The 55,925-nt window shown below is 72.0% G+C and carries 53 protein-coding genes, 2 pseudogenes and 1 riboswitch (2 of these 56 only partly in view); of the genes and pseudogenes, 24 read left to right on the top strand and 31 right to left on the bottom strand.

Annotation, left to right across the window (positions count from 1 at the left end; genetic code table 11):
* The 4 genes from AC07DF_RS23435 to AC07DF_RS23420 all read left to right on the top strand — a co-directional run.
* Positions 1–2,109: the 3' portion of an MFS transporter gene (locus tag AC07DF_RS23435; RefSeq protein ID WP_478974500.1), read on the top strand. The gene continues 147 nt to the left of window position 1, outside the view; 2,109 of the gene's 2,256 nt are visible here — the last part of the coding sequence; its start codon lies beyond the left edge, outside the window; the stop codon is at positions 2,107–2,109.
* 169 nt (positions 2,110–2,278) lie between these two features.
* A complete protein-coding gene (locus tag AC07DF_RS23430; RefSeq protein WP_478974680.1) occupies positions 2,279–3,388 on the top strand; it encodes an argininosuccinate synthase-related protein in 1,110 nt (369 codons plus the stop codon).
* A gap of 61 nt (positions 3,389–3,449) precedes the next feature.
* A complete protein-coding gene (locus AC07DF_RS23425; RefSeq protein ID WP_478974497.1) occupies positions 3,450–4,181 on the top strand; it encodes a 2OG-Fe dioxygenase family protein in 732 nt (243 codons plus the stop codon).
* Positions 4,182–4,231: 50 nt separating this feature from the next.
* Positions 4,232–5,200 (top strand): DMT family transporter, encoded by a 969-nt coding sequence (locus AC07DF_RS23420; RefSeq protein WP_478974494.1) that lies wholly within the window; start codon positions 4,232–4,234, stop codon positions 5,198–5,200.
* On the opposite strand, the gene AC07DF_RS23415 is transcribed toward AC07DF_RS23420, so the two are convergent.
* Positions 5,135–5,584: a response regulator transcription factor gene (locus AC07DF_RS23415; protein WP_478974491.1), complete on the bottom strand. Its 450-nt coding sequence runs from the start codon at positions 5,582–5,584 to the stop codon at positions 5,135–5,137. The two genes, AC07DF_RS23420 and AC07DF_RS23415, sit on opposite strands and share 66 nt — an antisense overlap.
* Before the next feature lie 388 nt (positions 5,585–5,972).
* Between AC07DF_RS23415 and AC07DF_RS23410 the strand changes: the two genes are divergently transcribed.
* Positions 5,973–6,317: a hypothetical protein gene (locus AC07DF_RS23410; protein ID WP_478974488.1), complete on the top strand. Its 345-nt coding sequence runs from the start codon at positions 5,973–5,975 to the stop codon at positions 6,315–6,317.
* A 288-nt stretch (positions 6,318–6,605) separates the two neighbouring features.
* Positions 6,606–6,779 (top strand): annotated as a pseudogene (locus AC07DF_RS23405) (carboxypeptidase regulatory-like domain-containing protein); the annotation flags it as partial.
* Here AC07DF_RS23405 and AC07DF_RS23400 read toward each other — a convergent pair.
* The 3 genes from AC07DF_RS23400 to AC07DF_RS23390 are packed head-to-tail and all read right to left on the bottom strand — an operon-like array spanning position 6,751 to position 12,261.
* Entirely contained in the window at positions 6,751–10,989 is a 4,239-nt protein-coding gene (locus tag AC07DF_RS23400) for an AAA family ATPase (protein WP_478974485.1), read from the bottom strand. The pseudogene AC07DF_RS23405 and the gene AC07DF_RS23400 sit on opposite strands and share 29 nt — an antisense overlap.
* A complete protein-coding gene (locus AC07DF_RS23395; protein WP_478974482.1) occupies positions 10,986–11,819 on the bottom strand; it encodes a hypothetical protein in 834 nt (277 codons plus the stop codon). The genes AC07DF_RS23400 and AC07DF_RS23395 overlap by 4 nt, the downstream gene beginning before the upstream one ends.
* Before the next feature lie 31 nt (positions 11,820–11,850).
* Positions 11,851–12,261 (bottom strand): ATP-binding protein, encoded by a 411-nt coding sequence (locus AC07DF_RS23390; RefSeq protein WP_478974479.1) that lies wholly within the window; start codon positions 12,259–12,261, stop codon positions 11,851–11,853.
* A gap of 91 nt (positions 12,262–12,352) precedes the next feature.
* Here AC07DF_RS23390 and AC07DF_RS23385 point away from each other — a divergent pair, with 91 nt between their 5' ends.
* Positions 12,353–13,180 (top strand): helix-turn-helix domain-containing protein, encoded by an 828-nt coding sequence (locus AC07DF_RS23385; protein ID WP_478974476.1) that lies wholly within the window; start codon positions 12,353–12,355, stop codon positions 13,178–13,180.
* Entirely contained in the window at positions 13,161–13,352 is a 192-nt protein-coding gene (locus tag AC07DF_RS23380; protein ID WP_478974473.1) for a DUF397 domain-containing protein, read from the top strand. Before AC07DF_RS23385 ends, AC07DF_RS23380 begins: the two co-directional genes overlap by 20 nt.
* Here the strand turns inward: AC07DF_RS23380 and AC07DF_RS23375 are convergent.
* Complete coding sequence (locus AC07DF_RS23375) at positions 13,336–14,505, bottom strand: steroid 3-ketoacyl-CoA thiolase (protein WP_478974470.1); 1,170 nt, start codon at positions 14,503–14,505, stop codon at positions 13,336–13,338. The genes AC07DF_RS23380 and AC07DF_RS23375 overlap by 17 nt on opposite strands.
* A 217-nt stretch (positions 14,506–14,722) precedes the next feature.
* Between AC07DF_RS23375 and AC07DF_RS23370 the strand changes: the two genes are divergently transcribed.
* Positions 14,723–15,961: a cytochrome P450 gene (locus AC07DF_RS23370; protein ID WP_478974467.1), complete on the top strand. Its 1,239-nt coding sequence runs from the start codon at positions 14,723–14,725 to the stop codon at positions 15,959–15,961.
* Between the two features lie 175 nt (positions 15,962–16,136).
* Here AC07DF_RS23370 and AC07DF_RS23365 read toward each other — a convergent pair whose 3' ends face one another.
* The 5 genes from AC07DF_RS23365 to AC07DF_RS23345 are packed head-to-tail and all read right to left on the bottom strand — an operon-like array spanning position 16,137 to position 21,624.
* Positions 16,137–16,976, bottom strand: a complete 840-nt coding sequence (locus AC07DF_RS23365) for an ECF transporter S component (RefSeq protein WP_478974464.1) — start codon at positions 16,974–16,976, stop codon at positions 16,137–16,139.
* Positions 16,973–18,667, bottom strand: a complete 1,695-nt coding sequence (locus AC07DF_RS23360) for an ABC transporter ATP-binding protein (protein WP_478974461.1) — start codon at positions 18,665–18,667, stop codon at positions 16,973–16,975. Before AC07DF_RS23360 ends, AC07DF_RS23365 begins: the two co-directional genes overlap by 4 nt.
* Complete coding sequence (locus AC07DF_RS23355; protein WP_478974458.1) at positions 18,664–19,791, bottom strand: CbiQ family ECF transporter T component; 1,128 nt, start codon at positions 19,789–19,791, stop codon at positions 18,664–18,666. The genes AC07DF_RS23360 and AC07DF_RS23355 overlap by 4 nt, the downstream gene beginning before the upstream one ends.
* Positions 19,778–20,416 carry an SCO2322 family protein gene (locus tag AC07DF_RS23350; RefSeq protein ID WP_478974455.1) on the bottom strand — a complete coding sequence of 213 codons (639 nt, stop codon included), beginning with the start codon at positions 20,414–20,416 and terminating at the stop codon, positions 19,778–19,780. Before AC07DF_RS23350 ends, AC07DF_RS23355 begins: the two co-directional genes overlap by 14 nt.
* A complete protein-coding gene (locus tag AC07DF_RS23345; protein ID WP_478974452.1) occupies positions 20,413–21,624 on the bottom strand; it encodes a prenyltransferase/squalene oxidase repeat-containing protein in 1,212 nt (403 codons plus the stop codon). Before AC07DF_RS23345 ends, AC07DF_RS23350 begins: the two co-directional genes overlap by 4 nt.
* Positions 21,625–21,748: 124 nt before the next feature.
* A riboswitch (cobalamin riboswitch) is annotated at positions 21,749–21,881 on the bottom strand.
* A gap of 38 nt (positions 21,882–21,919) precedes the next feature.
* On the opposite strand from AC07DF_RS23345, the gene AC07DF_RS23340 reads away from it, so the two are divergent.
* Entirely contained in the window at positions 21,920–22,597 is a 678-nt protein-coding gene (locus AC07DF_RS23340; protein ID WP_478974449.1) for a phosphotransferase, read from the top strand.
* 33 nt (positions 22,598–22,630) lie between these two features.
* Entirely contained in the window at positions 22,631–23,446 is an 816-nt protein-coding gene (locus tag AC07DF_RS23335) for an SAM-dependent methyltransferase (RefSeq protein ID WP_478974446.1), read from the top strand.
* Between the two features lie 17 nt (positions 23,447–23,463).
* Here the strand turns inward: AC07DF_RS23335 and AC07DF_RS23330 are convergent, their stop codons facing one another.
* From AC07DF_RS23330 to AC07DF_RS23320, 3 genes are all read right to left on the bottom strand, one after another.
* Positions 23,464–24,372 (bottom strand): helix-turn-helix domain-containing protein, encoded by a 909-nt coding sequence (locus tag AC07DF_RS23330; protein WP_478974443.1) that lies wholly within the window; start codon positions 24,370–24,372, stop codon positions 23,464–23,466.
* Between the two features lie 91 nt (positions 24,373–24,463).
* A complete protein-coding gene (locus AC07DF_RS23325; RefSeq protein ID WP_478974441.1) occupies positions 24,464–24,919 on the bottom strand; it encodes a nuclear transport factor 2 family protein in 456 nt (151 codons plus the stop codon).
* 57 nt (positions 24,920–24,976) lie between these two features.
* Positions 24,977–26,017 carry an MBL fold metallo-hydrolase gene (locus AC07DF_RS23320; protein ID WP_478974438.1) on the bottom strand — a complete coding sequence of 347 codons (1,041 nt, stop codon included), beginning with the start codon at positions 26,015–26,017 and terminating at the stop codon, positions 24,977–24,979.
* Between the two features lie 105 nt (positions 26,018–26,122).
* Here AC07DF_RS23320 and AC07DF_RS23315 point away from each other — a divergent pair, with 105 nt between their 5' ends.
* Together AC07DF_RS23315 and AC07DF_RS23310 are read left to right on the top strand one after the other, a co-directional pair.
* Positions 26,123–27,574: an aldehyde dehydrogenase gene (locus AC07DF_RS23315; RefSeq protein ID WP_478974435.1), complete on the top strand. Its 1,452-nt coding sequence runs from the start codon at positions 26,123–26,125 to the stop codon at positions 27,572–27,574.
* Positions 27,575–27,576: 2 nt separating this feature from the next.
* A complete protein-coding gene (locus AC07DF_RS23310) occupies positions 27,577–27,810 on the top strand; it encodes a ferredoxin (protein ID WP_478974432.1) in 234 nt (77 codons plus the stop codon).
* 37 nt (positions 27,811–27,847) lie between these two features.
* On the opposite strand, the gene AC07DF_RS23305 is transcribed toward AC07DF_RS23310, so the two are convergent.
* Positions 27,848–28,168 (bottom strand): GYD domain-containing protein, encoded by a 321-nt coding sequence (locus AC07DF_RS23305; protein WP_478974428.1) that lies wholly within the window; start codon positions 28,166–28,168, stop codon positions 27,848–27,850.
* Positions 28,169–28,499: 331 nt separating this feature from the next.
* On the bottom strand, positions 28,500–29,213 hold the full coding sequence (locus tag AC07DF_RS23300) for a TetR family transcriptional regulator (RefSeq protein WP_478974425.1): 714 nt from the start codon (positions 29,211–29,213) through the stop codon (positions 28,500–28,502).
* A gap of 159 nt (positions 29,214–29,372) precedes the next feature.
* Between AC07DF_RS23300 and AC07DF_RS23295 the strand changes: the two genes are divergently transcribed.
* Genes AC07DF_RS23295 through AC07DF_RS23285 form a run of 3 tightly spaced genes read left to right on the top strand, consistent with a single transcriptional unit; the run spans position 29,373 to position 32,685 of the window.
* A complete protein-coding gene (locus AC07DF_RS23295) occupies positions 29,373–30,890 on the top strand; it encodes a glycosyltransferase family 4 protein (protein ID WP_478974422.1) in 1,518 nt (505 codons plus the stop codon).
* Positions 30,884–31,618 carry a class I SAM-dependent methyltransferase gene (locus tag AC07DF_RS23290; protein ID WP_478974419.1) on the top strand — a complete coding sequence of 245 codons (735 nt, stop codon included), beginning with the start codon at positions 30,884–30,886 and terminating at the stop codon, positions 31,616–31,618. The genes AC07DF_RS23295 and AC07DF_RS23290 overlap by 7 nt, the downstream gene beginning before the upstream one ends.
* Positions 31,615–32,685, top strand: coding sequence for a prenyltransferase/squalene oxidase repeat-containing protein (locus tag AC07DF_RS23285; RefSeq protein WP_478974416.1), 1,071 nt, complete (start codon positions 31,615–31,617; stop codon positions 32,683–32,685). Before AC07DF_RS23290 ends, AC07DF_RS23285 begins: the two co-directional genes overlap by 4 nt.
* 77 nt (positions 32,686–32,762) lie before the next feature.
* Here the strand turns inward: AC07DF_RS23285 and AC07DF_RS23280 are convergent, their stop codons facing one another.
* From AC07DF_RS23280 to AC07DF_RS23250, 7 genes are all read right to left on the bottom strand, one after another.
* Positions 32,763–33,056: a hypothetical protein gene (locus tag AC07DF_RS23280; RefSeq protein WP_175432264.1), complete on the bottom strand. Its 294-nt coding sequence runs from the start codon at positions 33,054–33,056 to the stop codon at positions 32,763–32,765.
* 46 nt (positions 33,057–33,102) lie between these two features.
* On the bottom strand, positions 33,103–34,113 hold the full coding sequence (locus AC07DF_RS23275; protein ID WP_478974412.1) for an LLM class F420-dependent oxidoreductase: 1,011 nt from the start codon (positions 34,111–34,113) through the stop codon (positions 33,103–33,105).
* Between the two features lie 97 nt (positions 34,114–34,210).
* Positions 34,211–35,068 (bottom strand): hypothetical protein, encoded by an 858-nt coding sequence (locus AC07DF_RS23270; RefSeq protein ID WP_478974409.1) that lies wholly within the window; start codon positions 35,066–35,068, stop codon positions 34,211–34,213.
* Positions 35,069–35,227: 159 nt separating this feature from the next.
* Positions 35,228–36,187 carry an N-acetylmuramoyl-L-alanine amidase gene (locus AC07DF_RS23265; protein WP_478974406.1) on the bottom strand — a complete coding sequence of 320 codons (960 nt, stop codon included), beginning with the start codon at positions 36,185–36,187 and terminating at the stop codon, positions 35,228–35,230.
* Positions 36,188–36,250: 63 nt separating this feature from the next.
* Positions 36,251–36,544, bottom strand: coding sequence for a hypothetical protein (locus AC07DF_RS23260; RefSeq protein ID WP_478974403.1), 294 nt, complete (start codon positions 36,542–36,544; stop codon positions 36,251–36,253).
* Positions 36,545–36,651: 107 nt separating this feature from the next.
* Positions 36,652–37,305 (bottom strand): class I SAM-dependent methyltransferase, encoded by a 654-nt coding sequence (locus tag AC07DF_RS23255; protein ID WP_478974400.1) that lies wholly within the window; start codon positions 37,303–37,305, stop codon positions 36,652–36,654.
* A 91-nt stretch (positions 37,306–37,396) separates the two neighbouring features.
* Positions 37,397–39,136 carry an MFS transporter gene (locus tag AC07DF_RS23250; protein WP_478974397.1) on the bottom strand — a complete coding sequence of 580 codons (1,740 nt, stop codon included), beginning with the start codon at positions 39,134–39,136 and terminating at the stop codon, positions 37,397–37,399.
* Positions 39,137–39,355: 219 nt separating this feature from the next.
* On the opposite strand from AC07DF_RS23250, the gene AC07DF_RS23245 reads away from it, so the two are divergent.
* Both AC07DF_RS23245 and AC07DF_RS23240 read left to right on the top strand, forming a co-directional pair.
* Positions 39,356–40,783 carry an MFS transporter gene (locus tag AC07DF_RS23245; RefSeq protein ID WP_478974394.1) on the top strand — a complete coding sequence of 476 codons (1,428 nt, stop codon included), beginning with the start codon at positions 39,356–39,358 and terminating at the stop codon, positions 40,781–40,783.
* 245 nt (positions 40,784–41,028) lie between these two features.
* The gene (locus AC07DF_RS23240; protein ID WP_478974391.1) at positions 41,029–41,811 is read left to right on the top strand and encodes a class I SAM-dependent methyltransferase; all 783 of its coding nucleotides are present in this window, start codon (positions 41,029–41,031) and stop codon (positions 41,809–41,811) included.
* Here AC07DF_RS23240 and AC07DF_RS23235 read toward each other — a convergent pair.
* The 3 genes and pseudogenes from AC07DF_RS23235 to AC07DF_RS23225 form a co-directional block, all read right to left on the bottom strand.
* A complete protein-coding gene (locus AC07DF_RS23235; protein WP_478974388.1) occupies positions 41,779–42,396 on the bottom strand; it encodes a response regulator in 618 nt (205 codons plus the stop codon). The genes AC07DF_RS23240 and AC07DF_RS23235 overlap by 33 nt on opposite strands.
* Positions 42,393–43,616 (bottom strand): hypothetical protein, encoded by a 1,224-nt coding sequence (locus AC07DF_RS23230; protein ID WP_478974385.1) that lies wholly within the window; start codon positions 43,614–43,616, stop codon positions 42,393–42,395. The genes AC07DF_RS23235 and AC07DF_RS23230 overlap by 4 nt, the downstream gene beginning before the upstream one ends.
* Before the next feature lie 771 nt (positions 43,617–44,387).
* Positions 44,388–45,596: pseudogene (locus AC07DF_RS23225) on the bottom strand (sensor histidine kinase); the annotation flags it as partial.
* Between the two features lie 322 nt (positions 45,597–45,918).
* On the opposite strand from AC07DF_RS23225, the gene AC07DF_RS23220 reads away from it, so the two are divergent.
* Genes AC07DF_RS23220 through AC07DF_RS23210 form a run of 3 tightly spaced genes read left to right on the top strand, consistent with a single transcriptional unit; the run spans position 45,919 to position 48,861 of the window.
* Positions 45,919–46,776 (top strand): MaoC/PaaZ C-terminal domain-containing protein, encoded by an 858-nt coding sequence (locus tag AC07DF_RS23220; RefSeq protein WP_478974382.1) that lies wholly within the window; start codon positions 45,919–45,921, stop codon positions 46,774–46,776.
* A gap of 43 nt (positions 46,777–46,819) precedes the next feature.
* Positions 46,820–47,896 (top strand): Zn-dependent alcohol dehydrogenase, encoded by a 1,077-nt coding sequence (locus AC07DF_RS23215; protein ID WP_478974379.1) that lies wholly within the window; start codon positions 46,820–46,822, stop codon positions 47,894–47,896.
* 11 nt (positions 47,897–47,907) lie between these two features.
* Positions 47,908–48,861 (top strand): 3-oxoacyl-ACP reductase, encoded by a 954-nt coding sequence (locus AC07DF_RS23210; protein ID WP_478974376.1) that lies wholly within the window; start codon positions 47,908–47,910, stop codon positions 48,859–48,861.
* Positions 48,862–48,930: 69 nt separating this feature from the next.
* Here AC07DF_RS23210 and AC07DF_RS23205 read toward each other — a convergent pair whose 3' ends face one another.
* A complete protein-coding gene (locus tag AC07DF_RS23205; RefSeq protein WP_478974373.1) occupies positions 48,931–49,098 on the bottom strand; it encodes a hypothetical protein in 168 nt (55 codons plus the stop codon).
* Positions 49,099–49,195: 97 nt separating this feature from the next.
* Positions 49,196–50,509, bottom strand: coding sequence for a hypothetical protein (locus AC07DF_RS23200; protein WP_478974370.1), 1,314 nt, complete (start codon positions 50,507–50,509; stop codon positions 49,196–49,198).
* Positions 50,510–50,777: 268 nt separating this feature from the next.
* Here AC07DF_RS23200 and AC07DF_RS23195 point away from each other — a divergent pair, with 268 nt between their 5' ends.
* The 3 genes from AC07DF_RS23195 to AC07DF_RS23185 are packed head-to-tail and all read left to right on the top strand — an operon-like array spanning position 50,778 to position 53,632.
* Positions 50,778–51,632 (top strand): Nif3-like dinuclear metal center hexameric protein, encoded by an 855-nt coding sequence (locus AC07DF_RS23195; RefSeq protein WP_478974367.1) that lies wholly within the window; start codon positions 50,778–50,780, stop codon positions 51,630–51,632.
* Positions 51,629–52,372, top strand: a complete 744-nt coding sequence (locus AC07DF_RS23190) for a zinc ribbon domain-containing protein (RefSeq protein WP_478974677.1) — start codon at positions 51,629–51,631, stop codon at positions 52,370–52,372. Before AC07DF_RS23195 ends, AC07DF_RS23190 begins: the two co-directional genes overlap by 4 nt.
* A 33-nt stretch (positions 52,373–52,405) precedes the next feature.
* The gene (locus AC07DF_RS23185; protein WP_478974674.1) at positions 52,406–53,632 is read left to right on the top strand and encodes a bifunctional RNase H/acid phosphatase; all 1,227 of its coding nucleotides are present in this window, start codon (positions 52,406–52,408) and stop codon (positions 53,630–53,632) included.
* Here the strand turns inward: AC07DF_RS23185 and AC07DF_RS23180 are convergent.
* From AC07DF_RS23180 to AC07DF_RS23165, 4 genes are all read right to left on the bottom strand, one after another.
* Positions 53,607–54,254, bottom strand: a complete 648-nt coding sequence (locus AC07DF_RS23180) for a bifunctional 4-hydroxy-2-oxoglutarate aldolase/2-dehydro-3-deoxy-phosphogluconate aldolase (protein ID WP_478974364.1) — start codon at positions 54,252–54,254, stop codon at positions 53,607–53,609. The genes AC07DF_RS23185 and AC07DF_RS23180 overlap by 26 nt on opposite strands.
* A gap of 89 nt (positions 54,255–54,343) precedes the next feature.
* Positions 54,344–55,126, bottom strand: coding sequence for a peroxide stress protein YaaA (gene yaaA, locus AC07DF_RS23175; RefSeq protein ID WP_478974361.1), 783 nt, complete (start codon positions 55,124–55,126; stop codon positions 54,344–54,346).
* Positions 55,127–55,180: 54 nt separating this feature from the next.
* Positions 55,181–55,759 (bottom strand): hypothetical protein, encoded by a 579-nt coding sequence (locus AC07DF_RS23170; RefSeq protein ID WP_478974358.1) that lies wholly within the window; start codon positions 55,757–55,759, stop codon positions 55,181–55,183.
* Positions 55,756–55,925 carry the 3' portion of a MerR family transcriptional regulator gene (locus AC07DF_RS23165; protein ID WP_478974355.1) on the bottom strand. It continues 586 nt past the right edge of the window, so 170 of the gene's 756 nt are visible here — the last part of the coding sequence; the start codon falls outside the window, past its right edge; its stop codon occupies positions 55,756–55,758. Before AC07DF_RS23165 ends, AC07DF_RS23170 begins: the two co-directional genes overlap by 4 nt.

Raw genomic sequence — 55,925 nt, 5'->3', positions numbered from 1 at the left:
CTGACGGCCGGGGTCGTCGGAGACGTGCACGGCCGCAAGAAGGTCTTCCAGTCTGGCCTGCTGTTCTCGGCCGTCGGGGCCGCCGTCGCGATGAGCGCGCAGTCGGTCCAGGTGCTGTGGGCCGGGCAGGCGCTGGCCGGGACGGGCGCGGCGGCGCTGCTGCCCACGACACTGGCGCTGATCAGCCACGCCGTGCCCGACCCGCACGAACGCGCCAAGTTCGTCGGACTGTGGGCCGCCTCCCTGTCGCTGGCGCTGGCCGTCGGCCCCCTCATGGCGGGCGTGATCCTCCAGCACACCGCCTGGCACTGGATCTACCTGCCCGCCATACCCGTGGCCCTCCTCACCATGGCACTCGCCGTGCCCCTGGTCGCCGACTCGCGCGCCCCCGGCTCGCGCAAGCTGGACTGGCCCGGCCAGTTCACCGCCGCACTCACCATCACCGCGCTCGTCTACGGCGTCATCGAGGGCGGCGCCCAGTCCTTCTCCGAGCCCCGGGTCGTCGTCGCCCTGGCCCTCGCGGCCGTCGGCGCTCTCGCCTTCGTCCTGGCCGAACGGCGCAGCCCCAGCCCGATGCTGGACCTGACGCTGTTCCGCAGCGCCGCCTTCAGCGCGACCACGCTCATCGCGATGATCAGCTTCCTGGGCCTGATCGGCTTCTTCTTCGTCCTCAGCCTCTACTTCGGCATGGTGCAACGGCTAGACACCCTCGACGCGGGCTACCGCATGCTGATGGTGACCGCGGTGAGCCTGCTCCTCGGAGTCGTCGTCGGACCGCTGATGCGGCGCGTCCCGGCCCGCGCCCTGATCACCACCGGCCTGCTCGCCACCACGGCCGCGCTGCTGTCCCTCACCGCCCTCGACGCGCACACCGCGTTCGGGCCGCTGGCCTGGCGACTGGCACTGCTCGGCCTCGGCATGGGCCTCGTCATCACCCCCATGACCGCCACCGCCGTGGCGTCCGTGCCGCATCACCTGGCCGGTATGGCGGCGGCGGGCAACAACGCCTTCCGGCAGGTCGGCGGCGCCCTCGGCCCCGCCGTCCTGGGCACCCTGCTGACCACCAGGGCCACCGACGCCCTGCCCGGCCACCTCGCCGACGCCGGCGTGCACGGCTCGACGGCCCATCAGGTCACCGCCGCCGTCGACGCCGCCGGACTGGGAGCGGTGTCCCGCCTCGACCTGGGAGCCGACACCGGCCGCGCCCTGGGCGCCCTGTCCGAGTCCTTCCTCGACGGCCTCCGGCTCTGCCTGATCGTCGCGGCGTCACTGGCGCTGGTGGCGGCGGTGGTGGGAGCGGTGCTGCTGCGCAGGCCGAAGCCGGAGCTCTCGCCTGCCCCTGAGATGGGCCCGGTTGTCACCGGCCGAGTGAGCGACGGCGCCGGAAACACCATGGCAGCCACACTCACCCTGATCTCCCTGGCCGGACGCCAGGTAGGCCGGACCGTGGCACACGACACCGGCGGCCACTACCGGCTGACCACCCCCGGAGCCGGTTCGTACGTCCTGATCGCGGCGGCGGACGGCCACCAGCCCCAGGCCACCACGCTCGTGCTCGGCGAGGAGCCGCTGCCCCACGACGTGGTCCTGTCCGGCGGCAGCGCCCTCGCGGGCACGGTGGCCACGGCCGACGACAGGCTGCCGGTCGAAGGCGCGATGGTCGTCGTGACGGACATCCGCGGCGACGTCCTGGCCACGGGCACGACGGACGTGACCGGCGCGTTCGGCTTCGGCCGGCTGCCCGCCGGTGACCTCACGATCGCCGTGAACGCCACCGGCTACCGCCCGGCCGCACTCCCCGTGACGCCCGGCGCCCCGGCCACCGGCCTCGAGGTGCTCCTCCAACCCGGCGCGCGGTTGCAGGGCGTCGTACGGACGGGGAACGGCCGCACCCCCGTGACCGACGCACGGGTCACCCTCGTCGACGCCGCCGGGAACGTCGTGGGCACGGCCATCACCGGCACGGACGGCGCCTACGCCTTCACCGACCTGGACGCGGGCGACTACTCCCTGATCGCCAGCGGGTACGCGCCCGTCGCCACCACCGTCACGGTGGACGGACGGAGTCCGAACGACGTCCATCCGCAGCTGGCTCATCAGGACAGCTGACGGCGGCTGCGGAACTCTTCAGATCCTGGGTTGCTCGCGGCGGCGTTTCCGGGTCCGGTCATGGCCGGGCACGGACGCCGGAATCCGTTGTCGCGTGCTTCCCGGCACGGAAGTCTCCTCCTCTGTGACCAGTGCAGAGGTTGAAGAGGCCGGACTCGACAGTTCGTAGCTGCTGCTGCGGCTGCGGAGGATGGGCATCCGCGAGGTGCACGCCGTGAGCGTCGACATCGGCGAGGACGAGTCCAGCATCCACAAACGCCAGGTGGCCGAAGCGCTCGGCGCGACGATCCACATCCTCGACCGGCGTGCCGAGTTCGCCGACCGGTACGTGGCTCCCGCGATCGCCGCTCAGGCCGTCTACCTCGGTATCCACCCCGTCAGCTCCACGCTGAGCCGCCCGCTGATCGCCCACAGCGCGGTCGGACTGGCCCGTGCGCTCGGCGCGCAGGCCGTGCTGCACACCGCCAACCGCTCCCAGAACACCCTGCGCCGTCTCAACGGGGCGCTGGCGCTGCTCGGTTACGAGGGCGCGTTCGGCAGCCCGTACGATCTCGACCCCGTCACTCGCGACGACAAGCTCGTCGAACTGCGCGCCGCCGGCATCGATCTGCTCGCCGGGCGGATCGTCAGCGGCGACTCCAACCTGTGGTGCCGCGAGTTCGAGTCGGGCATCCTCGACGACCCCGAACTCCACGAGGTCCCCGAAGAGATGTACACCTGGAGCCGGCCGACCGCCCGCCCCGGCGACACCGACACCCTGACCGTCACCTTCGAACACGGGCTGCCCGTCGCTCTCGACGGAGAACCGCTGCCGCTGACCGGGCTGGTCGAGCGGCTCAACCGGCGGGTCGGCGCGTACGGACTCGGCCGCTACTCCGGCCTGGAGCACCTCGATCACGGCGAGAAGGTCCTCGAAATCCGTGAGATGCCCGCCGCCTGGCTCCTGCTCAGCGGCTACCGGCACATCGAGAGCGCCTGCCTGGACGCCGAACTCATCCGCGAGAAGCGGCATCTGGAACAGGTCTGGACGCGGGAGGCCCTCGAGGGCCGCTGGTTCGGTGAACTGCGGCTCGCGGCCCAGGTGTTCATCGACGCCTGCGCCGCCCGCACCACCGGGTCCGTGACCTGGCGACTGCGCACCGGTGGCGCCGACACGCGCTCCATCGCCGTCGGATCACCGCTGTACCTGCGCGACCGGGAGAAGTGGGAGGAGCGGGCGATCAGCGCGGAGTCGGCGCCGTTCGTCCCCGCGGCGGAGACCGTTCTCGCCACCGTCTGAGTGTTCCCTCCCGCCCCTCTCATCGTCTCCCCTCGTCTCTCCTCTCCCCATGGAGCACGCCATGACCACTGCCGCCGTCCGTCACCCCGCCGCCGTCGATGCCGTCAACGCCCTCGCCGGGCCCGGCGGTCATCTGATGACCGCCGCACAGCTCTCCGCGCTGGCCGGTGTCGGCACCGCCGACTGGGCGCGCTTCGCCGCCCACTGGGACGAGCTCACCCTCGACACGTACATGGCCGACGGAGGCACATACCGGTTCCGTCGCTACGGACAGTTCGAGCTCGACCCGGCCGAGGGCGAACTCACCCCGCTTCCGCACGCGCCGTACCGTCAGGAGTCGGACATCAATCCGCTCAACGGCGGCGTCGAGCGGGTATTCGACCCGCTGACCGAGTCCTTCACCGGTGACCCGCTGCTGCGTTCCGTCCTCGTCGAACTCGGCCGGATCTTCACCGCCGTCGACGGCACCGCGTCGTGGAACGTGAAACTGCACCCGTACCGCATCAGCGCCTCCGCGGACCAGCAGGGCCAGCCGGCGCCCGAGGGGCGGCACCGGGACGGCGTCACCTTCATCACCTCGCTGCTGATCGGCCGCAGCAACGTCACCGGCGGTGAGAGCGGCGTCTACTCCGACGAGGGTGAGCACCTGCTCACGGTTACCCTGTCCGAGCCCGGTGACCTGCTGCTGGGCGACGACCGCCGCACGCTGCACTCGGTGACCCCGGTGCGGCCGGTGGACCCCGAACTCGCCGCTCACCGCGACGTCCTGGTGATCGCCTACACCGCCCGCTGAGCCGCCGCTGAAGCCCCACACCTCATCGTCCGCCGCCCTAGGAGCCCCTCATGACCGTCAACGCGGCCCGCCGCGCCTGGCTGACCGATCTGCCCGTCCTGCTGGTCGCGGTGGTGTGGGGCTCCAGCTATCTCGCCGCCAAGGACATCACCACGACCCAGACCGTCCTGGCCGTGCTCCTCCTGCGGTTCGCCGTGGTGCTGCCGGTCCTGGTCGTCACCGGGTGGCGCAAGCTGCGGGCGCTCGACAGAACACAGATACGGGGCGCCGGCGTCCTCGGGCTGATCCTGTCCGGGATCTTCCTCCTGGAGACGTACGGCGTCGTGCACACCTCTGCGACCAACGCCGGGCTCATCATCAGCCTCACCATGATCTTCACGCCGCTCGCGGAGAGCCGGCTCACCGGCACCCGGCCCTCCCGGTCGTTCGCCGCGGCCGCGGGGCTCTCGGTGCTGGGTGTCCTGCTCCTCACCCAGGGCGCCGGGTTCAGCGCACCGTCCCTCGGTGATCTGCTGATGCTGGGCGCGGCCGTGGCCCGTACCGTGCACGTCCTGGCGATGTCGCGCATGCGGTCCGTGCAGGGTGCGGACGCGCTGTCGATGACGACGGTGCAACTGGGCAGCGCGGTCATGGTGTTCGCGCTGTTGTTCGCGGCGCCCGGTACCGGCAGCACCCCGTGGGCGGCCGCGGCGGACTTCGACGCCGGCGACTGGCTCGGACTGCTCTACCTGTCGGCGTTCTGCACCCTGTTCGCGTTCTTCGTGCAGATGTGGGCTGTACGCCGGACATCGCCCTCCCGGGTCAGCCTGCTGCTCGGCACCGAGCCGGTGTGGGCCGCCGTCTTCGGAATCGCACTCGCCGGGGACCGGCCGGGATGGCTGGGGTTGCTGGGCGCGCTCCTCGTGCTCGCGGGCACGGCATGGGGCCGTAGCGCGGCAGCTCCGCGGCAGACGTCAGTCGTCGAGCCAGCCGAGCCGGACGGCGCAGACACCGGCCTGGAATCGGCTGGCCGTTCCTAGCCGTTCGGTCAGTTCGGAGACGAGGCGGCGGACCGTGCGCTCGGAGACCCCGAGCTTGCGGGCCATCGCCTCGTCGGTGAGTCCGCCCCCGAGCATCCGCACCAGCTCGCGGTGGCGGCCGGTCGGGTGCCAGTCGCCCTCGGGGCTGTCGGTCGCGGACTCGGTCAGCACGGTGGCACTGGCCCAGCAGTGCTCGAAGATCCCCCGGAACACCCCGACCAGCGTCTCGCCGCGCAGCACGACGGCGGCGATCTCCCCGTCCGATGTCTGGGACGCGGGCACGATCGCCAGCGAGCGGTCCACCACGATCAGCCGCAGCGGCAGGGTGTGCGCGGTGCGGACCTGGGCGCCCGCGCCGTTCAGCCGCCGCAGATAGGCCGTCATGTGCGGAGCGGCGGCCGCCGAGCTCAGATGGATCGTGCGGGCATGTGTACGACGAGGCGCCGGACGTCGCCCGTACGGTCGCCGCTGCCGGTTACGCGGCGGTCGTCGGCCACACCGACGCGGCGGGGGCCCGCCGGGCCCTGCCGGTGTACCAGGCCGCGGGGCTGCCCTGCCTGCTGCCCTTCGTACGGGCCGGGGTACCCGCACTGAGCTGGGCACCCGACGGGGACGCGCCGGCCCGCAGGATCGTCGAGGGCGCGCTGGCCCTTGGGGTGAACGCGCTCACCGTCGCCCAGGACGAGGAGCCCGGCTGGGCGGCGCTCGGGCTCGCGGTCGGCGAGGAGGCCGGGCGGGCGGGCTCGCGCCGGGCCCCGGTGGCGCGCCGGCGGTGCTGGCACCGCAGGACCGGTTCGCGCGCTTCGCGCAGGGCACGGATCCCGTCCTCACTCCGACGGACTGCGGGCTGGTCTCCTTCGCTCGGCTGCGCCACGCGGCATCGGACCGTGAGGTGTGGGCCGTCCACCCTCAGATGTGCGCGACACGCCGGGTCAGAGCCGCCGTCACGGCACTCGCGCAGGCCCTGTCCGAGGCTCCCGCGCTGCGCGATACGGCACTGAAGGAGGCCGTACGAGTCCGCTCGGGAACCCTGCTCACCGTCGAGGGAGCCCCCCTTGGAGACGGCTGGCTGATCTCCCGGCTGCCGTGGGTGTGCACGGCGGGGACCCCGCTCTGACCCGATGGTTACGCCCGAGCCCGAATCAGCTTTCCAGGGCTTCCCCAGGCCATCCGCATGCGAACCACACCGTCTTCCCGCCCTCACGCCACACCGACACGCCCCACTTGTCGGCCATCGCGTCGAGCAGGAGCAGCCCACGTCCGTTCTCGGCGTCCGGGTCCTGCCGGGGCGGGGCCGGTCCAGGACATGCCGTACGACGTGACCGGCGGGTTCGGCTTCGGCGACCTGCCCGCCGGTGACCTCACGGTCGTGCGTGAAAGCCACCGGCTACCGCCCGGCCGCACCCCCGTGACCGACGCGCGGGTCACCCTCGTCGACGCCGGGAACGTCGTGGGCACCGCCATCACCGGCGCGGACGGCGCCTACGCCTTCACCGACCTGGACGCGGGCGACTACTCCCTGATCGCCAGGTCCATCCGCGGCTGGCGCATCAGGACAGCTGACGGCCCTCTCTGCTGAAGACGGCTATGTCACTACCGAAGGCACAGGCCAGGAGGCCGCTTTCGTGCAGGGCCACCGCTTGGCACGTTCCGGGTACGTGGATGACATCGATGAGGCTGAAGGTGCGGAGATCCCAGATCCGGACCGAGTGGTCGGGCGAGCCGGTGACGGCGACCGGGCGACCGTCCAACTCGGCGCACACTAGGGCGGTCACGAATCGGGTGTGGCCGGTCATCGCGGGCCCGACGTCCTGGTGTGTGCGCAGGTCCCGCACCCGGATCGCGTGGTCTTCCGAGGCGAACAGGACCACTGGGCGGTCGCCCAGCGTCGTACAGGCGATCGGCCCCTGCGAATAGCCCGGTGCGGGAGCCCCCAGGGCTCGGCCCTTGGCCAGATCCCAGACCCTGACGGTCTTGTCGGCCGAGGACGCCGTGACGGCGACCGGGCGGCGGTCCAGTACCGTGCACGCGACGACCGAGACCCATCTGCCGTGGCCCTTGAGGGGCGGATACATCTCTTCGCCCGTGGCGAGATCCCACACCCGTACGTTGGCCTTCAACGTCGTGCCGACCGCGACCGGGCGTCCCTTCAGGGCGGTGCACGCCACCCGCTCGACGGATTCGAAGTCGAGCAGGATGGGCGCCCCCACGGGCTCGCCCGACAAGAGGTCCCATGTCCGCACGGTGTAGTCCAGGTCGCCACTGCTGACCGCGACCGGGCGACCGGCCAGCATCGTGCAGACCATGGATCGCACACCTTCCGCGTGGCCGGCCATGGGCTCGCCCACGGGCAGTCCGGTGGCAAGATCCCACACCCGCACGGTTCTGTCCTCGGAGGCGGTGACCAGGACGGGTCGTTCGTCGAGGGACGACAGGTCGAGGCTCGTGACCACGTTGGTGTGACCGATCACGGGTTCGCCGGCGACCTGGCGAGGCGACAGGTCCCAGACCCGCACCGTGCCGTCGAACGATCCGGTGACGGCGACCGACTGCCCGGACAGTGACGAGCATGTCACCGACAGAACACCGGAGTTGTGCCCCTTCAGCGGCGGCCCCACCTGCTGCCGCGTGGTCAGGTCCCAGGTCCGGACGGTCGCGTCCTCGTGGCTGACGAGCGCGACCGGCCGGCCGTCGAGCTCCGCGCACACCAGCGAGAACGCCCAGTCGGCGTGGCCCGGCCACTCGGCCAGGTACCGGCCGGTCTCCAGGTCCCAGAGGTGCATGGAACCGTCCCGTGCGTGGCCGACGGCGACCGGGCGGTCGTCCAGCCGTGTACATCCCACGGCCAGGATCCAGAGGTCCCTGGTGCCCTGCAGAGCGCGCAGCTTGCGCTGGGACCCCAGGTCCCAGACAAACAGATCTTCTCCGATCGCGCTGACGGCGACGACGGGCCGGCCACGCACCACCGCACACGCGAGGGAGGTCACATGGCCCTTCACGGTCAGCGGCACTCCCACGGGGCGGCCGGTGGCCAGGTCCCGGATCCGGACCGTGTTGTCCTCCGCTCCGGTGACGGCGACCGGGCAGCCGTCCAGCTCCGTGCACACCAGCTTCTCCACCGACTTGGTGTGGCCGGTCAGGGGCTCTCCCACGGGGCGGCCGGTGGTCAGGTCCCAGATCCGGACCGTGTTGTCCTTCGAGCCGGTGACGGCGACGGGACGACCGTCCAGCTCCGTGCACACCACCGCCTGGACCGCGTCGGTGTGCCCGGACAGCGGTTCTCCGAGCGGCCGTGCGGTGGTCAGATCCCAGATCCGCACGGTGTTGTCCCGGGCAGCGGTGACGGCGACCGGCCGGCCGTTCAGCTCCGTGCAAGCCACCCCGCCCACCGGGGCCGTGTGACCGACCAACGCGCCCCGCATGTTGGCCGACACCTGCCAGCCGGACGCGGTGACGGGCTTCCACGTATGCTTGGCCGACCGGCTGTTGAACGCCTCCAGGACCGTCGGCACGTTGAAACGAGCGGCGTTCACCGCCAGGACCTGGCGCCGGCTCGCCACGTCCAGCTCGCGATGGACGTTGAGGGCGAGGAGATAGATCGCCGCGTGCAGGCGCGCGAGGTCGCTCTCGGCCCGCAGCAGGTGGAGGGCGAGGGTGTCACAGTCCGCGTGGACCAGGTACTCGGTGTCGGCCAGCAGCGTGTCGAGCAAACCGGCGGCGACCGCGTGGGTGGCCAGGTGCCGCAGGGCGTACGGATGTGCCCGCCCCCAGTCGCGTGTGCCGTCCAGGTGATACGGCACCGCCCCCCGCAGCACCACCGTGAACGCCCGGTGCGCCCGCCCCGGGTCCTGTCCCTGTCGCAGATACTCCGCCATCGATTCGTGGTACAGCCGGTACACCGACCGCCCGTCCTCCACCGCTTCGACGACGTACGCCCCGGCGTCTCGCCGGAGTTGGTGAAGGTCGTGATTGGCGTACGGCCGGCCGGCGAGTTCCGAGGCGAGCGGGGCCCAGATGTCCTCCCAGGGCAGGCCCTGGCCCTCGGCGTAGGCGAGGGGGCGGAGGAGGTCGAGGATGCGGTCGGCGTCGTCGGCGAAGCGCTGGTGCAGGTCGCGGTGCATGGCGTCGGCCGCGGCGCGGGGCAGGGAGCGGCGCCAGACGGGGTCGTCCGGGTCGGGCAGGGCCGGGGTCGCGGCGAGCGTGCCCGCGGTGATGCGGGCGACCAGGAAGCAGTTGCCCGCAGCCGCGGCGACCGCCTCCGCCACACCCATGCGCACCCGGCCCGGGCAATCGAGGTACGGCGAGTCCCGGTGGGCGTCCAGGAGATTGCGCAGCGTGTAGACGAGGACGGCGTCCGGGTCGGCGTACAGCGTCGAGTCGAGGTCGATGTGGCCGTCCGGGGACAGGCCGAGGGGAGCGAAGAGGTGGGGGCGGGTGCCGAGGAGGAGGCGCAGGTGAGCCGCCGCCAGTTCCATCAGCGGGCGTAACACCTGACCGCACAGGCTCGTCGGCGTCGCCGCCTCGTCCAGGCCGTCGATGAGGATGACGTGAGGGCGGTCCGGTTCGGGACGGGCACCGAGGTGGTTGAGCAGATCCGCCACCGCCTCCACCGGCGGCAGCCGCAGCGCCGCGCAGACCGCCCGCACGATCTGCTGGTCGGTGAGGCTCTGCGCGTACACGGTCGTCCCGATGGACTGCGCAGGCGGAAGCTGATCCTCGCGCAGTCCGATCGACGAAAGCGGCACCGTACGCCGGTACTCGGGGTCGCTCACCGCCGCCAGCAGACCCAGTACGGCCGTCTTACCCGACCCGGGAGCACCGGTGACCACCAGCGCCGGGCACGCCTCGGCGGCCGGGTCGCCGAGCCACTCGGTGATGTCGTGCAGGGCCCGGTGACGGCCCGAGAACCACCAGCCCACCCTGCTCGGATCGCTGTGCCCCATCGCCCGCCGCAGCAGCCGCGTCCGGAACTCCACGTCCCGGCGCTTGTCCTGCTCGTCCCACTCCGCCGCCTGTTGCAGGGCCATGTCGGTGTGGGAGAGACGGTGGCTGTGCTTCGCGTTGGGCAGGAACGGCGGGATCTCGCCCGTCAGGCCGATGATCTCCAGGCCGATGTGCTGGAAGTCCGGGCGTTTCGGGTTGGTGCGCGTGGCGTTCACGACCGCGTCCAGGGCCAGCAGCGGCGGGGTGTAGCCGGCCGTGGCCAGGCTGGTCACCGCCTCGGCCAGCAGCTCCGGGAAGGCACCCGTCTGGGCGAGTTCCCGCGGCTGCGCCGAGGTGATCACCGCCAGACCGGCCTCGTCCTCGCGCCAGTCGTTCTTCAACCGGGCCATGGCGGCCAGCAGTTCGTTGCCGCCCTGGCCGGAGAAGCAGGTGTCGAGCATCAGCAGCAGCCGCCGCACCTTCGTCCCGGCGAGGATCTTGCGCGCCAGCGTGCCGGGCAGCAGCGCGTCGTACAGATCGTCCGGCTCGGTGTCCGCGGTGAGCAGGACATAGTCGCCGTTGTCGAGGACCTCCCCGTGCCCCGCGACGTACACGGCGACGACATCGTCCGGACGGCGCTCTGGAGCACGGCAGAACTCGCGCAACTCGCGCAGCAGTTGGTGCTTGCTGGGGTTCAGGCCGAGGTCGGACACGTGCGTGTAGCCGAGCTCGCCGGTGAACAGCTCCACCACCCTGCGACGGGCCTCCACCAAACCCGGCCGGTCCCACTCCAGCTCCGCAGGCGCGTTCGGGTAGTGGCTGACAGCGGTCGCGATGAGGAAACGCCGTGGCTCGGTCCCGCTCACGCCAGGCCCTCCGCTACCGCTTCGCCCGTCTCCTTCGCCGTCAGATAGAGCGTGGCGTCGTGCGCGTGCGAGCCGTTGTGGACGACCCTTCCGGCCACGCCCGTCCCGAAGAACAGCGACAGGTCCCGCACCGCTGCCACGACATCGCCCTGGTCGACGACGTTCGTCCACGACGCCGTCCCCGGCCACGTCTCAGGCCCGGGTCGCAGCCGGTCGACGACCATGCGCATCCCCAGCGGCGACCCCAGCGTCACCAGCGCGCGCACTCCGTGCCCGTCCAGTGCGCACAACGCCTCGTACGCGACGACCGAGCCGAGCGAGTGCGCCACCACCACCCGCGTGTCGGGGCCTATCGCCTCCTCGACCCGGCTCCGGGCCGCCTCCCGCAACTCCCCGTCCAGCAGATAGCGGCGGACCTGCTTCAGATCGAAGACCAGCGCCCGCAGGGTCACATCGCCGAAGAAGCGCGAGTGCTGGAGGACCCGCAGGGCCGTCTGCGCGGCACGTGGGGAGCGGGCCAGGGTGTCCCCACCGGGCGGCGGCACGCTCGGATCGACCCGTGCCGCCTCCGACCACCACTCCAGCAGCAGCTCCGACTCGAACCCGTCCTCCACGTCGTCCGCCGTGAACATCGGGTCGCCGACGGCGAGGGTGTGCCCGGGGGGCCGGAACAGGTCGCCGTAGAACGCCATCCGCAGGTCACCGGTGGCGAGTTCCGGGCCGCCCGCCCGGTCGAGCCCGTCGGCGAGCGCCGGCTCCCAGTCCTTCAGCAGCGTCTTGCTTCCCAGCCGCTGCTTCCCCACCCCGTGCACACCAACGATCCGCGCCATCGCACCCGTCCCCCGAGTTCAGCAGGACCCTTCACTCTAGAGTGGCCGGCTCGGCCCCGCATTCGAACCACACCGTCTTCCCGCCCTCACGCCACACCGACACGCCCCACTTGTCGGCCATCGCGTCGAGCAGGAGCAGCCCACGTCCGTTCTCGGCGTCAGGGTCCTGCCGGGGCGGGGAGACGGGCAGCCCGTCGCTGCCGTCCGACACCTCGACCCGCACGCCGTGCGGCTGCCGCAGCAACAGCAGGGTGCAGCGCCGGTCCGGAACGTGCCGTACGACGTTCGCGAGCAGCTCGGTCACGCCGAGTTCCACGGCGTCGGACAGCTCGGGCGTGCGCCACTCCTCGAGGAAGGAGCGCACGATACGGCGGATGTGGCGGGCTGCGTGTTCACCGACGGTGAGGCGGATCGTGTACTGGGCGGGAAAGTAATCGTTCACGAGACGAGGCTGACGTGCGGTGACTACCCTCGGCTACGGAACGAATACAACCCGTCCCGTGGTGGACGGAGTTGCGTGAGAGGGGCTCTGCGTGACCAACATCAACGCCCTTGACCCGGGTGCCTCGCCCTTGGACTACTACGGCTTCGAGCTGCGGCGGCACAGGGAGGCGGCGGGCCTGACGCTGAAGCAGCTCGGGGGAATCCTCAACTACACCGGCTCGCTGGTGGGCCAGATCGAGACAGCGCGGAAGGTTCCGACGCCGGAGTTCAGCGAACGGGCGGACGCGGCCCTGGGCACGGACGGCATGTTCTCCCGGCTGGTGGAACTGGTGCTGCGCAGTCGGCTTCCGGCCTGGTTCCAGCAGGTGGCGGAGCTGGAGATGCGGGCCACCGAGATCTGCTCCTTCCAGACGCACATGGTCCTCGGGCTGCTGCAGGCCCAGGGGTACGCGGGGGCCGTACTCGGGGCGCTGGACCAGACCGACCTCGAAGACCGCACGGCGGTACGGCTGGCTCGTCAGCGGGTCTTCGAGAAGGCGGAACCGCCGGTCTTCTGGGCGGTCCTGAGCGAGGCCGCGCTGTACTTGGAGATCGGGAGCCCGGAAGTAATGCGGGAGCAACTGGCCCACCTGTTGTCCTTCGAGCGCGACCCTCGGATCAACATCCAGGTGTTGCCGTTCTCGGCGGGTGCGCACGCAGGGCTGACAGGCTCATTCGACATCTACCGCTTTGCGAGCGATCCGACCATCGTCTACACGGAGAGCTACGGCAGCGGTCATCCAACTGCGAATCCGGACACCGTCAAGAACTGCTCGCTCCGTTACGATCACCTTCGAGCTGCCGCGCTCTCCCTCAAGGACTCGGCGAAGCTCATCCGGCGCGTGATGGAGGAACGCTATGGGGATCCAGTGGCATAAGTCGTCGTACAGCAGCGACCAGGGCGGCCAGTGCCTGGAGGTCGCCGAAACCCCGCACACCACCGTCGCAATACGCGACTCCAAGAACCCGGCGGGACCGATCCTCACCCTCGACCCCGCCACGTTCTCCACCTTCATCAACTGGACGACGGCGACTACAACCGCTGAATGATCGTGCCGGTGGCCAAACCGCCCCCCGCACACATCGTGATCAGCGCGAACTCCTTGTCCGTGCGCTCCAGTTCATGAAGCGCCGTCGTGATGAGCCGGGCCCCGGTCGCCCCGACCGGGTGCCCGAGGGCGATCGCGCCGCCGTTGACGTTCACCTTCGACAGGTCCTGCTCGAAGACCCGCGCCCAACTCAGTACCACGGACGCGAACGCCTCGTTGATCTCGACGAGGTCGATGTCCTTCAGGGACATCCCGGCCTTGCCCAGCACGGCGTTGGTCGCGTCGATCGGGCCGTCGAGGTGGAAGTGGGGGTCGGACCCCACCAGCGCCTGGGCCACGATCCGGGCCCGGGGTCGCAGCTTCAGGGCGCGAGCCATCCGCTTCGACGCCCACATGATCGCCGCCGCCCCGTCGGAGATCTGCGACGAGTTGCCGGCCGTGTGCACAGCAGTCGGCATGATCGGCTTCAGAGAAGCCAGTGCTTCCGCCGACGTGTCGCGCAGACCCTCGTCCTTGTCGACCAGGCGCCACATGCCCTGCCCGGCGTGCTGTTCTTCCTCCGTCGTCGGGACCTGGACGGCGAAGGTCTCTCGTTTGAAGCGCTCCTCCGCCCAGGCGTGGGCGGCCCGCTCCTGGGAGGCGAGCCCGAGCGCGTCGACGTTCTCCCTCGTCAGCCCCCGGTGCCGGGCGATCCGCTCGGCCGCCTCGAACTGGTTCGGCAGGTCCACGTTCCACTCGTCGGGGAACGGCTTGCCCGGCCCGTGCTTCGAGCCCGACCCCAGCGGCACCCGGGACATCGACTCCACCCCGCAGGAGATGCCGACGTCGATCACGCCGGTGGCGACCATGTTGGCCAGCATGTGGGAGGCCTGCTGCGACGACCCGCACTGCGCGTCGACGGTCGTCGCCGCCGTCTCGTACGGCAGCCCCATCGTGAGCCAGGCCGTGCGCGCGGGGTTCATGGACTGCTCGCCGGCGTGGGTGACCGTGCCGCCGACGATCTGTTCGACGCAGTCGGCGGGGATGCCGGTGCGGCCCAGGAGTTCGCGGTAGGTCTCGCCCAGCAGATAGGCGGGGTGCAGATGGGCGAGCGCGCCGCCGCGCTTGCCGATCGGAGTGCGTACGGCTTCGACGATCACGGGTTCGGCAGCCATGGGTGCGGGTCCTCTCCGGGAGGCTACGCGGAACTAGTACGCGTTCTAGTTCTGTCAGCAGTGTGCTGACGGTCACTCGGTGACCGCAAGGGTCGTGCGGGCAATTGAGGGGTCCATGCCTCTTGCTAGTTGTAGAACCCGTTACTACCGTCACCGCAACTCCGCACAGCTGATGGGCCGTCAGAACAAGAGTCGGTACGAGTGGTGGGAGCCGCCCATGCCCTGTCCCGCGCTGCCCGACGGGTTCGACTTCACCGACCCGGACCTGCTCCATCAACGCGTGCCCCTGCCGGAGTTCGCCGAGCTGCGCCGGGTCGAGCCGGTCTGCTGGGTGCCGCAGCCGCCCGGTCTCGCCGGCTTCCAGGACGAGGGGTACTGGGCCGTCACCCGGCACGCCGACGTCAAGTACGTCTCCACACACCCGGAGCTGTTCTCGTCGTACCTCAACACGGCGATCATCCGCTTCAACGAGCACATCGACCGGGACTCCATCGACGCCCAGCGGTTCATCCTGCTCAACATGGACCCGCCGGAGCACACCCGGGTCCGGCAGATCGTGCAGCGCGGGTTCACGCCCCGGGCGATCCGAGCCCTGGAGGAACGGCTGCGGGCCCGGGCCCTCGCGATCGTCGCCAACGCCCGCACGCACACCGGGCCGTTCGACTTCGTCACCCAGGTCGCCTGCGAACTGCCGCTCCAGGCGATCGCGGAGCTGATGGGCGTACCGCAGGAGGACCGGGACAAGATCTTCGACTGGTCCAACAAGATGATCGCCTACGACGATCCCGAGTACGCCATCACCGAGGAGGTCGGCGCCGAGTCGGCCACGGAGATCATCGCCTACGCGATGAACATGGCCGCCGACCGCAAGCAGTGCCCCGCCCACGACATCGTCACGCAACTGGTCGCGGCGGAGAACGAGGGCAACCTCAACTCGGACGAGTTCGGCTTCTTCGTGCTGATGCTGGCCGTCGCGGGCAACGAGACCACCCGCAACGCCATCACCCACGGCATGCACGCCTTCCTCACCCACCCCGAGCAGTGGGAGCTGTACAAGAGGGAGCGCCCGTCGACGACGGCGGAGGAGATCGTGCGCTGGGCGACCCCGGTCGCCGCCTTCCAGCGCACCGCCACACAGGACACCGAGCTGGGCGGCAAGCGCATCCGCAAGGGGGATCGGGTGGGGTTGTTCTACGCCTCCGCCAATCACGACCCCGAGGTCTTCGACGAGCCGGACGACTTCGACGTCACCCGCGATCCCAACCCGCACCTCGGGTTCGGCGGGGGCGGCCCGCACTACTGCCTCGGCAAGTCCCTCGCGGTACTGGAGATCGACCTCATCTTCAACGCCATCGCCGATGCCATGCCGGGTCTGAGGCTGGTGGACGATCCGCGCCGGCTGCGGTCGGCATGGATCAACGGTGTGAAGGAGCTCCGCGTCAGTACGGGCAGCTGAGTGGGGCGAAGGCGGCGACCCCGGGGATCAGGGGGCCGCCGCCTGGCCGTCCAGAGAAACAGCCTTCGCTGATGCCTGCAATGTCCCCTTTTACTAGGTGCGGCCGCATTCAGGGCGGCGGCTAGGCCTGTGACCGGGACTGGTATCTACGGCCTCGCTTCGTACGTGACGTCGGTCATGTGGGGCGCTTCACTGCCGTGGGCGCGTCGAAGGTGACCGGCGTCTCGAACGCCGCCCGGCGTGTGGCGCGGCGCAGCGCCCTGAGCACCGCCGGGCCCAGGGTCAGTGTCAGGGCGACCGTGACGACGGCCCGGCCCAGGTCCCAGCCGAGCGAGGTGGCCAGGCAGTACGCCAGGAAGCGGGCCAGGTTGGCGGGGACCGCCGCCTGCGGGTCGAAGGCGACGTTCGAGGCGAGCGCGCTCATGAAGGGCCAGCCGGCCATGTTCATCACCGTGCCGTAGGCGAACGCGGCGAGGAAGCCGTACCCGGCGAGCATCGCCAGCTCGGTACGGCCGCGCAGGCGGTCCGGGCCCGGCAGCAGCCCCGCGCCCATCGCGAACCAGCCCATCGCCAGCATCTGGAACGGCATCCAGGGGCCGACCCCGCCCGTGAGCAGCGCCGACGCGAACATCGTCACCGAGCCCAGCACGAACCCGAAGCCCGGGCCGAGGACCCGGCCGCTCAGCACCATCAGGAAGAACATCGGCTCGATACCGGCCGTACCGGCGCCGATCGGCCGCAGGGCGGCCCCCGTGGCGGCCAGCACGCCGAGCATCGCCACCGCCTTCGGGCCCAGACCGGACTCCGAGATCGCCGCGGCCACCACCGCCACGAGCAGCACGAGCAGGCCCGCGAAGAGCCAGGGCGCGTCCTGCGCGTGGGCGCTGAGCTGCGACGTGGGCGGGGCGAGGAAGGGCCAGGTGAAGCCGACGACGCCCACGGCGCTGACGAGGGCCAGGGCGGCGAGGGAGCGGGGGCCGAGGCGGACGGCCCGGGCCTGGCGCCGGGTGTTCATGAACCGGCCTCGGAGTGCAGGGCCTCGCGGACCTGGGACACCGTGAGCCAGTGCTGCGGGGCCAGGATCTTGGTGACCTGCGGGGCGAAGGACGGGGATGAGACCACGACGTCCGCCGTAGGCCCGTCCGCGATCACCTCGCCCTCGGCGAGCAGCACGACCCGGTGGGCGATCTCGGCCGCCAGCTCCACGTCGTGTGTCGCCAGCACGATGGCGTGCCCCTCGGCGGCGAGTGCGCGCAGCACGGTGACCAGCCGGGCCTTCGCCGCGTAGTCCAGGCCCCGGGTCGGCTCGTCCAGGAGCAGCAGCGGGGGCCGGGCGGTCAGTACGACGGCCAGGGCGAGGGCGAGACGCTGGCCCTCCGAGAGGTCCCGGGGGTGAGTGTCGTCGGTGACGCCCGGGAGCAGCTCGGTGACCAGGGCACGGCAGGTGCCGGGTGTCGCTCCCGCGTCCTGGTCGGCCGCCGCGCACTCGGCGGCGACGGTGTCGGCGTAGAGGAGGTCGCGGGGTTCCTGGGGGACGAGGCCGACCTTGCGGACGAGGTCCCTCGGGGCGGTGCGGTGCGGTGTGGCTTCGCCGAGCCGGATGGTTCCGGAGGTGGGGGTGATGAGGCCCACCAGGGAGTTGAGGAGGGTGGATTTTCCGGCGCCGTTGCGGCCCATGAGGGCGATGGTTTCGCCGGGGGTGATCGTGAGGTCGATGTGGCGCAGGGCTTGGATGCGGGAGCGTGTGACGGAGAGGGCTTGTACTTCGCCTACGGGGGTGGGGGGTGCCGGGTGTCGGCGGGTGCCGGTGGTGTGTGGCTGGTCGCGCCCACGCGGCGGTAGCCGCAAATTGATTGCAGCCCCACGCCCCTGAAGGGCGATGCCCTCGCGTCCCTCAAGACGTCCGCGTAGATCCGCTGACCTCCGCCGCGCGTCACGGACCGTCAGTGGCAAGGGGGTCCAGCCGGCCAGGCGGCCCAGGGCCACCACCGGGGGATACACCGGGGACACCGCCATGACCTCGGCCGGAGGGCCGACGATCGGGGCGGCGCCCGGGCTCGGCAGCAGGGCGACCTGGTCGGCGTACTGGATGACGCGTTCCAGGCGGTGTTCTGCCATGAGGACCGTCGTGCCGAGGTCGTGCACGAGGCGCTGGAGGACCGCCAGGACCTCCTCGGCGGCGGCCGGGTCGAGTGCGGAGGTCGGCTCGTCCAGGACGAGGACGGCGGGGTGCGGGGTGAGGACCGAGCCGATCGCCACGCGCTGCCGCTGGCCGCCGGAGAGCGTCGCGATCGGGCGGCTTCGCAGGTCGGCCAGGCCGAGGAGGTCGAGCGTCTCCTCCACGCGGCGGCGCATCACGTCCGGGGCGAGGCCCAGCGACTCCATGCCGTAGGCGAGTTCGTCCTCGACGGTGTCGGTGACGAAGTGGGCGAGCGGATCCTGGCCCACCGTGCCGACGACGTCGGCGAGTTCGCGCGGCTTGTGCGTGCGGGTGTCGCGTCCGGCCACCGTGACCCTGCCCCGCAGGGTGCCGCCGGTGAAATGCGGCACGAGCCCGCTGACCGCGCCCAGGACGGTGGACTTGCCGACACCTGACGGACCGGCCAGGAGGACGAGTTCGCCCTCCGGGACCTCGAAGTCGATGCCCTGGACGGTGGGTTCGGAAGCACCGTCGTACGTCACGGAGACATCCTCGAAGCGGATCACGACGGCTCCTTGGGATCGGGGGCGACGAACGCGGGCAGCAGACCGAGCAGGATCGCCGCCGCGGGCCAGACGGGGAGCGTGGGGGCCACGAGCGGCACCACGCCGGGGTGCAGGGCCGCGGGGTCACGGACCGAGGCGAGCACGAGGAGCGCGGCGACCGCCACGCCGGAGGCGACGACCAGCAGCGCGCGCACGTCCCAGCGGTCCGGGCGGTACCGGGTGCGCAGCGACCTCCGGCCGCCGAGCCGGAGGCCCGCGAGAGCGGCGGCGAGGCCGACGAGCAGGATTGGGAAGCCGTAGGCGGCGCCCTCGGCGGTGAGCAGCCCGTACGTTCCGGCGCAGACGCCGAGCAGGCCGCCGAGGGTGAGGACGGCGGTGGTACGGCGGACCGCGGCCGGGACCCGGGCGGTACGGCCGTAGCCACGGGCGTCCATCGCGGCGGCCAGGGACACCGAGCGCTCCAACGCGCCCTCCAGGACCGGGAGGCCCACCTGCAGCAGGCCCCGGAGCCCCTTGTCCGGGCGGCCGCGCAGCCGGCGGGCGGCACGCAGGCGCTGGACGTCGGCGATGAGGTTCGGCGCGAAGGTGAGGGCGACGACGACCGCGACGCCCATCTCGTACAGGGCGCCCGGGAGGGACTTGAGGAGGCGTGAGGGATTGGCGAGGGCGTTCGCGGCGCCGACGCAGACGAGCAGGGCGGCCAGTCGCAGACCGTCGTACAACGCGAAGGCGAGGGCCTCGGCCGTGACCTCGCCGCCGAGACGGATGCCCTGCGCCCAGTCGGGGAGGGGCACTTCGGGGAGGGGGACGAGGGTGTGCGTGCCGGGGATGGGGGAGCCCAGGACGATCGCGAAGAGGAGGCGGACGAGCAGGACGGCGAGGGCGAGTTTGACGAAGGCGCCGTAGGAACGGGACCAGGGGGTCGCCGGGCGGCAGGTCGCCACGACGTAGGCGGAGACCGCGATGAGGAGGGTGAGGAGGAGGGGGTTGGTGGTGCGGGTGGCGGCGGTGCCGAGGGAGAGGGACCAGAGCCACCAGGCCCCGGGGTGCAGAGGGGCTCGGGGCCGGCGCGGGGGGTGGGAGGGCGCGTCGCTGAGCCGGTCCGCGCTGCTAAGCCTGGTCACGCCGCCGTACCTGCCAGACCGCCGCCGCCCCCAGTGCCGTCACCACGGCGATGCCCGCCAGCAGGCCCAGGGACGGGCCCTTGTCGTCGGACGTGTCCTTCTTCGCCGCCGGTGACGACTTCTTGGAGCCGGACACCTGCTCACCGCAGCCCTTCTCCGGGTAGCCCGCGATCGCGCACAGCAGGGCGTTCGTGTCGTAGCGCAGCGGCTTGGCGACCGTCGCGAGGGCATCTGCCGTGGTCGCGTCGGGGGAGACCCGGGCACAGGCCGTCCGGGCGGGGGGCGGGGTCTCGCCCTGCGGGGCGTCCGTCTTCGTGCCGGGGTCGATGACGAGCGCCACCCGCTTCTTGCCGTCCTGCGCGGGGGTCTTCGCGCAGATGGTCTCGAAGTCGGCCGTGCCGCGCGGCCGGGCCGCCTCGGCGGAGTCCTCGCTCACCGCGAAGCGGAAGCCCTGGACGTCGCCGTCCGAGGGGCGGGCCATGGACGGGCCCTGGGTGGCGTAGACCCAGCGGTCGCCGTCGCGGTCCCAGAACGACCAGTACCGGTATCCGGCGGCCTGGGCCTGGCCCGCGCCCGCGATGAGCAGGAGCGAGGCCAGCAGGAGGAGAACGGCCCGGCGGATCATGACTGCTGCCTCTTCTTGCGGCCGGTGAAGAGGAAGCCGATGCCGATACCGGCGACGAGGCAGACCCCGACGTACCACCAGACGCCGAAGAAGTCCGACTTCGCGTCGTCCTTCGTGTCGGCAGCCGAAGGCTGTTCGGGGGCCTGCGGGGCCGGGCCCGTCGCGTTGAGCTGCTTCACCAGGTCCGTGCCGCCGAAGTCGCGCGGGTTCGCGCCGGTCGCGTGCGCGGCGAGGATCAGCTGGGCGTAGGCGGCGGGGCCGTTCTGGGCGGCCCAGGTCGCGGAGTTCTTCTCCAGCCAGGCCAGGGACTTCTCGGCCTGTGCGGTGTCGCCCCGTGCGGCGAGCGCGACGACCGCGTCGGCGGTGTTGCCGTGGTCGGGCTGGGGGTCCGCACCGGCGAGGGCCGAGGTGAGGTGGCCGTCGTCCTTGGTGAGGGCCTTCGTGAGGTAGGCGGCACCGTTGGCCGCCGCCTGCTCCGGTGTCCCTGGCTTGGCGCAGGTGGCGTCGGACTTGGTACTGCCGGGCTTCACCACCATGCCCGTGCCCAGCGTGCCCAGCACACCCGCCGCCGTGGCGTCCGCGTTGGCCGCCAGCTTGCCCTTCTTGTCCGGCTGGAACGCGAAGGCGCCGTCACCGTCCCCGCCGCAGGGCAGGGCGAGCTTCAGCAGGGCGTCGAGGGGCGACTTCCCGCCCTTCTCGACCTGGTCCGGCTTCTCGCCGACGGCGGTCAGCGCGCCTATGACGACGGACGTGGAGTTGGTGTCGCTGGCGCCGCCGGGCGAGTAGCCCCAGCCGCCGTCCTTGTTCTGGACGGACTTCAGCCAGCCGACGGCCTTGCCGGTGACGGCGTCCTGACCGCCGAGCGTGGCCAGGGCCTGGACGGCGGCGGCCGTGGCGTTGGTGTCCAGCATGGTCTTGGCGTCGCACGCGGCGGTGGGGTCGGGGCGGTAAGAGGCGAACCCGCCGTCCTCGCACTGCTGCCGGACCAGCCACTGGACGGACTTTCCGGCGGGCTTCACACCCACCGTGTCCTGCGCGAGGAAGGCGAGCGACTGGCGCCAGACGCCGTCGAACTTCGGGTCCTTGCCCCCGTACAGGGCGGAGGGGAACGCCTGGGACGGTGACGGGGACGGGTCGGCGGCGGCCGGGGTGGCGGCGCCGATCACGGCGACTGCGGCCAGGACCGCGGCGCTGCGGCGGACGTTCATGATCGGCGGGTGCCTCTCCCTGTGGGGGAGTCGGGCAGCACGGGGCACCCCCGGGCGGCTCGGCTCCGTATACCTCGACGGTGCCGTGCACCGGCGGGCTGCCGGGCACGTGAGCCGGTCACGATCCGTACGGGGCGATCCGGCTCACCGCCTGCCTCGGCGGGCGGTTCACGGTTGCGGGTCAGCGCCGGAATTGCACCGGCTTCCCCCTGTACGGGTGTGATGACGACCCGCTTACTGTACCCGCACGTCAAAAACGGGCCGAGGGCGCCGTACGGCCGGGTAACTTCGGCCCATGGCGACGACACCACCGGGAAGGCTCCTCGGCTCGGGCCGCCGCGCCGACGTGTACGAGATCGACGAGATCTGGGTGCTGCGCCGGGAACGGGAGGGCGGGGGCGACGCGGCGGCCGAGGGTGCGGTGATGGAGCACGTGCGTTCCCACGGCTATCCGGTGCCCCGGGTGCGCCCGACCGGCTCGCGCTCCGACCTGGTGATGGAGCGGCTCTCCGGCCCGACCATGCTCCAGGCCTGTCTGGCGGGCACGCTGGAGGTGGCGGAGGCCGGTTCGATCCTGGCCGGGCTCCTGCGCGACCTGCACACCGTCCCCGCCCTGCACTCCACCGACCCGGCGGCCCGCGTCCTCCACCTGGACCTCCACCCGGAGAACGTGATGCTCACGCCCGAGGGGCCGCGCGTCATCGACTGGTCCAACACGGAGGAGGGCGACCCGGGGCTGGACTGGGCGGCGTCGGCGGTGATCCTCGCCCAGGCCGCCGTCTCCGGCGACCCCCTGGCCACGGCCGCCCGCACCATGCTGGCCGCCCTCCTCGCGGGCCCGACCCCGCTCACGCGGCCGAACCTGACGGAGGCGCTGCGCCGGCGGGCCGGCAATCCGACCATGAGCGGCAGGGAGGTCGAACTGCTGCACCACGCCGAGGAGTTGATCCTGTCCGTGAGGCAAACCGGTTAACGTGAAGCTCCACGACCACACGCAGGAGCGTCCATGACTGATCAGGCGGGGAACTCCGAGCAGGAGCCGCTCTCCAAGATCGATACCTCGGTTCCGCACTCGGCGCGGATCTGGAACTACTGGCTGGGCGGGAAGGACAACTACGAAGTCGACCGTGTGGCCGGTGACGCGTTCCGCGAGATCTTCCCCGGGATCGAGACCGGGGCGCGCGCCGCTCGCTACTTCCTCGCCCGCGCCGTTCGCCATCTCGCCGCCGAAGAGGGCATCCGCCAGTTCCTGGACATCGGCACCGGGCTGCCCAACGTGGACAACACCCACCAGATCGCCCAGCGGGTGGCCCCGGAGAGCCGGATCGTCTACGTCGACAACGACCCGCTGGTGCTGGCCCACGCCCGCGCGCTGCTCACCAGCACACCGGAAGGCGTCACCAACTACGTCGACGCCGACCTGCGCAAGCCCAGCACGATCGTCCGGGAAGCCGGTAAGACGCTGGACTTCGACCAGCCCGTCGCGCTCATGCTGATGGGCATCCTCGGCCACATCGAGGACCACGACGAGGCGCGCTCGATCGTGGCGGAGCTGGTGGACGCCCTGCCGTCCGGCAGCTACCTCGTCCAGTACGACAGCACCGACACCAGCGAGGACTACCTCCGGGCCATCGGGCAGTACAACGACGGCGGCTCGATCCCGTACATCCTGCGCAGCCCCGAGCAGATCGCCCGCTACTTCGACGGTCTGGAGCTGCTGGAGCCGGGCGTCACGTCCTGCTCGCGCTGGCGTCCCGACGCCGAGGCCCTGGGCCTGCCGGCGGAGGTGCACCAGTACGGCGGTGTCGCCCTCAAGCGCTGAACCCCGGGGAGCCTCGCTCAGGTCTCCTGAAGTATGCGGTGCAGGATGGTCGGAGTCTCGTCCGGTGACTCGGCTTCGACCACCAGCCGGTTCATGGCGTCCCAGTAGCGCTCGATGTCGGCCGGCTTGTCGGGATAGAGCGCGGTGGTGAGCTGCTCGAGGTAGACCACGTCGGGCAACTGGCCGCCGGGCAGCCGCAGAATGGTGACCGGACCGCCCTCCGCGGCATGCCCGCCGGAGAGGAACGGCAGGATCTGGACGGTGACCTGCGGAAGCCGGCAGACCTCGATGAGATGCCTGAGCTGGGCGCGCATCACCTCCGGCCCGCCCACCGGGCGCCGCAGCGCCGCCTCGTCGATCACGGCCCAGAGCTGGGCCGCTCCCGGCTGCCGGTGCAGGATCCGCTGCCGCGTCATCCGCAACGCCACCCGGCGGTCGATCTCCCGCGCGTCGGCGTCGGTGTGGGCGAGCCGGACGGCGGCGCGCGCGTAGTCGGGGGTCTGGAGCAGTTCGGGGACGCGCTGTATCTGGAAGCAGCGGATGACGCTCGCCGCCTGCTCGGCACCGAGGTAGCTCTGCGTCCAGGAGGGCACCACGTCGCTGTAGTACTGCCACCAGGCGTGGGTGTTGGCCTGTTCGGCCAGCGCCAGCAAGGTGGCGCGTTCGGCCTCGTCCGTGACGCCGTAGTGCGTGAGCAGGTCGGCGACGTCCCGCAGTTTGAACCCGTGGCGGCCGGCCTCCATGCGGCTGATCTTGGACGGGGAGGCGCGGATGACGTCACCCGCCTCCGCCCTGCCGATGCCTCGCGCGTCCCGCAGCCTGCGCAGCCGGGCGCCCAGCGCCAGCCGGGGGACCATGGGCCCGGCGGATCTCCCGTCCAGGACTCCGCTGAAGGGCGACGTTCGAGCGGCCTCTTCGCTGCCCATGGCATGTCTCCTTGCGGTGGTGCGCAACGCCGCGCGCGTGGGGGCGCCGCGGCTCGTTCATCCTAGAGGCCCTGCCCTGGCCCCATCCCGCTTATGCCAAAGGCGGGTTCGACCGCGGTGTGGGACCGCCGAAGGGCAGGTGAAGACTCCGGGAGGCGAGCAGCCAGGGTCCGTCGGTCCGCCGGAACTCGTCCTCGTAGTGCCCGACCTGGACGGGCGGCCCGGCCGGGATGACGCCGCCGTCGTAGCCGTCGACGCGGTAGGTCGTGAAGTACGAGATCGCCCGGGCGGTGTCCGGGGAGGTCACCGTGACCAGGACGTTGGACATCATGCGGCGGGAGAGCCGGTCGGCGGGGCGGGAGCCGAAGTAGGCCCGCAGGGCGTCGCGTCCCTTGACCAGCCGCCCGTCCTGCGGCCACTGCCAGACGCCGTCCTCGGTGAACAGCTCGGCGACGGAGGAGGGGTCGCCCAGGTCGAGCCGGTGGACGAAGTCGAGGATCAGCCGCTCGCAGGCGCGTTCGGCGAGGAGGTGTTCCATGGGGTCCATGGGCTTGGTTCTAGCACCTGACCCGGACAGCCGGGTACGTCACCTGGACGGCCACACCTAGACGGCCACGTACGTCACCGGCACGCTCCCCGGCACCGCCTCCGCCCGGCCCAGTTTGACCAGGCGGCGCAGATGGGCCTCTGCCTCGGAGACCGCGATGTTCCTCGAACCGTACGGGATCTGCTCCCAGGGGCGGTTCCACTCCATGCGTTCGGCGAGCTGCCAGGGAGTCAGCGGCTCGGCGAGGAGGGCCCGCAGGGCGTTGAGGCGGTCCTCGTGGTGGGTGAGCAGCTCGCGCACACGGCCGGCGGCGTCCGGGAAGGGGTGCTGGTGGGCCGGGAGCACCTCGGCGGGGGCGAGGCGGCCCACGCGTTCGAGGCTGTCGAGGTAGTCGCCGAGGGGGTCGGTGACCGTGGCCTCGTCGGGATCCTCGTAGAGGCCGATGTGCGGGGTGATCCCGGGCAGCAGGTGGTCACCGGAGAACAGGCGGCCGTGGCCGGGCAGTCGGGCCGGGTGTTCCTCCTCCAAGTGCAGGCAGACGTGGCCGGGCGTGTGCCCCGGGGTCCAGATCGCGCGCAGGCGGCGGCCGGCGAGGTCGAGGAGTTCGCCCGGGACGATGTCGCGGTCGGGCAGGGCGGGGGAGAGGCCGGGCAGGGCGCGGGGCCGGGGCGTGCGCAGCGGGGCGAGGTGCTCCTCGGGCGCGCCGGCGGCGGTGAGCTTGGCCGTCATGTACGAGAACCAGCGCTCGGGCCGGGCTTCCCGGGTCCGCCGTACGACCGCGGTGTCCGCCGCGTGCATCGCGATCCAGGCGCCCGAGGCCTCGCGGACCCGGCCGGACAGACCGTGGTGGTCCGGGTGGTGGTGGGTGATGACCACGCCGTGGATCTCGGCCACCGAGGTGCCGCACGCCGTGAGCCCGTCCGCGAGGGTGTCCCAGGACTGCGGGTCGTCCCAGCCGGTGTCGATGAGCACCGGCCCCCGGTCGGTGTCGACGACGTACACGAGCGTGTGGCCGAGGGGGTTGTCCGGGATGGGGACCCGGAGGGACCGGACACCTCCACCGTGGTCGTGCACGGGCCCGTTCCGGCTGCTCTTCATCTGCCCTCCGCCCCCAGACCCCACGGCCATTGCCCACTATAACTAGAACTGGTATCAGTTCTGAAATACCGTCAGGAACGGGCCCGTCCCCGGGAGGCATGTGCCATGACCGAACTCGTGGAACACGGACAGCTGTTCATCGGCGGGGAGTTGACCGACCCCCTGGGCCAGGACGTCATCGAGGTGGTCTCGCCGCACAAGGAAGAGGTCATCGGACGCGTCCCGCACGCCTCGGCCGCGGATGTGGACCGGGCCGTGGGGGTGGCGCGGCGGGCGTTCGACGAGGGGCCCTGGCCGCGTATGAGCCTCGATGAGCGGATCGAGGTCGTGAGCCGGATCAAGGACGGGATCGTCGCCCGGCACGAGGAGATCGCCCGCGTGATCTCCGGCCAGAACGGCTCGCCGTACTCCTGGAGCATCCTCGCCCAGGCCTTCGGCGCGGTGATGGTCTGGGACTCGGCGATCACCGTCGCCCGTAACTTCACGTACGAGGAGCGGCGCGACGGCGTGCTGGGCAGGATTCTGGTGCGGCGGGAGCCGGTCGGGGTCGTGGCCGCCGTCGTGCCCTGGAACGTCCCGCAGTTCGTCGCCGCCGCCAAGCTCGCCCCCGCGCTGCTCACCGGCTGCACGGTCGTCCTCAAGCCCTCGCCCGAGTCGCCGCTCGACGCGTATCTGCTCGGCGAGATCGCCCGCGAGGCCGGGCTGCCCGAGGGTGTGCTCTCGATCCTGCCCGCCGACCGGGAGGTGAGCGAGTGCCTGGTCGGGCACCCCGGCATCGACAAGGTGTCCTTCACCGGGTCTGTCGCCGCCGGGAAGCGTGTGATGGAGGTGGCCGCCCGCAACCTCACCCGTGTGACGCTCGAACTGGGCGGCAAGTCGGCGGCCGTCGTCCTGCCCGACGCGGACGTCGAGACGGCCGTGGCGGGCATCGCCCCCGCGGCCTGGATGAACAACGGCCAGGCCTGCGTCGCCCAGACCCGCATCCTGCTCCCGCGCTCCCGCTACGACGAGTTCGCCGACGCCCTGGCCGCGGCGGCCGGCGCGCTCGTGGTCGGCGACCCGCTGGACCCCGCCACCCAGGTGGGCCCGCTCGTGGCCAGGCGGCAGCAGCAGCGCAACCTCGACTACATCCGCATCGGCCAGGAGGAGGGCGCGAAGATCCTCACCGGCGGCGGACGCCCGGCCGGTCTGGACCGTGGCTGGTACGTCGAGCCGACCCTCTTCGGCGACGTCGACAACTCCATGCGCATCGCCCGCGAGGAGATCTTCGGTCCCGTCATCTGCCTGCTGCCCTACGACGACGAGTCCGACGCCGTGAAGATCGCCAACGACTCCGACTACGGGCTGAGCGGCAGCGTCTGGACCGCGGACGTCGAGCACGGCATCGACGTCGCCCGGCAGGTCCGCACGGGCACGTACTCCGTCAACACCTTCAGCCTGGACATGCTCGGCCCCTTCGGCGGCTACAAGAACTCCGGCCTGGGACGGGAGTTCGGGCCCGAGGGGTACGGCGAGTACCTGGAGCACAAGATGATCCACCTCCCGGCGGAAGCGTAGAGATGGGCGACCGCTGGCACGTCGAGGTCGACCGCTCCCTGTGCATCGGCAGTGCCCAGTGCGTTCACCACGCCCCGGACGGCTTCCGCCTGGACCCGGCCCGCCAGTCCCATCCGCTCACTCCCGACACGGACGCGAACGAGAGGGTCCTGGAGGCGGCGGAGAGCTGCCCGGTGGAGGCGATCGTGATCACGCTGGGGGGCGGCGGCGAGGCGGTGTTCCCGCCGGAGGACTAGACCGTGTCCGGCCCAGGGGCGTCTGGCGGTGCGGGTGTCAGGCGCCTGGGGCCCGGTACTGCACCTTCTGCCGGACCGCCTCGTCGACCTCGTCGGCCGACAGCAGTACGACCGTGCTCGTGCGCACCCCGCCGGCGGCCGACACGACCATGCCCATGGCCGCGGCGGAGGTGTTGCCGGGCAGCTCCGCCGTGAGGTAGACGTCGTCGTCGCCGAACGCCCAGTACATCGTCTCCACCCGGCCCCCGAGGCCCTCGACCATGCGTCCGACGACCTCACGCCGTGCGGTGCCGCCCTCGCTGAGCAGACCCTTCAGCCCGTCCGGGGTCAGCTTGACTTTGAAGAGGTACTTCGACATGAGGACACCTCCAGCTTCCGGTATGTCCCAGCAGTCGCTCCTACCTCTTATGATCCACCAGGAGGGACAATTCCGAAAAATATCGCATAAGGGGCTTCCTTCTGCGGACAGAAGTTCTAGCCTGGAATTGGCCTACGAGGCGAGTGAGGGAGTCCGACCGGAGTAGCCGACGGTGGCAGGAAGCCAGGAGGTATGGGTTTCCGCCGGTGCCGACTGCGACGGTAGGGCTGAGAGGCCGGAAGGACGCAAGGCCGAGAGGCCGGGCGACCGGAAGGCGACCCCCAGTACCTGATCCGGACCATGCCGGCGAAGGGAACCCGTCTCGTAGGTCCTAGTTCTGCCCCTCCGGCCCCTGCCCCTCCGGATTCGTCAGGGTGATCAGCCGGCACACCGTCTCGATGTCGATCCGCACCTGGGCGATCGAGGCGCGGCCCGACAGCCACGTGATCAGCGCCGAGTGCCAGGTGTGCTCGATGACCCGGACCGCCGAGAGCTGCTCCGGCGTCGGGTCCTCAAGACCCATCGCGTCCAGGATGATCGCCGTCGTCTGTCGCGAGACCTGGTCGACCTCCGGGCTCACGCTGCGGTCGGCGAAGGTGAGGGCGCGGACCATCGCGTCGGCCAGATGTGGCTCGCGCTGCAGGGCGCGAAAAGCCCGCATCAGTGTCTCGGCGACCCGCTCGGCCGCCGACTCGCCCTGCGGGGGCTTCTTCCGCAGCGTGCCGTGCATGTGCTCGAGCTGGTCCTGCATCGTGGCGACCAGCAGGTGGATCTTGGAGGGGAAGTAGCGGTAGAGGGTGCCGAGCGCCACCTGTGAGGACTCGGCGACCTCGCGCATCTGCACGGCGTCGAAACCGCCCCGGCTGGCCAGTTGCGCGCTCGCGTGCAGGATGCGGCGACGGCGGGCCTCCTGTCGCTCCGTGAGGGGAGGGGAGGCGGGGGCTGCGGCTCTGGCTTCCACCTTGGCCACTGTGTTCACCTTGGCTTCCGCGGGGCTGGGATCCCGTTCCGTGACGGTCCGTGAGGGCAAGTGATCAGACAGCATGGCACGGCACCGGCCGTGGCGTGAATCACCTGATCCACTGGTCACAGCGCCCCTACCTGCCGGTAGATTCAGAGCCTCCGAACGATCAAGTCTGAAACTTGTTCTAGATTAGCGTCCCGGCGTAATCTCGCGGGACAGTGCAGGGAGAAGGGGGCCAGAGTGACCGCTGAGGCCAGGGAGGCCGGGCCCTCGGAGGACCCCGCCGCCGACGGCTTGCGACCGCTCCGCATCGCGCTCCTCACCTATAAAGGGAACCCGTTCTGCGGCGGCCAGGGTGTCTATGTCCGGCACCTCTCGCGCGAACTGTCCCGCCTCGGCCACCGCGTCGAGGTCATCGGTGCCCAGCCCTACCCCGTCCTCGACGAGGGCTACGACGGCCAGAGCCTCACCGAGCTGCCCAGCCTCGACCTCTACCGCCAGCCGGATCCTTTCCGCACCCCGGGGCGTGACGAGTACCGCGACTGGATCGACGCGCTCGAAGTGGCGACCATGTGGACCGGCGGTTTCCCCGAGCCCCTGACGTTCTCGCTGCGCGCCCGCCGCCATCTGCGCTCCCGCCGGGGCGAGTTCGACGTGGTCCACGACAACCAGACGCTCGGGTACGGGCTGCTGGGAGACGTGGGCGCGCCCCTGGTGACCACGATCCACCACCCCATCACCGTCGACCGGCAGTTGGAGCTCGACGCGGCGGACGGCTGGAAGCGGCGCCTGTCGGTGCGCCGCTGGTACGCCTTCACCCGTATGCAGAAGCGCGTCGCCCGCCGGCTCCCCTCCGTCCTCACCGTCTCCGGCACGTCCCGCCAGGAGATCGTCGACCACCTCGGCGTACGCCAGGACCGGATCCACGTGGTCCACATCGGCGCCGACACCGACCTGTTCTCGCCGGACCCCTCGGTGCCCGTCGTGCCGGGCCGCATCGTCACGACGTCCAGCGCGGACGTGCCGCTGAAGGGCCTGGTCCATCTGGTCGAGGCGCTCGCCAAGGTGCGCACGGAGCACCCCGGCGCGCACCTCGTCGTCGTCGGCAAGCGGCCCACGGAGGGGCCCGTCGCCCAGGCGATGGAGCGGTACGACCTCGCCGGCGCCGTCGACTTCGTCAAGGGCATCTCCGACGCCGAACTCGTCGACCTGGTGCGCTCGGCTCAGGTCGCGTGCGTGCCGTCGCTGTACGAGGGCTTCTCGCTGCCGGCCGCGGAGGCCATGGCGACGGGCACGCCCCTGCTCGCCACGACCGGCGGCGCCATACCCGAGGTCGCGGGCCGTGACGGGGAGACGTGCCTGGCGGTGCCCCCGGGGGACGCGGGCGCGCTGGCCGCCGGTCTGGGCCGGCTGCTGGGCGACGCGGAGTTGCGTGCGCGGCTGGGAGCGGCCGGTCGGGAGCGAGTACTGCGGCACTTCACCTGGGCCAGGGCGGCGGAAGGAACGGTGGCCAGATACCGGGAGGCGATCGCCAGGTCCCAGAGCGCCGAAGCGGGCCGCTCCGCGGCGGGCGACGGCGGCTCCGCGACCCGGGCCCCGGGCGGCCCGGCGCCAGTGGCCTCTGCCGGCTCCACGCCCCTGGCTTCCGACCGCTCCGCGGCCTCGACAGGCGCTGAGCCCGCGGCTCCCACAGGTGCTGTGTCCGCGGCCCCCACAGATGTAGAAGGCGTCAACTCCGAAAGCAGGGCCACGTGCTGACCGTCGACTTCTCCCGGTTCCCGCTCGCCCCGGGCGACCGCGTCCTGGACCTCGGCTGTGGTGCCGGCCGGCACGCGTTCGAGTGCTACCGGCGCGGTGCGCAGGTCGTGGCGCTGGACCAGAACGCCGAGGAGATCCGCGAGGTCGCCAAGTGGTTCGCGGCGATGAAGGAGGCCGGTGAGGCCCCCGAGGGCGCCACCGCCACGGCCATGGAGGGCGACGCCCTGGCGCTGCCCTTCCCCGACGAGTCCTTCGACGTCGTCATCATCTCCGAGGTGATGGAGCACATCCCGGACGACAAGGGCGTCCTCGCGGAGATGGTGCGGGTGCTCAAGCCCGGCGGCCGCATAGCCGTCACGGTCCCGCGCTACGGCCCCGAGAAGGTCTGCTGGACCCTGTCCGACGCCTACCACGAGGTCGAGGGCGGCCACATCCGCATCTACAAGGCCGACGAACTCCTGGCGCGCATCCGCGAGGCCGGCCTCAAGCCCTACGGCACCCACCACGCGCACGCGCTGCACTCGCCCTACTGGTGGCTGAAGTGCGCGTTCGGCGTCGACAACGACAAGGCCCTGCCGGTGCGGGCGTACCACAAGCTCCTCGTCTGGGACATCATGAAGAAGCCGCTGGCCACCCGGGTCGCCGAGCAAGCGCTGAACCCGCTGATCGGCAAGAGCTTCGTGGCGTACGCGACCAAGCCCCATCTCCCCCGGGTGGACGCCAAGTGACGACCCCCCGGACAGAACACCTCGTCCTGCCCGGGGTCCTCACCGCAGGGCAGGCCGCCGCGACCGTCGCCGGCATCCTCGCCGTGCAGCGCGAGGACGGTGCGATCCCGTGGTTCCGGGGGCACCACCTCGACCCGTGGGACCACATCGAGGCGGCCATGGCCCTCGACACGGCCGGCGAGCACGAGGCCGCCGAGCGGGCCTACGTGTGGCTGGCCCGGCACCAGAACGAGGACGGCTCCTGGTACGCGGCGTACACGGACGGGCAGTTCAACGACGTCACCGACCGGGGCCGGGAGACCAACTTCGTCGCCTACATCGCCGTGGGCGTCTGGCACCACTACCTCTCCACCGGCGACGACACGTTCCTGGAGCGGATGTGGCCGGCGGTGTACGCGGCGGTGGAGTTCGTGCTGCGTCTGCAGCAGCCGGGCGGGCAGATCGGCTGGCGGCGCGACGACGACGGCACGGACACGGCCGACGCCCTGCTGACGGGCAGCTCCTCGATCCACCACGCGCTGCGGTGCGCGCTGGCGATCGCCGAGCAGCGGGAAGAGGCGCAGCCGGACTGGGAGTTGGCGGCGGGTGCCCTGCGGCATGCGATACGGCGGCATCCGGAGCGGTTCCTCGACAAGAACCGGTACTCGATGGACTGGTACTACCCGGTACTGGGGGGTGCGCTGACCGGGGCCGAGGCCAAGGCCCGTATCGAGGAGGACTGGGAACGGTTCGTCGTCCCAGGGCTCGGGGTGCGGTGTGTCGTGCCCAACCCGTGGGTGACGGGGGGCGAGTCCGCCGAACTCGCCCTCGCGCTGTGGGCGATGGGCGAGTCCGATCGGGCGTTGGAGGTACTGCAGTCGATCCAGCATCTGCGGGATCCGGAGAGCGGGCTGTACTGGACGGGGTACGTCTTCGACGATGACGCGATCTGGCCGCGGGAGTTGACCACGTGGACGGCCGGGTCGTTGTTGCTGGCCGTGGCCGCGTTGGGTGGGCATGAGGCCACGTGCCAGGTGTTCGGTGGGGACGAGTTGCCCGTGGGGCTGGACTCGGACTGCTGCGCCTAGCAGCTCGGGGGCTCGCGTCGGTTTGCGGGCGCGGGTTGTGCGTGGTTGACCGCGCAGTTCCCCGCGCCCCTAGGGCATCAATGCCGGTGTGCGCGATTGGCGATCGCGTGGCCCACGAACAGGTAGACCACCGCTGCCAAGCCGTAGCCGCAGACCACTCGGGCCCAGGCCTCGTCGAAGGTGAAGAGGTCATGGGACCAGCCGGCGAGCCAGCGGGCCGCGTCGTGGATGAACTGGACGAACGAGTTGCCGGGGTTCGCGTCCAGCAGGTACATCAGGATCCACAGACCCAGGATGAGCGCCATGATGTCGGCCACGACCGCGACGATCGTGCCGGCCTGATTCGCACCGTTGCGATATCGAGGGGACATGTCATTCGGATTGCCCCGGAACCCCGGATGAAACCCGGGTATTCGCTCAGGCGTTCAACTCGGCGAGCACGCGCAGCGTGTGGCGGTCGGGGCTGAGCACCAGCAGGTCCGTCACCGGGCCCTTGCGCCACGACTCCAGCCGCTCCGCGATCCGTTCACGCGGGCCGACCAGGGAGATCTCGTCGGCGAAGGCGTCGGGGACGGCGCGGACGGCCTCCTCGCGGCGTCCGGAGAGAAACAGGTCCTGGATGCGGCGGGCGTCTTCCTCGTAGCCCATGCGGGCCATCAGGTCGGCGTGGAAGTTGCGGGCCGCGTGTCCCATGCCGCCGATGTAGAAGCCCAGCATCATCTTGACGGGCAGCAGGCCCTCGGCCACGTCGTCGCAGACCCGGACCTGGGCCATCGGCGCGACCAGGAAACCCTCGGGCAGGTCGGCCAGGGCCGGGCCGTACACCTCCGGCCGGGTCGGTGACCAGTACAGCGGCAGCCAGCCGTCAGCGATCCGGGTCGTCTGGGCGACGTTCTTCGGGCCCTCCGCCCCGAGCAGGACCGGCAGGTCGGCGCGGAGCGGGTGCGTGATCGGCTTGAGGGCCTTGCCGAGTCCCGTGGCGTCCGGGCCCTGGTACGGGTGGGAGTGGAAGCGGCCGGACAGTTCGACCGGGGCCTCGCGGCGGAGCACCTGCCGTACGACGTCGACGTACTCGCGGGTGGCGGTGAGCGGGGACCTCGGGAACGGGCGGCCGTACCAGCCCTCGACCACCTGCGGCCCGGACAGCCCGAGGCCCAGCATCATGCGGCCGCCGGAGAGATGGTCGAGGGTGAGCGCCTGCATGGCGGTGGTGGTCGGCGGACGGGCCGCCATCTGGGCAACCGCCGTGCCCAGCTTGATGGTGGAGGTGTGGGCGGCGATCCAGGTCAGCGGTGTGAACGCGTCCGAGCCCCAGGACTCCGCCGTCCACACCGAGTCGTAGCCCAGCCGTTCGGCCTCCTGTGCCAGCGGAATGTGGTCGGGGGAGGGGCCGCGGCCCCAGTAGCCGAGTGCGAGACCGAGCCGCATACCTGCCTCCTGACGGTGTGTCAGCCGACTGGGGCGACGACTGTACGGCAACGGCCCCCCGCCCGGAAGGGCGAGGGGCCGTGAAGGGGGCGTGGGCTCAGCCGCGCTGGATGCCCGACGTGTCCTGCAGCACACCGCGGCGGCCGTCCTGCGTCTGCGCGACCAGGGCCGGGCCGCGCTGCTCGACGGCCAGGTACCAGGTACCCGGGGCGAGTTCGGCGATCGGCGTCGGCGAACCGTCCTCGGCGAACAGCGGACGCGGCACCGGCACCGCGAACCAGAACGGCGAGAAGTCCCCGGCCGGGGCCTGCGGCGCCTGCGCCTGCTGCGGCTGGGGCTGACCACCGAACGGCTGCCCCGGCTGCCCCGGCCCCGGCTGACCGGGCTGGCCGGGCTGCGGGTGACCGTAGCCGCCCGGCTGCTGGGCGCCCGGGTAGCCGTAGCCACCGGGCGGCTGGGCGCCGTAGGGCTGCGGGGCGGCCGGACGGGGAGCCGGGAGGAGGGCGCCCTTGAGGGCCGGGACGAGGGGGGTGGCGATCGCGGCGGCGGCCAGGAGCAGCGTCGCTACCAGGGCGAGGATCAGGCCGATGCCGGGGCTCGGGGCCCCCTCGCCCGCGTTCTCACCGATGTTGTCGAGGCCACCCGGCGCGTCGACGATGTTGCCGAGCGCGCTCCACGCGGCGAACACCGTGAAAGCGGCGCCGAACTGGCCGAGGTCGAGCCCCGCGATCTTGGGGACCTGCGGCAGGCCCCGCGCCACGACGACGAGCGCGGCGCCGATGATCCCGGCCAGCACGACGCTGAACACGACCGGGCCGCTGCCCCACAGCATGGGGAGGTCGACGCTGTCGGGGACATTGTCGAACGAGTACAGGTCGAGGAACGACGCGATGAAGAGCAACACCGCTGCTCCGATCACCACGCCGTCGCCTCGAGTGAGGGAGCGGATATTCACTTCAGGTCCTTCGTAGGTCGTCTCATCGTCGGTAGAGGCGTCGCTGTCACCATGTCGCCGTCAGGCCCCTGTGTGAAGCGCGGGGGTGGCCCCTCATCGTACGAACGGACCCTATCGTCCGCCCTGTCTGGGTGTCCGCCGGGATCCGCCCGTCGAGAACTACCCGCGCAGGAAACTCACGATTCCCTCAGAGATCCCTTGCGCCGCTTTCTGCCGCCACGCGCCACTGGTCAGTGATGCCGCGTCCTTGCTATCGCGCATGTTGCCGCACTCGATGAACACCTTCGGAACCGTTGACAGATTGAGACCGCCCAGGTCCTTACGCGTGACGAGGCCGGAGCCGTCGCCGATGTAGTTGGACGGGGCGCTGCCGGTGACGGCCACGAATCGGCCCGCGACGCGCTCGCCGAGGTCGCGGGAGGGGGCGACGATCGCGCGGGTGTCGGCGGCGCCCGAGTTGACCGCGCCGGGCAGGATGACGTGGAAGCCGCGGTTGCCGGAGCCCGAGCCGTCCGCGTGGATCGAGACCACGGCGTCGGCCTTCGCCTCGTTGCCGATCCGGGCCCGCTCGTCCACGCACGGGCCGTACGGCCGGTCGGCGTCCTGCGTGAGCTTCACCGTGGCACCCTGCTCCTCGAGGAGCGCGCGCATCCGGTGCGCGACGTCCAGGGTGAACTTGGCCTCGGTGTAACCGTCGTTGGTGGACGTACCCGTGGTGTCGCACTCCTTCCAGTTCGTCCCGATGTTCACCTTGCGGTTGATCTCGGACGGGTGCTGGAAGTTGTCCGGGTTGTGCCCGGGGTCGATGACGACGACCTTGCCCTTGAGCGGGCCGGAGGCGCCGGCGGGAGCGGAGGCCGAGGGCGCGGTGGGCGTGGGGTCGGCGCCCGGCTTCTTGCCGTCGTCGGTGGCGTCGTCGCCGGGCGGGCTCGACGCGGCGGGCGGGGAGGACCGTACGGTCGCCTGCCCCGAGCCGTCGTCGCCCGAGCCGCCCACGGTCTCGTACACCAGCCAGCCGAGCAGCGCCCCCGGCACCAGCGCGGCGAGCGCGACGGTCAGGGGGCCGCGGCGGGGGCGGCGGGGCTGGGGCGGTTCGAAGTCCGGGCCTACGTACGACACGTCCCTCACCCTAGCGGCCGTCCCGGGGCGGACGCGGGCGGAGGACGGCCGGGCGGGTGGCGGCTACCTCCCGTTCCCGTCGGGGTCCTGGCTCCGTACCGCCTCCTTCACCTCCGCCTCGATCTCCTGACGGGACACGTCCTCCTGCTTCGCGTACGCGGTCATCGCCGCCTGTACGTCACGGGCGAGGTCGCGCCAGGCCCGCCAGGCGGTCTCCCACGTCGTGGTCTGCTGGTCGCTCCATTTGGTCTGGGTGGGCGGACCGTAGGCGTCCCGCAGTTTCCGCATACGGGCGTGCGCCTCGTCCGCCGCACGCTGCTTCTCCACGAGCTCTGCGAATGCGATGGTGTGTGCCACGCGCCCGGATCCTCGAACAGCGACCGCCCCCCACCGACACGCCACGCCGCCCGTGGGCCGACCGGGAAGGGGCACGGGGGGCGCGGTTCACCCGGCCAGCCGCTCCCCTAGATGCCCGGCCCCGTGCGCCGCAGTACGCGCAGGGAGTTCGTCGCCGAGGTCTCGGTGAACGCGCCGGAGGCGAGGGCGCGGAGGTAGACGCGGTACGGGGCCTGGCCGGTGAACTCGTCCTTAGGGTTCGGGAAGACGTCGTGGATGGCGAGCAGGCCGCCCTCGGCGACGTGCGGTGCCCAGCCCTCGTAGTCGGCGGTGGCGTGTTCGTCGGTGTGGCCGCCGTCGATGAAGACCAGCCCCACGGGCGTGCCCCAGATCGCCGCGATCTGCGGGGAGCGCCCGACCAGGGCCACCACGTGGTCCTCAAGGCCCGCCCTGCGCAGGGTGCGGCGGAACGTAGGCAGCGTGTCCATCAGGCCGATCTCGGGGTCGACCGTCTCGGGGTCGTGGTACTCCCAGCCCGGCTGCTGCTCCTCGCTGCCGCGGTGGTGGTCGACGGTCAGCGCGACGGCCCCCGCCTCACGGGCCGCGTCGGCGAGCAGGATCGTGGACCGGCCGCAGTACGTCCCGACCTCCAGCAGCGGCAGCCCCAGCCGCCCGGCCTCCACCGCCGCCGCGTACAGGGCCAGCCCCTCATCCACGGGCATGAACCCCTTCGCCGCCTCGAACGCGGCCAGGATCTCGGGCTTCGGGACCGCGGGCGGCATGGGGTTCCTTCCGGTCGTACGACTGTGTGGGCGCCCCATGCTGCCGTACCCCCTGCCGGCGGGCGACAGGGGGTACCGAGCGGTAACAGAATCAGGCGGGGACCGTCTCGCCCGGCAGGGGCAGGTCCAGGTCGACCGGGCGGTCGTCGCCCGTGTGGGTCGCCGCGGAGGCGAGCGGCGCGTGGCCCGGGGCCCGGGCGGCGACGACGTAGGAGCCCCGGTCGGGGACGGTGAGCGCGTAGCTGCCGTCCTCGGCGGAGAGGGTCGCGCCGGCCTGGCGGCCCCGCCGGTCGATCAGCGTGACCTTGGCTCGGGCGACCGGGGCACCGTCCGCGTCCAGGACCCGGCCGCGGAAGCCGCGCAGGACCGCCTCGGCGTGCTCCAGGTTGGCATCCTCCTCGCTGCTGGCCCGCAGCTGCGGGTGGACGGCCGGGCGGCGGCCGGGCAGGAAGAGGGCGAAGAGCAGGCCCACGGCGACCGCGGCGGTCGCGATCAGGAAGGAGACCCGGAAGCCGTGCATGGTCGGGATCTCGACACCGCCCACGTTGTTCGCGGTGTTCGCCAGCACCATGCCGATCACGGCGCTCGACACCGATGTACCGATGGAACGCATCAGGGTGTTGAGGCCGTTGGCCGCACCCGTCTCCGAGGCCGGGACCGCGCCGACGATCAGCGCGGGCAGCGAGGAGTAGGCGAGGCCGATGCCCGCGCCCAGCAGGACCGCGATGACCAGGCTCTGCCAGGCGGCGCTCATCAGGCCGAGGCCGGCGCCGTAGCCGATCGCGATGATCAGCAGGCCGAGGATCAGGGTGACCTTGGGGCCGTACTTCGCGGACAGCCGGGCGTAGACGGGGGCCGTGAACATCATCGTCAGACCGAGCGGCGCGACGAGCAGACCCGCGACGACCATCGACTGGCCGAGGCCGTAGCCCGTGGACGTCGGCAGCTGGAGCAGCTGCGGCAGGACCAGGGAGACGACGTAGAAGGAGACGCCGACCATGATCGAGGCGAGGTTGGTGAAGAGGACGGCCGGGCGGGCCGTGGTGCGCAGGTCCACCAGCGGGGCCTTGAGGCGCAGTTCCATCACGCCCCACAGGAGCAGGACGACCACGGCGGCGCCGAACAGACCGAGCGTGGTCCCGGAGGTCCAGCCCCAGTCGCTGCCCTTGGTGATCGGCAGCAGGAACAGCACGAGACCGGCGGACAGCCCGAGCGCGCCCGGCAGGTCGAAGGAGCCCTCGGCGCGCATCGGGGACTCCGGTACGACGAGGAGGGTCAACGCGATGGAGAGCACACCGAGGCCGGCGGCGCCGTAGAAGAGGGCGTGCCAGTCGGCGTGCTGGGCGACCAGGGCGGCGGCGGGCAGGGCGAGGCCGCCGCCGACGCCTATGGAGGAGCTCATCAGGGCCATCGCCGAGCCGAGCCGTTCCCGGGGCAGCATGTCGCGCATCAGGCCGATGCCGAGCGGGATCGCGCCCATCGCGAAGCCCTGGAGCGTACGGCCGGTGATCATGAGCACCAGATCGCTGGTGAGCGCGCTGAGCAGGGCGCCGACGACCATGACGGCGAGACTGAGGATGAGCATGCGCCGCTTGCCGTAGAGGTCGCCGAGGCGGCCCATGATCGGGGTGGCCACCGCACCCGAGAGAAGGGTCGAGGTCAGGACCCAGGTCGCGTTGCCGGGGTCGGTGTCCAGCAGTTGCGGCAGATCCTTGATGACCGGGACGAGCAGGGTCTGCATCACCGCGACAACGATGCCCGCGAAGGCGAGCACCGGGACCACGGCCCCGCTCGCTCTGCCGGCGGGACGGTCTGTCGTCGTCTGCGTCATTGAGAGGGGCCTCCAGGCCGGGAAGGTGTGCGGGAGCTACGGATCACGGGTTACGTGGTGACTGAACTTGTATGTGCAGGCAACTATTCCGTTGCTTTGGCACTCTAACGAATTCTTGACCTTCTCTTGGGGAAGGGGGCCGGTCCTGGGGCAGTCCCGGGGAGGGGCCCTGGGCCTAGGCCGAAATCCCGATGCCAGGAGCGTGGATTGGTTGAGAGCATGACACCCATGCTCGAAACCGCCGAAAGGGCCCGCACGCCGCGCCGTGCCGCGCCTCCCACCTGGCTCGTGGTGGCGCTCACCTGTGCCGGGCAGTTCCTCGTCGTCCTGGACGTGTCCGTCGTCAACGTGGCGCTGCCCTCGATGCGGACCGGCCTCGGGCTGAGCGAGCAGGGCCTGCAGTGGGTGGTCAACGCCTACACCATCGCCTTCGCCGGATTCATGCTGCTCGGCGGGCGGGCCGGAGACCTCTACGGACGCAAGCGGATGTTCCTCGTCGGGCTCGGTGTGTTCACCCTGGCCTCGGCGGCGGGCGGACTGGCGCAGGACGACTGGCAGTTGCTGGTCGCACGGGCCGTACAGGGACTGGGCGCGGCGGTGCTGGCGCCCTCGACACTGACCATCCTCACCTCATCGGTGCCGGAGGGCCCGGCCCGGGCCCGGGCGATAGGGACCTGGACGGCGGTCGGGGGCGCCGGTGGCGCGGCGGGCGGTCTGGCCGGCGGGCTTCTGGTGGAGGCGCTGTCCTGGCGGTGGGTGCTGCTGATCAACGTGCCCGTCGGTGTCGTGGTGCTCTGCGCCGCCGCCTGGTTCCTCGTCGAGGGCCGGGCCGGGGACCGGCGGCGGCTCGACCTGCCGGGCGCGCTGCTCGTGACGACCGGGCTCGGCACGCTCGCCTACGGCATCTCCCAGACGGAGGCGGAGGGCTGGACGGCGGCGGCCACGCTGCTGCCGCTGCTCGCCGGGCTCGTGCTGATCGCCCTGTTCCTCGCGGTCGAGGCCCGCACCGCGAGCCCGTTGATGCCGCTCGGGCTGCTGCGCCTGCGGTCGGTGGCGTCGGCGAACGTCTCGATGTTCCTGTGCGGCTTCGCGATGTTCTGCATGTGGTTCTTCATGACCCTGTACGCGCAGAACGTCCTGGGCTACCCACCTCTGGAGGCCGGACTGGCCCTGGCCCCCAGCTCCCTGGCCGTCGTCCTCGGCTCCAAGCTCGCGCCCCGGCTGATGCGGGCGGCCGGCCCGCGCACCGTGGCGGTGCTGGGCACACTGGTCGCCGTGGCCGGCTTCGCCTGGCAGTCCAGGATGACCGCCGAGGGTTCGTTCGCTACGGCGATCCTCGTCCCCGGCATCCTCATGATGCTCGGCGCGGGCCTCGCGTCGACACCGCTCGCCGCCCTGGCCACCTCCGGCGCGGCCCCCGGCGAGGCCGGCCTGGTCTCCGGCCTCGTCAACACCTCCCGCACGATGGGCGGTTCACTGGGCCTGGCCGTCCTGTCCACCCTCGCCGCGGCCCGGACAGCGGGCAGCGGAACACCGGCGGCGCTGACGGAGGGCTACGCGCTCGCCTTCCGTGTGGGCACCGGGGTGCTGATCGCGAGCGTGCTGCTGATGTGGGTCTGGCTCCCGCGGACGCCGCGGGAGCGGTAGGACCGCCGGACGCCTGCGGGCGGTGGAAATCAGCGGGCGTCGCGTCGGCCGGAGTGGGGGTGTCCTGGCCCCTGGGCGGCATGCCGCCGGCGTTTCGGGCCGGGGGTGAAGGGGTGCGCAAGGGGAGGGCGTCCCGGTGGCGCGGTGGGCCGTGGACGGCGGTTCGCCGATGCCCAGAAACCAGCTCTGACCTGGGGTTTCGACGGGTCTCGTCGTAGAATTGGCGGACGCGGAAGGGGGGCCGGATGGACCGGAACATGCGCACCGTCGACGACGTACTCGCCCTGCTCGACGGGTTGTTCGCACCCGAGGCCGATCGGTGGACGGGCCGGGGTGCGGACTGGTGGGACGAGTTCTACGCCGACCGCTCACGGCCGGTGCCGTTCTTCGTGGCGAAGCCGGACGAGAATCTGGCGAGTTGGGCGGAACGCGGGTTGATCAGCGGTAGGCGCGCGCTAGAGCTGGGGTGCGGTCCGGGGCGCAACGCGCTGTATCTGGCGGCCCGGGGGTTCGAGGTGGACGCGGTCGACCTGTCTCCGGCGGCCGTCGACTGGGCCGCGGAGCGGGCCCGGGAGGCCGGGGTGGAGGGCGTGCGGTTCCACTGCGGCGACGCGTTCGCCCTCGCCGGTACGGAACTCGCCGGGCCGTACGACCTCGTCTACGACTCCGGCTGCTTCCACCATCTGCCTCCGCACCGGCGGATCAGCTATCTGGCCCTGCTGGAGAACGTCCTGGCCCCCGGGGGCCTGTTCGGCCTCACGTGCTTCGCCGCCGGTGCCGGGGGGATGGGGTCGGAGCTGTCCGACGCGGACTTCTACCGGGACGCGGCCGGACTGCGGGGCGGGCTCGCGTACACGCCCGAGTCGTTGCGGGGGATCTTCTCGGGGCTCACCGAGGTCGAACTGCGGCGGATGCGGGACGAGCCGGAGGAGTCGGGATGCTTCGGGGAGGGCTTTCTGTGGACGGCCCTGTTCCGTGGGGCGGGGGCGCGGGGCTCAGAGCCAGCCCTGGCTGCGGGCCTCGCGTAGGGCCTCCGTGCGGTTGCGGGTGCCTGTCTTGCCGATGGCGGAGGAGAGGTAGTTGCGGACGGTGGACTCCGAGAGATGGAGCCGGGCCGCGATGTCGGCGACGGTCGCGCCGTCCGCCGACGCCTTGAGGGTGTCGCTCTCGCGGCTGGTCAGCGGGTTGGGGCCGGCGCTGAGCGCGGCGGTGGCGAGGGCCGGGTCCACCACGGTCTCGCCGGCCAGGACACGGCGGATGGCGGCGGCCAGTTCCTCCACCGGACCGTCCTTCACGAGGAAGCCGGTGGCCCCCGCCTCCATCGCCCGGCGCAGATAGCCGGGGCGGCCGAACGTGGTGAGGATCAGCACGCGGCAGTCGGGGACCCGGGTCCGCAGGTCGGCGGCGGCGTCCAGGCCGCTCCTGCCCGGGAGTTCGATGTCGAGGAGGGCGACGTCGGGGCGGTGGGCGAGCGCCGCATCGAGGATCGCGTCACCGGCGGCCACCTGGGCGACGACCTCGATGTCGTCCTCCATGCCGAGCAGCAGCGCGAGCGCGCCGCGCATCATGCCCTGGTCCTCCGCGAGCAGGACGCGGACGGTTCTGTCGGTCACGCGTCCAGGGTAGGGCGGGGCGAGGAGAGCAGCGAGGCCAGCGTTTCGGTGAAGGCCTTCGCCGAGTGGTCGGCGTGCTCACGTATGCGCGTCGCGACGGCGTCGGCTCCGCCGCCCTCCACCAGCCGCGCGATCCGGTCGATGCTCTGCTCGTGGGGTTCCTGGGTGGACAGGTAGAAGTCCGTCGCGTCGTACGCCATGTGGAAGACGTGCTTCTTCACATCGCTCAGCGTCAGATAGTCGTCGTGGGTCTTCGGGGTCGGCTCGGGCGCGCCGACACACACCGCCGGGGTGCCCGCGCCCCAGGCGTTGACCGCCAGGTGGTAGGTGTCCGTGATGACCAGCCGGTAGCGGGGCAGGACCCCCACCAGGTCGCCGATGGTGTGGTCGCCCGGGCGGGCCGCGATGTGGCCGACCGGAGCGGGGACGTCCCGGTCGAACCAGGGCAGCCACTCCAGGGGAGCGCCCAGGCGGTCGGACAGGTCCTGGCAGGCGGCGGGCAGCCACTCGGGGACGGGTGTCCTGGCGCCGAGGAACACACCGATCGCACCACCCTTCGGGAGGGACCGGGACCAGTCCGTGACCGGGAGGTGGTCGAGGTCGCCCGGGCGGGACAGCAGCGCCGCGTCCGAACCGAAGTGGTCGGTCGTACGGTCCCCGCGCAGGTGCGCGATCTTCGCGGCCGAGAGCGGGTCACGCACCCAGGTGCGGTGGTTGCGCGTCACCAGGCGGGCGAACAGGGGGCCGTACTCCTTGTCCTCGTAGTCGGACTGCGTGTTGTGCAGGATGGTCCCGCCGTAGCTGAGGGTCCGGGTGAGCAGTTCGTCGGGCTGGTCCGCGAACAGCAGGGTCCGGTTCAGCAGGTTCCGGGCGGCGTCCCGGTCCGCGGCGATGCCGAAGTCGAGCAGACGGTTCGTCGCGTCCTGCGCCAGATAGTGCCGGGTGTGCAGGAAGTCGCCCCAGAAGACGACCGCGTCGTGGTCGCGGAGCGTGTCGAGGTGCTCGGCCAGCGGAAGGAAGCGGAACGGGAAGCCGGTGCCTCGCGCGCACTCCCGCAGCGGCACGGTGTCCGGTGTGTGCAGGGTGAACCAGGTGGCGTCGATCTGATCACCCTCGGCGGTCATCCGCCGCCGCAGGGACTCGAACGCCAAGTCCACGGTCAGCATGCCCGTGTTGCGGTACCCGATGTTCGGCGCGGTGATGACGGCGACGCGTCCCATGTGCTCCATTTCCCCCAGCCGTTGCCCACGCCGTCGACGTACGGCGCGCCCCCTCGGCCAACGTACACGGCGACGCCGCTCGGCAGAGGCCCCGCCCCCTGTGGCCGGCTGCCCGCCGACGGTGCGGCGTCACGCCGGTTCCACCACCGCCGGGCGCGCGTCCGCCGTGTCGACGTCGAGCGGCAGCTCCGCCGTCACCGCGAATCCGCCCCTCGCCCGCGGCCCCGCCGTCAGCGACCCACCCGCCACCGCGAGCCGCTCCGTCAGCCCGGTCAGCCCCGTACCACCGAGCCCACCGGAACCCCAGGCCCCGCTCATGGCTCCGAACTCCCCAGCGGCACAGACCCCACCCCCGCCGACCGCCTCGCCCGCGCCTCGGCAGACCGCACTCGCCCTGCTTTCGGCGACTGCCCGGGCTCCGGCCGCGGCGCCTGCCCCGGCCGCGCCTGCCCCGCCGTCGGTAACCGCCCTGCCTCCGCTCGTGGCGACGGCTTCGGCCGCGCCTTGGCCGGCCGCTCCCGCCCTGCTTTCGGCGACTGCCCGGGCTCCGGCCGCGGCGATTGCCCCGGCCGCGCCTGCCCCGCCTTCGGCAACCGCTCGGCCTCCGCTCGTGGCGACTGCTTCGGCCGCGCCTTGGCCGGCCGCTCCCGCCCTGCCGTCGGCGACCGTCCCGCCTTCGCCCACGGCGACCGTCCCGCCTTCGCCCACGGCGAGCGCCCCGCCTTCGCCCACGGCGACCGTCCCGCCTTCGCCCACGGCGACCGTCCCGCCTTCGCCCACGGCGACCGTCCCGCCTTCGCCCACGGCGACCGTCCCGCCTTCGCCCCCGCCCAGGGCCCCGCGCCCGCCGTCGGCGACCCCCTCCGCCCCACCCACGGCGACCACCCCCGCCCCGTCATCCGCCACAGTCACCCGCACCCGCTCCCCGGCCCCCGCCAGCGTGATCTCGCAGCGTGCCGCCGTGCTGTGTCGTACGACGTTCGTGACCGCCTCCCGTATCACCCAGCCCAGCAGGACCTCGGTCTGCGGTCCGAGCGGGGGGCCGGTGCGGGTCACGGTGAGGGTGATGCCCGCCGCCGTCAGGGCCGAGTGCGCGCGGGTGAGTTCCGTGTCGAGGCTGCCCTGCCGGTAGCCGGTCACGGCCTCGCGGATCTCCGTCAGGGCCTGGCGGCCCACGGCCTCGATGTCCGTGATCTGGGCCAGCGCGGCGTCCAGGTCGCGGGCTGCCAGGCGTCTGGCCGCCTCCGACTTCACGACGATCACCGACATCGTGTGCCCGAGCAGATCGTGCAGGTCACGGGAGAAGCGGAGCCGTTCCTTCTCGACCGCCCGGCGGGCCAGCTCCTCGCGGGCGGCGCGCAGCTCCCGTACCGCCTCGGAGAGGCGGATGATCGCGGCCGTCACCATCGCCGAGATCCATGTGGCGTACGCGATGTCGAGGCCGCCCCAGCCGTCGTGGAAGCAGGACACCGCCCCCGCCAGCACCGCCACGGCCGTACCGGCGGGCCGCAGATGCGACAGCCGCAGGGCCGCGCCCGTCGCGAGCCCGAGCAGGGGGAAGAACAGCAGCCAGGTGCCGCCGTAGCCGACGCCGAGCGCGCAGGTCACGGCCGCCAGCACCGCGAGCGCCACCCGGGTGGACAGGGCCTCGCGCTTCTCCCGGTCGAACGCGCGGAACGCCACGTAGATGTACAGCGAGTTGAACGTGAACAACCCAAGCCCGCCGATCCACGGGTCCGTCGTCCGGTCCTGGAAGAGGTTGGAGAACGCGCCCATCCCCAGCAGCAGCCACGGCAGCAGCGTGAAACCGCTGGGCGGCGGCCCGGGGTTCTCGGGGAGCTCGCCCGACTTCCGGGCGGCCCGCCACTCGGCCTCGAGCCGCGCCTTGTTCGCCTTGTAGTACCGCTGATGCGCCCTGGCCTGCCGGACGGCCGACCGTGTCGCCTCGAAGTGGCACCTGACCTTGCCTGTCCAGGACATGTCCCCGCCTTCGATCGTGGTTATGACGGTGACGCTACGGATACGGCGTGGTGGGCGGCAGATGCGGTTGTACGGAGTTCGGCAGGACAAATGTCACCGGCGCCCGCCCTCCCGACCTCGATATCTGACACGACGTCAGGAGGCTTCACAAGTGTGGGGGCCTGGGCTATACAGAGGGCGCGGGACTGGAACGCGTTCCAGTTGAAGTCGGTCCGTTCCGGTCCGGTCCCAGACGGCCTCGGTGCGGCCGACGGTGCGGACGGCCGTGCCGAGGTCCTTCCCACGGCGCTGCCGAGGCCTTCCTACGGCGATCAGGAGCCCCATGCCCATCGACGCAGCCAAGGCGCTCGCCGCCGAACCCCGGACCGGCGAGATCACCTGGGACCACAAGGACGTGCAGCTGTACCACCTCGGCATCGGCGCGGGCACCCCTGCCACCGACCCCGACGAGCTGCGCTACACCCTGGAGTCCCGGCTGCACGTCCTGCCGAGCTTCGCCACCGTCGCGGGCGGCGGAAAGCCCGGGGTGACCGGCGGGCTGTCCATGCCCGGCATCGAGGTCGACCTGGCCCGTGTCCTGCACGGCGGCCAGAGCCTCGTCATCCACCGGCCCATCCCCGCGACGGGTACCGCCACCGCGACCAACCGGATCGCCGCCGTGTACGACAAGGGCAAGGCGGCCGTCCTGGTGCTGCGCACCGAAGTCGGCGACCCCGACGGCCCGTTGTGGACCAACGACGCCCAGATCTTCATCCGCGGCGAGGGCGGCTGGGGCGGCGACCGCGGCCCGTCCGCCCGGCTCGCCCCGCCCGCCGGTGAGCCGGACCGGGTCGTCGAGCGGCACGTCCGCGAGGACCAGGCCCTCCTCTACCGCCTCTCCGGCGACTGGAACCCCTTGCACGCCGACCCCGAGTTCGCCAAGGTCGCCGGGTTCGAGCGGCCCATCCTGCACGGACTGTGCACCTACGGCATGACGCTCAAGGCGGTCGTCGACACGCTGCTCGGCGGGGACGTGACCCGGGTGCGCACCTACACCACCCGGTTCGCCGGGGTCGTGTACCCGGGGGAGACGCTGCGGATCCGGATGTGGCACACGCCGGAGTCCACCCGGGTCGCCGTCGGTGCCGTCGAGCGCGAGGACGCGCCCGTCCTCGCCGACACCATCGTCGAACACACCTGAGTACACAACCGAGTCCAGAACGCCGTACGAGGGGAGCCGCACCATGCGCGCAGCCGTACTGCACGAGATCGGCCAGGACAAACTGGAGGTCCTCGACGACGTCGAGGCGGTGGGGTTCGGACCCGGCAAGGTGCGGATCAGGGTGCGCGCCACGGGGCTGTGCCACTCGGACCTGTCAGCGATGAGCGGGGTCCTGCCGCAGCCCGCGCCCTTCGTGCCCGGGCACGAGGGAGCGGGGGAGATCCTCGAAGTCGGCGAGGGCGTCACCCACTTGAAGACCGGTGACCGGGTCGTCGTGTGCTGGCTGCCCGCCTGCGGCGCCTGTCCCGCCTGCAAGCGCGGCCAGACCGAACTGTGCCTCGCCGGGTTCATGAACGCCGGCACGCCCAACTTCAAACGCCCCGGCGGGGACGTCTTCGGCTTCGCCGGCACCGGCACCTTCACCGAGGAGGTCGTCGTCGACGCCGGCTGCGCGGTGCCGATACCCGACGACGTGCCCTTCGACATCGCCGCCCTCATCGGCTGCGGTGTGACGACCGGGCTGGGTGCCGCGCTCAACACGGCGGACATGGAGGCCGGTTCTTCGGTGGCGGTCATCGGGTGCGGGGGCGTCGGCATCTCCGTGATCCAGGGAGCCCGGCTGCGGGGCGCCGCCGAGATCGTCGCCGTCGACCCCATCGCCTCGCGCCGCGAGAGCGCGCTCGAGTTCGGCGCCACCAAGGCCGTCTCCCCGGACGAACTGCCCGACGCCAAACAGCGGGTCACCGCCGGCGAGGGCTTCGACTACGTCTTCGAGGTCGTCGGCAAGTCGGCCACGGCACGGACCGCGTACGACACCACCCGGCGCGGCGGCACCCTCGTCGTGGTCGGCGCCGGCGCCATGGACGACTTCCTCCAGCTCAACATGTTCGAGCTGTTCTTCGACGAGAAGCGGATCCTGCCGTCCATGTACGGCGGCGGAGACGTCCTGCGCTCCTACGAACGCACCATCGCCCTGTGGCGCGCGGGCCGGGTCGACCTGGCGGGCCTGATCACCCACCGGGTCCCGTTCGCCGACGTCAACGAGGCCCTGGACCAGATGCGGACCGGGACCGCCCTGCGTACGTGCATCGAGATGTGAGGACCCACGCCATGTCGCAGCCGCAGCCGCTGCCCCTCCAGGGACTGTCCGCGATCGTCACGGGCGCGGGCCGCGGGCTCGGCCGGGCCGAGGCGCTGGAACTGGCCCGGCTCGGCGCCGCCGTGGTCGTCAACGACTACGGGCAGGCGGGCCGCGACGGCAGCGGCGAGGCGTCCGCCGGGCCCGCCGAGGAGGTCGCCGCCGAGATCCGGGCGGCGGGCGGGGCCGCCCTCGCGCACACCGGCGACGTCTCCGACTTCCGGAAGGCGGGCCAACTGGTCGAGTCGGCCGTCGCCGAGTTCGGCAGGCTCGACATCCTCGTCAACAACGCGGGCATCCTGCGCGACCGCATGGTGTTCTCGATGGCCGAGGAGGAGTGGGACGCCGTACTCCGGGTGCACCTCAAGGGGCACTTCAACACCACCCGGTTCGCCGCCGCCCACTGGCGGGAGCGGTCCAAGCGGGCCGGACAGCCGGTGTTCGGGCGGATCGTGAACACCTCCTCGGAGGCGTTCCTCGCCGGTTCCGCCGGGCAGCCCAACTACGCGGCGGCCAAGGGCGGGATCGTCGGCCTCACCACCTCCACGGCCCTGGCCCTCGGCAAGTACGGCGTGACGGCCAACGCGATCTGCCCCCGCGCCCGCACCCGGATGACCGAGGACGTCTTCGCGGGCGTCGAGCGCGCATCCGGTGACGGCCTCGACCCGCTCGCCCCCGAGCATGTCGCCCCGCTCGTCGGCTATCTGGCTTCGCCTGCGGCCGCCCACGTGAACGGGCAGCTGCTCGTGGTGCACGGCGGGATGGTCGCCGTCGTCGAACGGCCGCGGGTCGCCGCCAAGTTCGACAGCAAGCAGGACACCTTCACGTACGACGAGCTGGAATCCGTCCTCGGGCCGTACTACGCGGACCGGCCGACGGGGGAGACCTTCGCGGCGGCGGAGGTGCTGGGACTGAAACGCGGCTGAGGAACGCTGAACGGCCCCACCCCTCGGGCGAGGGGTGGGGCCGTTCGGTGTTCGACAACTGACGTTGCGTCAGGCAGCCGTCTCGGTCTGCTCGCTCTCCGCCACCGGCTTGCGGTGGCGGCCCCGCGGAGCCGACTCGCCGTCCCGCGTGGAGACCTCACCACGGTGCCGGCCTGGGCCGGTGGAGGTCTCCTGGACATCGGCGGTGTGCAGCTGGTTCGTGCTGGCGTCGCTCATCGGATGGAATTCACCCCGTCAACATGATCTTTCTTGCAGCCGGGCGAGTGTATCCGGCACCCCGTGCCCGGAATCCAGGCGGCCACGCCAACCGGCACTAGTTCGTTACAAGCCGTCCCAACGGCGCCTGCTGCAACGGCACCGGACGGGGGGTGGAGGGGGCGGCGGGTGCCGGTGCCGGCGGCGGTTCTGGTCCTGATCCGGGTGCCGGTACTGATCCCGGCGCAGGTCCCGGCCTCGGTCCCGGTCCTGGTTCTGGGGGGCGGCCCGGTGCGGTGGTTCCGGCGGTGGTTTGTGCGTCCGCCTCCTGCCCCGGCCGCGGCCCCATGCCCGGCTCCGGACAGGGCGGCGGCGCGGCGGCGGGCTCGGGCGCCGCCGCCGTGGGCGGGCTCACCTGCGCCACGCCACACGGCACGACCTCCGTCGCGTACGGCAGCCGCAGCACTCCCTCCGGTGTCCACAGGCCGGTGCCCGCCAACCACCCCTCGGGCGCCGGGAGATGGTGCACCCGCCGCTCGGCCGGCCGCCACACGGCGATCCAGCTGCCCGCCGGCCCGTCCACGCGCAGCGCCACCGCGCAGCTCTCCGGCGTCAGCACCTGCCCCGGCTGGATCGCGAAGGGCGTCACCGCGCAGTCCCGTAGCCGCAGGCACTCAGGGAAGCGCACCGGCAGGGTGCTGCCCAGGACACCCCAGCCCAGCCGGTCCTGGCCCGGCGACGGAGCGTCCGAGCGGACGATCAGCAGCCCGCTGTCGTGGTCGGCGAGCAGCAGCCGGTCGTCGCTGTCGGCGGCGATCTGCAGCAGCGGGGACACCTGGCCGCCGTGCTCCAGATCCACCACGACGGCCTTGGTGCGGCCGCCGGTCTCCCGGTCCAGGGCCAGCAACCGCCCCGCCGGGTCCAGCCAGACCCCGCCCGAGCAGCGGCCGGGCAGCTCGGCCAGCTGCTCGGGCCCGAAGGGGCCGCCCGCCACCAGCCACACCGCCGTCGAACGCCGGCCGACCGCCAGGGCATAGGCCCGCTCGCCGCCGGGGGCGGGCGGCAGCAACCGCAGCCGGGCGGCCGCGTCCGGGCACTCGATCGCGCCCAGGGGCAGCTCGCCGGTGCCGGGGCCGGTCGGGTACAGCAGTGAGAACGCGTGCCGTCCGGCCACCAGACGGTGGATGAGGACCCGCCCGTCGGCCATCGGCTGCACCTCGGTGCCCGGCTCCTCCGGCTGATTGCGGGGCAGCGGCACCGCGTACGGCTCGGGGCCGTCCAGGGTCCAGCGCTCCGGGAACCAGGAGTCGCCGGCCGACGCCAGGCGTGCGGCGTAGGCACCGTCCGCGGAGAGGGCGCAGGCCGTCGGCTCCGCCCCGTCCCCGTCCCCGTCCTCATGTCCCGCCGAAGGCTCGATCGCACAGGCAGTCATCGTTCGGTCACCTCCAGTGACGAACGTAGTTTTCGTCCCACAGGCGGGGAATCCGGGCGCTCCGGCTTCACACATAAGGGTGTTCCAGGAACGATTCGCCTGAGGAAATGGGGCATTTGTGCTCAGCGGGGCGACCGGCGGCCGACGGGGCCGGTGGCGATGACGGGGGCGCTGGCTGAGGCGGTGGTGGAGGCGATGGCGGAGACGGTGGTGGAGGCCGTGGCGGTGGCGGTTCAACGCCACAGATCAGACGGGTAGCCTTGCTCCCGTGCCCCGTCTGTCTGAAGTCATCGCCGCGCTCGAGAACCTGTGGCCCGCCGAGCGGGCCGAGTCCTGGGACGCGGTCGGCACGGTCGTGGGTGACCCGGACCAGGAGGTCACCCGGGTGCTGTTCGCCGTCGACCCGGTCCAGGAGATCGTCGACGAGGCGATGAAGCTGGGCGCCGACCTGCTCGTCACCCACCACCCGCTCTATCTGCGCGGCACGACGACCGTCGCGGCGACCCACTTCAAGGGCCGTGTCGTCCACACCCTCATCAAGAACGACATCGCGCTGCACGTCGCCCACACCAACGCCGACAGCGCCGACCCGGGAGTCTCCGACGCCCTCGCGAGCGCCCTGGACCTGCGCGTCACCGGACCGCTCGTCCCGGACCCCACCGACCCCGAGGGCCGCCGGGGCCTGGGTCGCGTCTGCGCGCTGGACCACCCCCTGACCGTCCGCGAGTTCGCCGCCCGCGCCGCCGAGCGGCTGCCCGCCACCGCGCAGGGCATCCGCGTAGCCGGCGACCCCGAGGCGCTGCTGCGCACGGTCGCCGTCAGCGGCGGCTCCGGCGACAGCCTCTTCGACCACGTACGCGCGGCGGGCGTCGACGCCTTCCTCACGGCGGACCTGCGCCACCACCCGGTGTCGGAAGCCGTCGCCCACAGCCCCCTCGCGCTGCTCGACGCGGCGCACTGGGCCACCGAGTGGCCCTGGTGCGAGCTGGCCGCGAGCCAGCTCGACGAGATCTCCGACCGGCACGGATGGGACCTGCGGGTCCACGTCTCGAAGACGGTCACCGACCCCTGGACCGCGCACGCGGCCTCAACCACTTCTGAACCCCTGGGAGCCCCGAACTGAACGCCGCGCCCGCCGACCAGATCCGACTCCTCGACGTCCAGGACCTCGACGTCCGCCTGCAGCAGCTCGCACACAAGCGGAAGTCGCTGCCCGAGCACGCCGAGATCGAGTCGCTGACCAAGGACCTCGTCCAGCTGCGCGACCTGCTCGTGGCCGCGCAGACCGAGGAGAGCGACACCGCCCGCGAGCAGACCAAGGCCGAGCAGGACGTGGACCAGGTGCGCCAGCGCGCCACCCGCGACCAGCAGCGCATGGACTCCGGTGCCGTCACCTCTCCAAAGGACCTGGAGAACCTCCAGCGCGAGATCGCCTCCCTCGCCAAGCGGCAGGGCGATCTGGAGGACGTCGTCCTGGAGGTCATGGAGCGCCGGGAGTCCGCGCAGGAGCGGGCGGCCGAGCTGGCCGAGCGGGTCGCCTCCGTCCAGTCGAAGATCGACGACGCGACCGCGCGCCGGGACGCGGCCTTCGAGGAGCTCGACGGCGAGGCCGCCACGGCGTCCAAGGAGCGCGAGGTCGTCGCCGGGTCGGTGCCCGCCGATCTGCTCAAGCTCTACGAACGGCTGCGCGAGCAGCAGGGCGGCATCGGCGCGGCGAAGCTGTACGCGCGCAGCTGCCAGGGCTGCCGGCAGGAGCTGGCCCTCACGGAGCTGGCCGACATCCGCAAGGCGGCGCCCGACACGGTGATCCGCTGCGAGAACTGCGGGCGCATCCTGGTGCGCACGTCCGAGTCCGGGCTGTAGTCGGGTTTGTAAGAGGTGACAGGGGCGGTGGCCGTGCGGGAGTTCATCGTCGAGGCCGACGGCGGGTCGCGGGGCAACCCGGGGCCCGCGGGCTACGGGGCCGTGGTGAGCGACGCGACCACGGGGGAGACCCTGCGGGAGGCTGCCGAGTACATCGGCGTCGCCACGAACAACGTCGCCGAGTACCGCGGCCTCCTCGCCGGTCTGCGCGCCGCCCATGAACTGGACCCGGACGCGACGGTCCACGTCCGGATGGACTCCAAGCTCGTCATCGAGCAGATGTCGGGCCGCTGGAAGATCAAACACCCCGACATGAAACCCCTGGCGGCAGAGTCGGCCAGGGTGTTCCCCCCGGGGCGGGTCACCTACGAGTGGATGCCCAGGGAGCAGAACAAGCACGCGGACCGGCTGGCCAACGAGGCGATGGACGCCGGGGCCAGGGGGGAGCAGTGGTCGGAGTCGGCATCGACGGCGGAGCTGGACGCAGCCCCTTCCGGGACTCCTGAAGCCACCGGGTCCGCCCACGGGGACGCCGCCGGGTCCGCCCAGGGGAACGCCACCGGGTCCGCCCCCGGGGACGCCGACACCCGCGCCGCCAAGGCCGTCGCCACCCCCGGCTGGGCCCCCGCCGACCTGGGCGCCCCCGCCACCTTCGTCCTCCTGCGCCACGGCGAGACCCCGCTGACACCCCAGAAGCGCTTCTCCGGCAGCGGCGGCACCGACCCCTCCCTCTCCGACGCCGGCCGGGATCAGGCCGAGCGGGCCGCCGCGATGCTGGCCCGGCGCGGCACGATCCAGGCGATCGTCTCCTCGCCCCTCGCCCGCACCCGCGAGACCGCCGGTATCGTCGCCGCCCGGCTCGGGCTCGAGGTGGGTGTCGACGACGGGCTGCGCGAGACCGACTTCGGTGCCTGGGAGGGACTCACCTTCGCCGAGGTGCGCGAGCGTCACCCCGACGACCTGAACGCCTGGCTGGCCTCCCCGGACGCCGAACCCACCGGCGGCGGCGAGAGCTTCGCGGCGACGGCCACCCGGCTCGCCGCCACCCGCGACAAGCTGGTCGCGGCGTATGCGGGCCGCACGGTCCTGCTCGTCACCCACGTGACCCCGATCAAGACGCTCGTCCGGCTCGCCCTCGGCGCCCCGCCGGAGTCCCTGTTCCGCATGGAACTCTCGGCCGCGTCCCTGTCGGTCGTGGCGTACTACGCCGACGGCAACGCCAGCGTCCGCCTCCTCAACGACACGTCCCACCTGCGCTGAGCCCCGCCGCCGCACGGGCCAGCTCCTCCACACGGCCCCAGTCGCGGGCCGCGACCGCGTCCTGCGGGAGCATCCAGCTCCCGCCCACGCAGCCGACGTTGGGCAGTGCGAGGTAGTCCGGCGCGGAGGCCGGGCCGATCCCGCCCGTCGGGCAGAAGCGCGCCTGCGGCAGCGGCCCGGCGAGCGACTTCAGATACGCCGTACCGCCCGCGGCCTCGGCCGGGAAGAACTTCATCTCCCGCACCCCGCGCTCCAGCAGCGCCACGACCTCCGACGTGGTCGAAATCCCCGGCAGGAACGGCACCCCGGACGCCCGCATCGCGTCCAGCAGTACGTCCGTCCAGCCGGGACTGACCAAGAAACGGGCACCCGCGGCCACCGATTCCTCGACCTGCCCGGGACTGATCACCGTCCCGGCACCCACCACCGCCCCCGGCACCTGCCCCGCGATCTCCCGGATCGCCTCCAGCGCCGCGGGCGTCCGCAGCGTCACCTCGATCGCGGGCAGCCCACCGGCCACCAGCGCCCGCGCCAGCGGTACGGCGTCGCTCGCATCCTCGATGACGACGACAGGGATGACGGGCGCGAGGTCCAGCACGGAGGCGGGCAGGGGAGAGACCATGGCGGTATCCTGCGCCGATCCAGCAGCATGTGCAAAGCTCATTGCGTATGTTGCAACAAGGGTGTTGGGGGGTCAGTGAAGTTGGGGAGTCAGTGAACCTCGTCCACCAGCACATCCAGCGCCCACGCCTGCCCCGCCTTGCCCGGCGCCTCGGCCTCGACGACGTACCCGAGCTCCCGCAAAACCGTGACCAGCTCAGCCGGGCCCTTCGGATCGGCCCCGGCGGTCAGCAGGCCGCGCACGATCCGCCCCTTGGTCGCCTTGTTGAAGTGGCTGACCACCTTCCGCGTCGGCGCGTGCAGCACCCGTACCGACGCCGTCCGCCCGGCGACCTCGCCCTTCGGCTTCCAGGCGGCGGTGTACGCGGCGGACCGCAGATCCAGCACCAGCCCGTCCCCGGCCACCTCGGGAAGCACCGACGCCATCGGCGTACGCCAGTGCGCGCCCAGCGCCCCGAGCCCCGGCAGCTTCACCCCCATCGAGCACCGGTAGGACGGAATCCGGTCCGTCACCCGCACGGCACCCCACAACCCGGAGAACACGAGCAGCGACCGCGCCGCCCGCCGCTTGGCGGCGGCGTCCAGGGTCCCCAGACCGAGGGCGTCGTAGAGCACACCGGTGTAGATCTCCCCGGCCGGCCGCGCTCCCGCCGTCCGCAGCTCCGCGTTCTTCGCGACCTCGCCCCGCAGCCCCTCGCTGAGCCCGAGCACCTCGCGCGCCTTGTCCTCGTCGCCGGCGCACAGCTCGACCAGCTCCGTGAGGACCGCCTCCCGGGCGTCGGTCAGCCCCGGCAGGGACAGCGACTGCGGCTTCAGCGGCGCACCGCGACCGGACGACGCCTTGCCTTCGGACGGCGGCAACAGGACAAGCACGCGTACTCCTTCGATCGAACTCCGCCCGACAGCGTACGGGGGCGTACGGGGAGCTCAGACGCGCGCCCGGCCGAGGGCGCGGACGAGCCCGTCCGCGTCGTCGGCATGGAACCGGACCACCCGCACCGGGCGCCGACGCCCGAAGAAGGTGAGATGGGTGACGGGTTCCGTCAGCTCGATCGTGACGGTCGTCTGGGCGCCCACCTCGACATTGAGCTCGCCGTCGGCCCGCTCGTGCGTCATCCGCAGCTCACGCCGCACCGAGGCGATCAGCTCCAGCGGCACCCGCAGATCGACATGGACGTACCGCCGGATCCGCAGAGCCCCGCCGTCCACATCCAGTACGTGCGGACGTACGACGGACGAGGCGTGCAGCCCGACGACGAAGACGACGCTGTACACGTCCACGAAGAGGAAGGCGGCGTGCACGGTCGGCCAGTCCTTCAGCAGCACGGACATCGCGACCGTCTCGACGAGGCACACGAACGCGAACCCGAACATCATCGCGCCCTGCCCCCGCGCGTACCCGAAGGCCTGACCACCCCGGGTCCCCTCCGTCCGCCGTGCCACCCACAGCACGAGACTCACGAGCACACGCACCTCGTGCCGGACCAGCAGCCGCGCGATCCTCATCGCCGCTCCTCGGTGAGGATGTGGAGCGTCCGGCGGATCGCCTCCGCCTGGGCCGGGGCCAGATCGTCGTAGAAGGCGCGCATCACACTGTCGTCGTGGTCGAGGCTCCCGACCTCCGGGAACAGCCCCGGCGGAATGCAGTCGGCCAGCGCCCGGGCGGCCTCGG

It is taken from the genome of Streptomyces sp. NPDC044719, assembly GCF_056433405.1.
Note: the sequence above shows the minus strand (reverse complement) of the source record. Positions and strands in the feature narration are given on the sequence as shown.

Bases quoted from the DNA above. Each gene is read 5' to 3' on its own strand.
- AC07DF_RS23245 (WP_478974394.1), top strand. From the start codon at position 39,356: ATGACACCCATGCTCGAAACCGCCGAAAGGGCCCGCACGCCGCGCCGT.
- AC07DF_RS23215 (WP_478974379.1), top strand. From the start codon at position 46,820: ATGCGCGCAGCCGTACTGCACGAGATCGGCCAGGACAAACTGGAGGTC.
- AC07DF_RS23350 (WP_478974455.1), bottom strand. From the start codon at position 20,416: ATGATCCGCCGGGCCGTTCTCCTCCTGCTGGCCTCGCTCCTGCTCATC.
- AC07DF_RS23370 (WP_478974467.1), top strand. From the start codon at position 14,723: ATGCCCTGTCCCGCGCTGCCCGACGGGTTCGACTTCACCGACCCGGAC.
- AC07DF_RS23330 (WP_478974443.1), bottom strand. From the start codon at position 24,372: ATGGGCAGCGAAGAGGCCGCTCGAACGTCGCCCTTCAGCGGAGTCCTG.
- AC07DF_RS23375 (WP_478974470.1), bottom strand. From the start codon at position 14,505: ATGGCTGCCGAACCCGTGATCGTCGAAGCCGTACGCACTCCGATCGGC.
- AC07DF_RS23255 (WP_478974400.1), bottom strand. From the start codon at position 37,305: ATGCCGCCCGCGGTCCCGAAGCCCGAGATCCTGGCCGCGTTCGAGGCG.
- AC07DF_RS23380 (WP_478974473.1), top strand. From the start codon at position 13,161: ATGGGGATCCAGTGGCATAAGTCGTCGTACAGCAGCGACCAGGGCGGC.
- AC07DF_RS23305 (WP_478974428.1), bottom strand. From the start codon at position 28,168: ATGTCGAAGTACCTCTTCAAAGTCAAGCTGACCCCGGACGGGCTGAAG.
- AC07DF_RS23340 (WP_478974449.1), top strand. From the start codon at position 21,920: ATGGCGACGACACCACCGGGAAGGCTCCTCGGCTCGGGCCGCCGCGCC.
- AC07DF_RS23300 (WP_478974425.1), bottom strand. From the start codon at position 29,213: ATGCTGTCTGATCACTTGCCCTCACGGACCGTCACGGAACGGGATCCC.
- AC07DF_RS23320 (WP_478974438.1), bottom strand. From the start codon at position 26,017: ATGAAGAGCAGCCGGAACGGGCCCGTGCACGACCACGGTGGAGGTGTC.
- AC07DF_RS23345 (WP_478974452.1), bottom strand. From the start codon at position 21,624: ATGAACGTCCGCCGCAGCGCCGCGGTCCTGGCCGCAGTCGCCGTGATC.
- AC07DF_RS23180 (WP_478974364.1), bottom strand. From the start codon at position 54,254: ATGGTCTCTCCCCTGCCCGCCTCCGTGCTGGACCTCGCGCCCGTCATC.
- AC07DF_RS23415 (WP_478974491.1), bottom strand. From the start codon at position 5,584: ATGACGGCCTATCTGCGGCGGCTGAACGGCGCGGGCGCCCAGGTCCGC.
- AC07DF_RS23250 (WP_478974397.1), bottom strand. From the start codon at position 39,136: ATGACGCAGACGACGACAGACCGTCCCGCCGGCAGAGCGAGCGGGGCC.
- AC07DF_RS23325 (WP_478974441.1), bottom strand. From the start codon at position 24,919: ATGGACCCCATGGAACACCTCCTCGCCGAACGCGCCTGCGAGCGGCTG.
- AC07DF_RS23365 (WP_478974464.1), bottom strand. From the start codon at position 16,976: ATGAACACCCGGCGCCAGGCCCGGGCCGTCCGCCTCGGCCCCCGCTCC.
- AC07DF_RS23240 (WP_478974391.1), top strand. From the start codon at position 41,029: ATGGACCGGAACATGCGCACCGTCGACGACGTACTCGCCCTGCTCGAC.
- AC07DF_RS23230 (WP_478974385.1), bottom strand. From the start codon at position 43,616: ATGGGACGCGTCGCCGTCATCACCGCGCCGAACATCGGGTACCGCAAC.
- AC07DF_RS23170 (WP_478974358.1), bottom strand. From the start codon at position 55,759: ATGAGGATCGCGCGGCTGCTGGTCCGGCACGAGGTGCGTGTGCTCGTG.
- AC07DF_RS23310 (WP_478974432.1), top strand. From the start codon at position 27,577: ATGGGCGACCGCTGGCACGTCGAGGTCGACCGCTCCCTGTGCATCGGC.
- AC07DF_RS23210 (WP_478974376.1), top strand. From the start codon at position 47,908: ATGTCGCAGCCGCAGCCGCTGCCCCTCCAGGGACTGTCCGCGATCGTC.
- AC07DF_RS23395 (WP_478974482.1), bottom strand. From the start codon at position 11,819: ATGGCGCGGATCGTTGGTGTGCACGGGGTGGGGAAGCAGCGGCTGGGA.
- AC07DF_RS23425 (WP_478974497.1), top strand. From the start codon at position 3,450: ATGACCACTGCCGCCGTCCGTCACCCCGCCGCCGTCGATGCCGTCAAC.
- AC07DF_RS23315 (WP_478974435.1), top strand. From the start codon at position 26,123: ATGACCGAACTCGTGGAACACGGACAGCTGTTCATCGGCGGGGAGTTG.
- AC07DF_RS23280 (WP_175432264.1), bottom strand. From the start codon at position 33,056: ATGTCCCCTCGATATCGCAACGGTGCGAATCAGGCCGGCACGATCGTC.
- AC07DF_RS23220 (WP_478974382.1), top strand. From the start codon at position 45,919: ATGCCCATCGACGCAGCCAAGGCGCTCGCCGCCGAACCCCGGACCGGC.
- AC07DF_RS23335 (WP_478974446.1), top strand. From the start codon at position 22,631: ATGACTGATCAGGCGGGGAACTCCGAGCAGGAGCCGCTCTCCAAGATC.
- AC07DF_RS23420 (WP_478974494.1), top strand. From the start codon at position 4,232: ATGACCGTCAACGCGGCCCGCCGCGCCTGGCTGACCGATCTGCCCGTC.
- AC07DF_RS23200 (WP_478974370.1), bottom strand. From the start codon at position 50,509: ATGACTGCCTGTGCGATCGAGCCTTCGGCGGGACATGAGGACGGGGAC.
- AC07DF_RS23275 (WP_478974412.1), bottom strand. From the start codon at position 34,113: ATGCGGCTCGGTCTCGCACTCGGCTACTGGGGCCGCGGCCCCTCCCCC.
- AC07DF_RS23205 (WP_478974373.1), bottom strand. From the start codon at position 49,098: ATGAGCGACGCCAGCACGAACCAGCTGCACACCGCCGATGTCCAGGAG.